The 44,867-nt window shown below is 40.2% G+C and carries 32 protein-coding genes and 4 pseudogenes; 15 read left to right on the top strand and 21 right to left on the bottom strand.

Annotation, left to right across the window (positions count from 1 at the left end; all coding sequences use genetic code 11):
• Positions 1-296 precede the first annotated feature (296 nt).
• The 3 genes from V7K89_RS27375 to V7K89_RS27385 form a co-directional block, all read right to left on the bottom strand.
• On the bottom strand, positions 297-884 hold the full coding sequence (locus V7K89_RS27375; RefSeq protein ID WP_335192847.1) for a Uma2 family endonuclease: 588 nt from the start codon (positions 882-884) through the stop codon (positions 297-299).
• 124 nt (positions 885-1,008) lie between these two features.
• Positions 1,009-1,329: a hypothetical protein gene (locus V7K89_RS27380; protein WP_335192849.1), complete on the bottom strand. Its 321-nt coding sequence runs from the start codon at positions 1,327-1,329 to the stop codon at positions 1,009-1,011.
• A gap of 56 nt (positions 1,330-1,385) precedes the next feature.
• Complete coding sequence (locus tag V7K89_RS27385; protein ID WP_335192851.1) at positions 1,386-2,741, bottom strand: AIPR family protein; 1,356 nt, start codon at positions 2,739-2,741, stop codon at positions 1,386-1,388.
• Between the two features lie 369 nt (positions 2,742-3,110).
• Here V7K89_RS27385 and V7K89_RS27390 point away from each other — a divergent pair, with 369 nt between their 5' ends.
• Positions 3,111-3,566: a nuclear transport factor 2 family protein gene (locus V7K89_RS27390; RefSeq protein ID WP_335192853.1), complete on the top strand. Its 456-nt coding sequence runs from the start codon at positions 3,111-3,113 to the stop codon at positions 3,564-3,566.
• Positions 3,567-3,983: 417 nt separating this feature from the next.
• Here the strand turns inward: V7K89_RS27390 and V7K89_RS27395 are convergent, their stop codons facing one another.
• Positions 3,984-4,115 (bottom strand): hypothetical protein, encoded by a 132-nt coding sequence (locus V7K89_RS27395; RefSeq protein ID WP_335192855.1) that lies wholly within the window; start codon positions 4,113-4,115, stop codon positions 3,984-3,986.
• Between the two features lie 841 nt (positions 4,116-4,956).
• On the opposite strand from V7K89_RS27395, the pseudogene V7K89_RS27400 reads away from it, so the two are divergent.
• Positions 4,957-5,195: pseudogene (locus V7K89_RS27400) on the top strand (hypothetical protein).
• 490 nt (positions 5,196-5,685) lie between these two features.
• Here V7K89_RS27400 and trpE read toward each other — a convergent pair.
• The 3 genes from trpE to V7K89_RS27415 all read right to left on the bottom strand — a co-directional run bounded on the left by trpE (position 5,686) and on the right by V7K89_RS27415 (position 10,089).
• On the bottom strand, positions 5,686-7,260 hold the full coding sequence (trpE, locus tag V7K89_RS27405) for an anthranilate synthase component I (RefSeq protein WP_335192857.1): 1,575 nt from the start codon (positions 7,258-7,260) through the stop codon (positions 5,686-5,688).
• Positions 7,261-7,430: 170 nt separating this feature from the next.
• Positions 7,431-7,853, bottom strand: a complete 423-nt coding sequence (locus V7K89_RS27410; RefSeq protein ID WP_335192859.1) for a photosystem I reaction center subunit II PsaD — start codon at positions 7,851-7,853, stop codon at positions 7,431-7,433.
• Positions 7,854-8,079: 226 nt separating this feature from the next.
• Positions 8,080-10,089: a DICT sensory domain-containing protein gene (locus V7K89_RS27415; RefSeq protein WP_335192861.1), complete on the bottom strand. Its 2,010-nt coding sequence runs from the start codon at positions 10,087-10,089 to the stop codon at positions 8,080-8,082.
• A gap of 1,345 nt (positions 10,090-11,434) precedes the next feature.
• Between V7K89_RS27415 and V7K89_RS27420 the strand changes: the two genes are divergently transcribed.
• On the top strand, positions 11,435-13,726 hold the full coding sequence (locus V7K89_RS27420; RefSeq protein ID WP_335192863.1) for an amylo-alpha-1,6-glucosidase: 2,292 nt from the start codon (positions 11,435-11,437) through the stop codon (positions 13,724-13,726).
• Between the two features lie 116 nt (positions 13,727-13,842).
• On the opposite strand, the gene V7K89_RS27425 is transcribed toward V7K89_RS27420, so the two are convergent.
• The 4 genes and pseudogenes from V7K89_RS27425 to V7K89_RS27440 all read right to left on the bottom strand — a co-directional run bounded on the left by V7K89_RS27425 (position 13,843) and on the right by V7K89_RS27440 (position 15,626).
• Positions 13,843-14,523 (bottom strand): hypothetical protein, encoded by a 681-nt coding sequence (locus tag V7K89_RS27425; protein WP_335192910.1) that lies wholly within the window; start codon positions 14,521-14,523, stop codon positions 13,843-13,845.
• On the bottom strand, positions 14,523-14,936 hold the full coding sequence (locus tag V7K89_RS27430) for a RusA family crossover junction endodeoxyribonuclease (protein ID WP_335192865.1): 414 nt from the start codon (positions 14,934-14,936) through the stop codon (positions 14,523-14,525). Before V7K89_RS27430 ends, V7K89_RS27425 begins: the two co-directional genes overlap by 1 nt.
• A gap of 107 nt (positions 14,937-15,043) precedes the next feature.
• Complete coding sequence (locus V7K89_RS27435) at positions 15,044-15,340, bottom strand: hypothetical protein (RefSeq protein WP_335192867.1); 297 nt, start codon at positions 15,338-15,340, stop codon at positions 15,044-15,046.
• A pseudogene (locus V7K89_RS27440) lies at positions 15,330-15,626 on the bottom strand (BrnT family toxin). The gene V7K89_RS27435 and the pseudogene V7K89_RS27440 overlap by 11 nt, the downstream one beginning before the upstream one ends.
• Positions 15,627-16,013: 387 nt before the next feature.
• Here V7K89_RS27440 and V7K89_RS27445 point away from each other — a divergent pair.
• Entirely contained in the window at positions 16,014-17,072 is a 1,059-nt protein-coding gene (locus V7K89_RS27445) for a chlorophyll a/b binding light-harvesting protein (protein ID WP_335192869.1), read from the top strand.
• A gap of 83 nt (positions 17,073-17,155) precedes the next feature.
• Entirely contained in the window at positions 17,156-18,679 is a 1,524-nt protein-coding gene (locus V7K89_RS27450; protein ID WP_335192871.1) for a chlorophyll a/b binding light-harvesting protein, read from the top strand.
• 163 nt (positions 18,680-18,842) lie between these two features.
• Here V7K89_RS27450 and V7K89_RS27455 read toward each other — a convergent pair whose 3' ends face one another.
• Complete coding sequence (locus tag V7K89_RS27455; RefSeq protein ID WP_335192873.1) at positions 18,843-19,016, bottom strand: hypothetical protein; 174 nt, start codon at positions 19,014-19,016, stop codon at positions 18,843-18,845.
• A gap of 209 nt (positions 19,017-19,225) precedes the next feature.
• Between V7K89_RS27455 and V7K89_RS27460 the strand changes: the two genes are divergently transcribed.
• Positions 19,226-19,501 carry a hypothetical protein gene (locus V7K89_RS27460; RefSeq protein WP_292872057.1) on the top strand — a complete coding sequence of 92 codons (276 nt, stop codon included), beginning with the start codon at positions 19,226-19,228 and terminating at the stop codon, positions 19,499-19,501.
• 46 nt (positions 19,502-19,547) lie between these two features.
• Positions 19,548-19,793 (top strand): annotated as a pseudogene (locus tag V7K89_RS27465) (DUF7219 family protein).
• 58 nt (positions 19,794-19,851) lie between these two features.
• On the opposite strand, the gene V7K89_RS27470 reads toward V7K89_RS27465, so the two are convergent.
• The 3 genes from V7K89_RS27470 to V7K89_RS27480 form a co-directional block, all read right to left on the bottom strand.
• A complete protein-coding gene (locus tag V7K89_RS27470; protein WP_335192875.1) occupies positions 19,852-19,983 on the bottom strand; it encodes a hypothetical protein in 132 nt (43 codons plus the stop codon).
• A 161-nt stretch (positions 19,984-20,144) separates the two neighbouring features.
• Entirely contained in the window at positions 20,145-20,471 is a 327-nt protein-coding gene (locus tag V7K89_RS27475) for a DUF2973 domain-containing protein (protein ID WP_335192877.1), read from the bottom strand.
• 309 nt (positions 20,472-20,780) lie between these two features.
• The gene (locus V7K89_RS27480; protein ID WP_335192880.1) at positions 20,781-21,098 is read right to left on the bottom strand and encodes a DUF2605 domain-containing protein; all 318 of its coding nucleotides are present in this window, start codon (positions 21,096-21,098) and stop codon (positions 20,781-20,783) included.
• A gap of 657 nt (positions 21,099-21,755) precedes the next feature.
• Here V7K89_RS27480 and thrS point away from each other — a divergent pair.
• The 6 genes from thrS to V7K89_RS27510 all read left to right on the top strand — a co-directional run bounded on the left by thrS (position 21,756) and on the right by V7K89_RS27510 (position 31,429).
• A complete protein-coding gene (thrS, locus tag V7K89_RS27485; RefSeq protein ID WP_335192912.1) occupies positions 21,756-23,591 on the top strand; it encodes a threonine--tRNA ligase in 1,836 nt (611 codons plus the stop codon).
• Positions 23,592-23,795: 204 nt separating this feature from the next.
• Complete coding sequence (locus tag V7K89_RS27490) at positions 23,796-23,975, top strand: hypothetical protein (RefSeq protein WP_335192882.1); 180 nt, start codon at positions 23,796-23,798, stop codon at positions 23,973-23,975.
• 496 nt (positions 23,976-24,471) lie between these two features.
• Entirely contained in the window at positions 24,472-26,445 is a 1,974-nt protein-coding gene (locus V7K89_RS27495) for a PAS domain-containing sensor histidine kinase (RefSeq protein ID WP_335192885.1), read from the top strand.
• A gap of 18 nt (positions 26,446-26,463) precedes the next feature.
• Positions 26,464-27,987, top strand: coding sequence for a hybrid sensor histidine kinase/response regulator (locus tag V7K89_RS27500; RefSeq protein ID WP_335192887.1), 1,524 nt, complete (start codon positions 26,464-26,466; stop codon positions 27,985-27,987).
• A 239-nt stretch (positions 27,988-28,226) separates the two neighbouring features.
• Complete coding sequence (gene argJ, locus V7K89_RS27505) at positions 28,227-29,390, top strand: bifunctional glutamate N-acetyltransferase/amino-acid acetyltransferase ArgJ (RefSeq protein WP_335192889.1); 1,164 nt, start codon at positions 28,227-28,229, stop codon at positions 29,388-29,390.
• An 842-nt stretch (positions 29,391-30,232) separates the two neighbouring features.
• Entirely contained in the window at positions 30,233-31,429 is a 1,197-nt protein-coding gene (locus tag V7K89_RS27510) for an FAD-dependent monooxygenase (protein ID WP_335192891.1), read from the top strand.
• 420 nt (positions 31,430-31,849) lie between these two features.
• Here V7K89_RS27510 and V7K89_RS27515 read toward each other — a convergent pair whose 3' ends face one another.
• The 6 genes from V7K89_RS27515 to leuC form a co-directional block, all read right to left on the bottom strand.
• A complete protein-coding gene (locus V7K89_RS27515; protein ID WP_335192893.1) occupies positions 31,850-32,359 on the bottom strand; it encodes a DUF6174 domain-containing protein in 510 nt (169 codons plus the stop codon).
• A 699-nt stretch (positions 32,360-33,058) separates the two neighbouring features.
• Complete coding sequence (locus V7K89_RS27520; protein ID WP_335192895.1) at positions 33,059-34,603, bottom strand: calcium-binding protein; 1,545 nt, start codon at positions 34,601-34,603, stop codon at positions 33,059-33,061.
• A gap of 548 nt (positions 34,604-35,151) precedes the next feature.
• Positions 35,152-35,586 carry a type II toxin-antitoxin system VapC family toxin gene (locus V7K89_RS27525; RefSeq protein WP_335192897.1) on the bottom strand — a complete coding sequence of 145 codons (435 nt, stop codon included), beginning with the start codon at positions 35,584-35,586 and terminating at the stop codon, positions 35,152-35,154.
• On the bottom strand, positions 35,583-37,505 hold the full coding sequence (locus V7K89_RS27530; RefSeq protein WP_335192899.1) for a DUF4209 domain-containing protein: 1,923 nt from the start codon (positions 37,503-37,505) through the stop codon (positions 35,583-35,585). The genes V7K89_RS27525 and V7K89_RS27530 overlap by 4 nt, the downstream gene beginning before the upstream one ends.
• A 104-nt stretch (positions 37,506-37,609) precedes the next feature.
• Positions 37,610-38,218, bottom strand: a complete 609-nt coding sequence (gene leuD, locus V7K89_RS27535; RefSeq protein WP_335192901.1) for a 3-isopropylmalate dehydratase small subunit — start codon at positions 38,216-38,218, stop codon at positions 37,610-37,612.
• A gap of 111 nt (positions 38,219-38,329) precedes the next feature.
• Positions 38,330-39,733, bottom strand: a complete 1,404-nt coding sequence (gene leuC / locus V7K89_RS27540; RefSeq protein ID WP_335192903.1) for a 3-isopropylmalate dehydratase large subunit — start codon at positions 39,731-39,733, stop codon at positions 38,330-38,332.
• 270 nt (positions 39,734-40,003) lie between these two features.
• Here leuC and V7K89_RS27545 point away from each other — a divergent pair, with 270 nt between their 5' ends.
• Positions 40,004-41,359 carry an ATP-binding protein gene (locus tag V7K89_RS27545; RefSeq protein ID WP_335192905.1) on the top strand — a complete coding sequence of 452 codons (1,356 nt, stop codon included), beginning with the start codon at positions 40,004-40,006 and terminating at the stop codon, positions 41,357-41,359.
• Positions 41,360-41,449: 90 nt separating this feature from the next.
• Positions 41,450-44,785, top strand: a pseudogene (locus tag V7K89_RS27550) (nSTAND1 domain-containing NTPase); the annotation flags it as partial.
• Between the last annotated feature and the right edge of the window lie 82 nt (positions 44,786-44,867).

A 44,867-nucleotide genomic window follows, 5' to 3' on the forward strand; every position in this document is an offset into this window, starting at 1 on the left:
GCAAATTAACCAAACCAATTATTGCATCTATTGCCCGAAGGCAATATATTTTAGAGGCACTATCTGTAGCCAGCTTTTAGAGAATTGGTATTAGATCAGTAAGTAACAAGAATAAATAATAGTGAATACGAGAATAGTTTTAAGGCAGATTTAATTACTCGGATATTTATTTGGATTATAGAAAATGGTAAAATATCTTTTTCAAAAATTCAGTTAAATGCTGCTAAACAGGCTTTAATACTACTTTGGGAACAAAGTCGTTTTGAAATGCGCTATATTTATCCTAATCAATAAAACTATATAATCTGCTGTAAATCCAACACAAATCCAGGTAGTACATTTTCTCCTGATAAACTAGCAGGATTGTCTAATACCTCTACATCTTTACCTGCACGATAAATTTCTACTCGCTTATTTTTCCAATCAATTAACCAGCCTAATTGAGTACCATTTTCGATATACTCCTGCATTTTCTCTTGCAATTCTTTCAAGGAATCAGTACGAGAACGCAACTCTACTACGAAATCAGGACAAATCGGGGCAAATTTTTCTTGTTGTTCTGGGGTTAAAGCATTCCAGCGCTCAATTTTCACCCAAGAAGCATCAGGAGAACGTTCTGCACCATTGGGTAGGGTGAAGCCAGTTGAAGAGTCAAAAACTTCGCCTAAACTACTCTGAGAGTTCCAAATATCTAATTGAGTGGTAATTTTAACATTACGTCTGCCAGTATCACTACCTGTAGGTGGCATAATTAATATTTCCCCTGATGCTGTGCGCTCAAATCTATAATTACTATTTTTCTGACACATTTGGAAAAATTGCTCATCAGTCAAGTCAATTTTCAATTTAAGTGTAAAAGGGAAAGTGGTTGTCGTGGTGTTCATGGCCTATTCTGAGCATCTTACTTTTTAGTGTAGTGCTGTGCGAGGTGCGATCGCCCAAAATCTCTGTTTATAAGTTTATATTTTTTTGCAGGTTTACGACTTATTTTTTTAAACTATTGAACGTTTAACCTTTGGGAGATATAAAACCTTTGAAAGATGTAAATGCAGGATTAGGGTTAGTAGCCTGACTTACATAAATAAACGTACTTACTTTGCTAGAAACACTTTCAAGTGAATCATTTTCCGACAATATCTCTGATAAATCTTTATCTATAATATTTGCTATATATGCTAATACAGTAGTTACAATTGGTAGCCATAATGCAATTAGGTCATTAATGGATTTATTGCTGATCCTAGATGCTTCAGGTGTGAAGGCAACTTGTAAGGAATCAACCTTTTCACCAATAATTGATTCTAGACACTTTCCTATAAGAGCTATCAAAAAACTTTTAAATGTTAAATTTCTAAATAAAGCTATCTGTTTTTCTTCAATAGAAACTAACTGATTATTAATCCTTTTTTACTTAGCTCTATTTTGTATGTATTTATTGCTTTGGAAAGAGTATGTACTAATAGAATATGCCTAGACTTTTGATCTTTAAATGCTTTTTCATAAGAACTACGACGTTCAAATAGAGAATTCTTACCTCTACTAGCACTTATATAATCACCAGCAAATGCAAGCATTGGTTGGATTACTTGCTCAATCCCTAGTTGTATAGAAGACGAACTGAAGCCTCTTTTCAATGAGTATTCATGACCAAAGTTTCTAAATTCCTCAGAGATACGCTTTTGTTCAGCACTATTACTATACTGATCCCAGGTTGTGATTTCATTTTGTGTATTATTATACTTAACTATCTGACTAATTGTAGCTGCGTTTGAGCATTGAATAACGCGGCACAAAACTTTTACTTCTTTTAGATCGTACTTAGTAATATCTACTGAACCAATGGAACCTGTTGTCTGAGCGCCATTAATAATTGAAATACCTTGAAGGGTTGTTGTACTACTACGTTTATTTTCTTCAAATCCTAGTGTAAGAATCGTAATTCCATTGTTATATACCCAGAAATTACTGGAATCATTTTCTGCTGATTGACGAATACCAGTGTTTATCTTTCGGCGCTTATTTATACCTAAAAACCCTCGATAATTGGCAGAAAACAGGTCATCTCCATACTTGTTGAAAATGTCTCTTAACCAAATTCCAGGAATAGATAATATTGCAGATTTCCAGGATGGACCTTCTTCTATAAACTGAACTTTAGTAGGACATTCAATACTATCTTTAACAGCGATAGACGACTCTTGTGCAGAGTATAATCGTTCAAGAGCCTCAATACCTAGCTCACGTGTTACAACATTAATACTAGTATCTTTTGATAAACTTCTTAAAAGATAAGTTACAGCAGTATTCAGTTCCTTAGATACATTTACTGATTCTGGAAGGTTGTGAACATAGAGCAAATCAATCTGCTCTATATCTCCATTATCTAACGCACTACGACAGTCATTAATAATGGCTTTTAACTTATTAGGAACTTCATTAACATCTCCTGATATTAGCCAAGCAGATGCTGTATTTAAATCAGATGCTTTATTTGCAGGTGCACTGTCAACTTTTCTTGAAGAATAATATCCTTGAGCAAAAACAATTCTCTTAGAGTCCCAGTCTAGACGTATGAAATCAATCTTTTTATCATTGCCATCATCTGTAAGACATTCAGTCGCTAATTGTTCAGCATCTGGGCAGTCTAAATAAAGAGCCATTGACCAAGCCAAATAAGCTTTATCTTCATCAAATTGTTGAATTAATTCCGTATTCGCTTGAAAAGTTTTGATATAATTCATGCTAATCATTACCCTAGTATTTCAAACTTTACATTTAAATAGTATAGTTTGAAACACTTAACTTAAGTAAAATTAGCGCTTATCTGCACCGTCTAAATGCTAGTATTTCCACCACGTAGAGCATTTGCAGGACAGAATAAGACAAAAACAGGATTTTTAGGCAAGAGTGATCGCAATGCAACCAACTTCTGGTTAAATTCTTACTAATGCTCTAAGTAAGTCGGTGCAATAAAAGCAAACTGTGTGAAGAAAAGTAAATAAGCCTCAAACTCTTTCTCCCCCTGCTCCCTGCCCCCTGCCGTTATCCCAACAATAATTATTTACGCCGACCTACTTATCGTTTGATATTTTAGAGGGTAAAAAATCTAGATGCTTTGGTTATCTCAATGGCTAGTGTTAGGAACTATATTTGTTAGCTTAACTTTTAGCACACCTTTATTTGCCAGTCAGTCTATGAATCAACGAGATATCCAGATATTAATAGAAAAAGCTAAAGATGCATGGGTTGCTCAAGATGTCGATACTCTTGTACAATTGTTTGCGGTTGATGGAGAACTAATTGTGCCTGGTCAATGCTGGCGTGGGCAAGAAAGAATTCGAGAAGAACTTACTCATTTTAAACAACAGTATTCAGATATTAAAATAGATATCCAACGGATCATCATTGGAGAAAATCAGGCAGCAGTAGAGTGGTATTACGAAGATACAGAAAAGGCAACAGGTCTTCGTAATAAAGCTGATGATGTAATTGTTGTAGATTTCAGGAATGGTCAAATTAGTCGTTGGCGTGAATATTTTGACACACAAACGCCAGTTAATAGATAGTTGCATTAGCCGTGACACACCAATATCCTTAGTTCAAAATGAATTAAGGAGATTGAAGTGCCAAAATTAAGTTGTAATGTAAAAAACACAAGACGTTTATCACCTCAGACCGCTCTGATAAAGAATTTAACCTTCCCTTGGTGATAATAAAGTGGAGGAAGCGACAAAAACTCCACACCGTCAACGGTTTTTATTTATTTACACTGTTCAAACACCTGCGGTCGCTCTCCTTTGATGTCTGATAATGGGCCACAGCGGCATAACACCCATACAGTATTGTTTGTTTACATAAATATATAATAGCTAACAGTTGGGTGGAAAACTCTCTCTCCCAAGTATAAACATTACCTAGCCAAGAGATATAGCTATATTGTTTATACAAATTTGTCTAAAGTAAGATTTTAATTCTTTATAACTTTAGCTACTCATTTTACGTCGTTGGGACTGTATTTGGTTAAACTGCTTTTGTTGTGGTGTTAATTGGTTGTAATCACTTGAAAATTGCATATCCCATTGTAATTCTGCTAGTAACAGTAAACTAACAGTCATAATTAGCCCTGTTGAGAGAAACTGTATAACACCGCAGTACGGTAAAACTAAGATTCCCAGCAAATGAATAAACCCCCATCAGAATAAATGTGCGTGAATGCATTCCTAACCCGGTGCAAAAGTAGCCGATGGCACTTAATCATAAACAAGTAAAGACTAGTTGAGATGCTCTTAGGGACTTCCAACTAAAAAAATATCCCATCGCTTTGGCGAGCAAGGGAAGCAGGGGAAGCAGGGTGAGAAAGAATTTCACAATCGTCTTCGCTCTCACAATTGAATAATTTAATTTCTGGAAGTCCCTTGAGCGAGAAAGATTCTAGAAGTCAATACTACTTATTATAAATTCGTATATTCCGAGACTTTATAACTCCGCACCAACCTTAAAACTATTTAACAATCTTTTACAAAATCGCCGATGGAATCGGTTGCTTTCAACAGCGATCGCAGTACGAAGATGCAAAAGAAGCTGTTGTCAGTTTCTTTTGCTTAAGCGTGGCGAGGTGGCGATATCTACAACGGGCTACGCCTACGTCCTTTACTCATCCACGCTCAAGCAACTACCAATCTAGTTCTCTATTTACGTACTAGGTTCAAGCCTCAAAAGGCATCTGCTTAATTTGTTCTAGTCAGACTTGTGCAAGGATCGTGTTGGCTGCCCCAGAAGCAGTAAGGGACTTGCAAAAAATAAATTACCCCAAATTATTTCTAGATTTTTAGGGGCGTAAGGTCTTGTGCCCCTACGATGGGATATTTTTTTAACTGGAAGTCCCTAACTAGACAGTTTGAAATCTATGAATTTTCCTCACTTGACGAATAAAGTAATTTAGAGGCAAACTTACTTATGGAAACTGATTTTGATTATCCTCAAAAGGATTTAATTGAACTCGTTGTTTTTGACCTAATTTCAACAACTTTGAGACAATCAATCTAAATTAAGCCTGGTCATTGTTTTTTACTGCCGGTCAAAATGACAAAGGATTGGGACAAGAAATTGAGTTCGACAGATTTTTCACTAACTTTTTAATTACCATTGGAGTAACTAGAATTCTTTGGGCGATTTACTTCAGCCAGTTAGGATGAGCAAGTTTGTTCGTTTCCTAATGTGTAGTAACTTCAGCAGAGGAATTGGATTTGGATACCAGGACTTCTTAGAAATTTTCAATAAGTTTAAAAAACTTTATTTAGTTTTGGAAAAAGTTTGATGTTGATTGGATTTATAAAGCTTCCCAATTTGTCACGGTATTGTGGATATGTCGGCTTAGAAGTAGCACAAATTGTTTCCAGGCATCTTGTTGTTCAAAGTAAAACCTATGTAATTCAAAATAGAAGGGTATTGGTACATCAACTTTTAAAATCTGGTCTGGATTCTCATACAGCAGATCGAACTGTTACTGTACTTATATCAAGCCCTATTTTACAATTAAGCAACATAAACCAGTGTGCAATTAATTCTATGCGAGAGAAACCATACAGGCAGTAAAAAAGATTGGAGTTAAGGGAGAGGTTACAGGTTACAGGGAATAATCTGTACCCTCTAACCTATATTCTATTCTCTTCTTCAGTTCCTACTTTAACGCAAACAACGAATCGCCTCTAATAGACCTCTAGCTTTATTCAGCGTCTCTTCATATTCTTTCTCTGGCTCAGAATCAGCTACCAAACCTGCACCAGCTTGTACGCTGACTGTATTATCATGCACTACCATTGTGCGAATTGCGATCGCAGTATTTAATTGTCCTTCAAAATCGTAATATCCATATACACCGGAATAAACACCCCGACGACTAGACTCTAACTCGTGGATAATTTCCATCGCCCTAATCTTGGGTGCGCCGCTTACCGTACCTGCTGGGAAGGAAGCTTTCAGTAAATCCCATGCTGTTTTACCAACTGCTAATTTCCCCACAACATTGCTAACAATGTGCATCACATGGGAGTAGCGTTCAACCACCATTAATTCATCGACTTTGACGCTACCACTTTGACAAACACGCCCCAAATCATTCCGCCCTAAATCTACAAGCATCACGTGTTCGGCAATTTCTTTGGGGTCTTGGAGTAAATCTTCAGCGAAGGCCGCATCTTCCTTGGTGGTTTTACCCCGTGGACGCGTCCCAGCAATTGGGCGTACCGTCGCTATTACTCCACTATCTGAATCGGTTTCGGCTTTCACCATCACTTCCGGACTAGAACCGATGATTTGCCAATCTTGGAAATTAAAGTAAGCCATGTAAGGCGAAGGATTTATCTGACGTAGCGACCGATAAAGAGCAAAAGGATCGCCTGTGTATGCTGTTGATAATCGCTGGGAAATTACTACTTGAAAAATATCACCTGCTTTAATGTAATCTTTCGCCTTCTCAACGCTGGCATAAAAATCAGGGCGGGTAAAATTACTCTGATACTCCTCTGCTTCTCTGCTCACGCCAGTCGCCTCAACGGGGGGAACCCCCGCATGGCGCTGGCTCCCCTGCTCCTCTGCTCCTCTGCTTCCTGGCGGTTTCCATTCCAATCGAGTTTTTTGTGGCGATAGAGGTAGAGATAGCTTTTCGAGCATTTGAGTGACGCGATCGCTAGCTTGTTGATATGCTGCTTTAAAATCTACTTTCGGGTCGCGTAAATCAGCATAAGCGACTGCCCAAATTTTCCGCTTCACCTGGTCAAAAATCAACAAGTGGTCTACCTGCATCCACAACCCATCAGGGATATTTCGCTCATCTGGTGGATAAATTGGCACACGCGGTTCAATCCATTGAATCAATTCATAGCCCCAAAACCCAAATAAACCGCCAATTCCTGGCGGTAGCTGTGGTAATTTCACTGGGTGATAAGGTGCTAAACATTCAGCTAAAGCTGTAAAAGGGTCGCCTCCAAAAACCACCTGCGAACCATCGCGGTTTTTCTGAGTCGTGCGATCGCCTCTTGCTTCCAAAACCCACACCGGATCGCAGCCCACTAAACTATAGCGTCCCAGCTTTTCACCACCTTCTATCGATTCCAACAAAAAGCTATAGGGCTGACCTGCACAGACTTTATACCAAGCAGATACGGGCGTATCTAAGTCTGCTACCCATTCTTGATATACCGGAATGAAGTTGCCTTGTAGAGCTAGCTGAGAAAATTCGGAGAAATCGGGGAATACCATAAATTGCTTAGGGATGGGGCATTGGGGAAGGTGGGGCCCCCTCTGGGGATAAGGGGATAAGGGGTAATGGGGATTGGGGATTGGAGATTAGGGATTGCGTGTCAGAAGGATTTCCCAATACCCAGTTCCCAGTTCCCAGTCCCTAGTCCCCAGTCCCCAATCCCTAGTCCCTATACATCGTGGGTAGCTTTACCACTAAACTTGAGTTGTGCTGGACTGGGGTTTTGCCCAATGCTGCGTGGGACATAACGCACTTTTTCACGACCTTCATTCACCTTTTCAGGGAAGACGCCATCGGCTGGATGAAGTAAGGTAGTTTCTCCGTTGGGTAAAACCCGGTAAACTTTGTAATCTGTGATTTTGAGTTTACGGAGTTGCTGACCGCCCAAAAAGATGCCATATTCTTTACGAGCTACATACAGCAGGTTTTCACCTTTCCGCATAGTAGCAGCACCACCTGTAGGCAATTCAAATACTTGCTCTTTCGGGCTAGTCCAAGTGATAGCGTACTTTTCTTCCACTTGTGCTTTACTGAGCAAGCCACCGGTGCTGCCAGCAAATAGCGGGGTTTGTCCAGAGAGTGTTTCTGCCATAAAGTATTCTCTCAACGTTTTTAGGGAATCCTAACACCGCAACCAGGATCATATTGCGATCGCGTCATAGACTGTAACAGTTTTTAGTCATTTGTCCTCTCTTACAAAGTTCTGAGCGGAGGAAACCTCCGCTCAGACTTTGCGCTTTGTTCTTTGTCATTTATTAAAAACTAATGCCCCATGCTCAACGTCCAATGACTAATGACTAATGACAAAGGACTAATATCTATTTACTCTTGACTTTTGTCCGCTTTTCCTCTTGGCTACTCCGAACAATCGGGATGGTGAAGTGAAACTGGCTACCTTGGTCTTTGCCAGTTGACTCTGCCCAAATTTCTCCACCCCAGCCATTAACAATTTGACGGCAAATTGCTAAACCAAGCCCAGTCCCGCCAGTGGTGCGGCGCAGCGATCCCTCTTCTTGATAGAAGCGGTCAAAAACTATTTCTAAACGATTTGGTTCAATGCCACGTCCAGTGTCAGCGACAGTCACCTCGACCATTTGACGGCTGTTGTCAATCGCTTTAATCGTGATTTCTCCTTGGGGTGGCGTAAATTTCAAAGCATTATCCATGAGTTTTGCCAGTACCTCGACTAGCCAATCACCGTCAGCTCTTACCAAAGGTAGGTTTTCGGCAATTTGAGTCTTGATTTGGGGCGGCTTTTCCGTTGAGGAACGCGTGCGATTTCGGCTGAGTGCTAAATCTACACATTCTTGTAAAGTAAGAGATTCTGGATGCCATTCCACCCGACCGCTTTCCAAGTTGGAAAGTGTAAGGAAATCTTGTACCAGTTTTCGCATCCGTTCCGAGTCGGAAAGAGCGGTGTTGAGCATGACCTGCTGCAACTCCAAGGGCATATCCGGTTCGCTAGCGAGACTTTCCAGGCACACTTGAATTGTGGATAGGGGGGTACGCAGTTCATGTCCGGTGATGGCTATGAGGTTGCTGCGAGTGCGGTCTAGGGCTTCTAGTTGCTGGTTAAGTTCTTCTAGATTAGCGTAAGCTTCCGCTTGGATAAGAGCTGCTCCTACTTGGGTAGCGATCGCTTCGATTAAATCCAATTCCCCAGGTTGGCATTCGTGTGGTGGCATCCGGCAGTAATGTAACTCCACAATCCCCAATAATCGCCCCTGATAGAACACTGGTTCCATCAACCAAGAACGAATGGCAAACTTTTTGGCGATGGTAGAAAGTCCTGACGATTTGGTAACGCGAGGGTCACTCAGCGTATCGCTGACACAAACACCTTCGCCTTGTTCCACAATGTCCCGAAATAGAGAATTTTTCTCTAACTCCCAGGTTTGCCCACAAACAGATAAAACACCGGGATTCAAAAACTCGTGTTCAATTATCGCTTGGCTATCTGTGGCTTGAGCGCGGTAAATTAAACACCGACAAGCTTTTAGGTGTTGCCCTAATTCTTGTGCCGCCACTTGGAGAACTTCGTGAGGATCGAGCGATCGCCGAATGGCAGTGCTAATTGAGTTGACTAATCGTTCTTTTCGTGCTTGAGCAGCAATAGAACGGTAGGCTTTGTGCAATTTGTACTGACTAGCTTGCAAATAAGTTACTAAACGCTGCACAAAGGGATCTGTATCAATGTCACAGGCATACTCGTTTATCTGTTCTGCTCCAGAGTGGTTTCGTGGCTCTCCGATGCCAAACCTCTGTCGTGCCTGTTGAATTTTACTTGCCAGTTCTGGTCTGTAAACCAAAATCCTATTTAACAGCAATTCAGCTGCTTTGAGGCTAACTCCCCTTTCCGATGTCCAAATTCCCTCAAATCTTCGGGCTGTGTCTATATCCAGATTAGGGCTTAGTTCCGGTAGTTGCTTGTTTTTAGCAAGAGAACCAAGGTTTTCTCGGCAAACCAGACAAGTAGCATAATTGTCAGCAATCACTACCAAATGCCACTCCTGACTTAAGCCATCCGTTGGCTCAAAAGCCACTTTTTCGTAGTGTTCCGAACTGTTGGCGAAATCTGTCTCTGGGGCAGATAATACGTATATTTGATTACTTCGCAAAGCAAGTCGTTGGTAGCGATGAGCTTCTTGGCGGTAGAATCGCTCTCGTTGGAAACTAGCAATTACAAGGGGTTGAGCTAAAGTCGCAGCCAAAACTTGATCTTCCATCGCGTGGGAGAGCGCCGTTAGTGAAGCCTTAAAATATAGCTGGGGCCGCAAGTAGGGTAGGGACTTTAGCAGATCACTCAGCACAAAAGTCGAAATGCTCATGAATTATTGTTAAACGCTCAACCTCGATCAGATCCACGTCACAGCTGCATTGTACAAATTCCAAGGGACTCTCAAGTTAAATAGACAGTTGCAATATGTAAAGAACGCTAAAAAGCGCTTTTCGCTAAAGCAGTCGTAACACTTTGTTACCAACTAAGGGGCGTGCGTACCATCTTGATTTGTTGATTGATAACCTATTACGCCCAATATACATTCTCGACACCTGATGCTTTTGTTTGTACAGGTAAAATCTTTCAGAAATAAGTACTAAAACATTAATTATTGTATGGTTTTAACTACTCTGTTCGCTAATAACTACAGACGATCGGATTTATAGTCCAAACGTCGGCAAAATAGCCCGTCGTAAACATCACCTACTTTGTCGACGTTGATTTATGCTAACTAAATAAATCTTCTTACCGAAAAATCATGACTGCAACATTCACATAACTTAATCAATAATTCGTGATTAAACTTAATCAATTAATTAATTCTTATAAATTAGTCTAATCAAATACCAAAGATATTTAAGACAAAATTGTATTCTAGTCAAGAATAAATTTTCTCTATGTCCAACAAAAACCGTAAGCTTCACATTTTCACTGAGTATATTATAGGATTACCATTTGATTTTTGAACAAAACTCAGTACGTATTTATCCTTTTTTCTGTACCCTGTACCCTGTTCTCTGTTCCCTCTCCACGCAAGTAAATTCAGGAATCAAACCGGATTCCTATATATACCTTGTGTCTTTGAAAGTTCAACGGCTTAATAAATTATCTCAAAACCCTCAGTTTTCAGTCTTGATCTCACACTTATAAAATATAAATTTATCGACAAAGGCAGTTCTTGCTGAGAGCAGTCTATCTCCTGCCTTTTTCAATAAGATTTGCTTATATTTGTATAGATATGAACGCTGCTATTTTGTCAGCAATATGTCAGGATTATTTTGGCTCGAATAGCTCAAACGAGTTTTAAAGAGCGTATTTTTACAGAAGTTGTGAGGATAGAGCAAAGAGAAAACCGCATATTTACAGAGGTTTTTAGGTATTTAGACCAAAACTAAGACAAGGAGTAGGGAGTGGTGTAGTTCAATTACTTGAAAAGCGCTGTAAAAGCAGGGCAAGATTGCTGATCTGACTTTGCGCTTTCTGTTTCTCTACGATACGCTGTCCTTTGTTTAAACTACGTGTCTCGACACAAATCTTTCTTTTTGCGACCTAAATAAATTTAGTTGCTCTGTCTCAAAGCAAAAGGGTATTTATTCTTTCCCTCTACCTCTTGGGTAAGAGACTTCTACTCAAAAGACCACAAAAATATAGACCTGTACACGGAACTTTGTCTAATGACACCGGATACGTTAATCACCCCAGAAAAAATTTTTCTAGATGGAAAAACTTTTATTCCTGCCGAACAATTACCGATCCCGGAGTGGCCTTGTGTTGTGGCTGAAAGATCGCAACCGACACTAACGGTTAAAGATGATGATTTATTTTTTGTGACAGATACTATCGGGAATATTTCTGGCTGTTCTATCAACGATGGCAATCCCAGTATGGGACTGTTTTGTTGTGATACGAGATTTCTGAATCGCTTGGAGTTGCAAATTGAAGGGCGATCGCCTGTACTCCTCAGTAGTACTGCCGAAAAAGGGTTTTCACTCTCAGTTTTGTGTACCAACCCCAGAATTGACGAACGCCTAAAAGCCGAAACTGTAGGAATTCGCCGAGAAATCGTGCTAAATGGAGCATTATTTGAAGAAATAGAAGTATCTAACTACAGCACAACTACTGTCAATTTTGAACTAACCATCAGCTTTGATGCGGATTTTATTGATTTATTTGAAGTCCGGGGCTTTGACAGAGAAAAACGAGGTCGGCTTTTACGCCTAGTAGAACCGATGACTGAGGAAGGAACATCTTCTCACATCGATGGTGTTGCACCAGTACCTAAAGAGCCATCTGCCTATAGAGAAGAATCTTTCACACTTGCCTATCAAGGTTTGGATGGCTCAGTGATGGAATCCCGGATTCTATTCCAGCATCGGCAACCAGACTATTTCAAAGGTTACACTGCGGTTTGGCAGCTAGAGTTGGTTTCTCACGAAACTCAAAAGCTGGGCTATCGAGTGAATATGTTGAGAAACAACCAATCTAGTTCAACCGTGAGCGCCGCTACCACATTAGGACAGGCAAAAGCTGCTGAGTGGATGGAGGAGCAACACTGGGTACAACAAATTACCCGCATTAGCTCAGATAAAAGTACCTTCAATCGAGTGATTGAGCGGGCTGAACAAGATATGTATTTATTGCGCCAGTCTTTTGGTAAACATAAGACTGTTTCTGCTGGAGTACCTTGGTTTTCAACATTATTTGGGCGAGATTCGCTGATTACAGCTTCCCAAAGCCTGATGTTAAACTCGCAAATCGCTAAAGAAACCCTGGTATTACTTGCGACATACCAAGGTAAAATTGACGACGAATGGCGCGAAGAAGAACCGGGTAAGATTTTGCACGAGTTACGTTTGGGAGAAATGGCTCGTTGTCAAGAAATTCCCCATACACCCTACTACGGTACAGTTGATGCCACTCCCTTGTGGCTGATGCTCTATGCCGAACATTATGCTTGGACTAACGATCGAGAACTCCTAGAGCAACTTTGGCCCAATGCTCTAGCTGCAATGGAGTGGATTGATCGCAATACCAAAGAAACCAGTTACCTCAGCTACTTCCGTAAATCCAAACGCGGTCTTGTTAACCAAGGTTGGAAAGATTCCGGCGACTGTATTGTAGACCGTAAGGGAGAATTAGCCAACGGCCCAATTGCTCTGTGTGAGGTACAAGCTTACGTCTATGCTGCAAAAATACGTCTAGCAGAAATAGCTAGGATGAAGAAGCGGCTTGATTTGGCAGATCGTTGGCAAGAAGAGGCCAGAAATCTTAAGGTTCGTTTTAATCGAGATTTTTGGGTAGAAGATCAAGATTTCTGCGCCCTGGCTTTGGATGGAGATGGCAAGCCAGTAGATAGTATTACCTCAAATCCTGGTCATTGTCTGCATTTGGGACTGTTCACAGACGAAAAAGCTCATAGTGTAGCAGAACGGTTGCGGGCACCAGATATGTTTAATGGTTGGGGTATTCGGACTTTAAGTAGTTTGTCACCCGCTTATAATCCGATGGGTTATCATATTGGTTCAGTTTGGCCCCATGATAACGCTTTGATTGCAATGGGATTGCGATCGCTCGGTCTTATCGACCAAGCCTTAGAAATATTCCAAGGTTTATTTGATATGACTCAGCAGCAACCCTATCAACGTCCTCCAGAACTTTTCTGCGGCTACGAACGGAACGGTGATAATGCCCCTGTGCAGTATCCAGTTGCTTGCACTCCCCAAGCTTGGGCTACAGGTAGTATTTTTCAACTACTGCAAATGATGGTCAACTTAGTGCCTGACGCTCAAAATAACTGCTTGCGAATAATCGACCCTGCTTTGCCAGAATCGATTAATCGTCTGTCATTTTATAATTTACGAGTCGGCCCCACCATTCTCGATTTGGAATTCGAGCGTTCTGGAACTACGACTGCTTGTCGCGTTGCGAAAAAACGGGGCAATCTGCGGGTAGTTATTGAAGCATAGGAAGGGAGTAGGGAGTAGGGAATTCACTACTCCCTATTTTAGGCTGATATGCTTGGTGCGTAGGCATAGCCCGTCGTAGACATTGCCCAGTATCATCCACTTCAACCAACGCAGTGTTAGCCTGCTTCATCATCAGTGTGTAGAGTTCTCAAGAGCTGCTCTGTAAGCTCGATCAATTCATATACAGAATTTGGCGTAATTTGTGTAGTTTTGAAGCCATGAGCAATAGAATTACGTAATGGAAGTGCATTCATTAGTAACTGATACTCAGATTTTGAAATTACACCTTCAGTTGCTAATTGCTTTATTAAATAGCGTGGATCAAATCTTTGTAAACTTAGCTCTTCCTTTTGGGCAATAAGTCTCAAAGTTGCTTCTACTAAAGACCAGGAATATAGGAGAGCTAATTCTGGATGTTGCGTTGTAAGTTGCCTTGTTACTTGCAGATGTGATTCTATTTCATGCTCTTGAAGAGAACCCTCTGCTTTCAGAGAATACGTTGTATCCTCTGGATTGGTCATTACTAATTCAAATCTCCAACCAGGATGTCTTTCTACCGCTTGAGCTAAATTACCTAAGTATTGATTGGAAGAAGAGTCAAATGAGGAGCGGGACTTGACTTCAATAACGACATTTTCTTCTCCCCGACGTACTATCATGTCGGGGCGATAGGTTTTAAGAAAGTCAGGCAAGTCTTCTATATTTGGATGAAAAAAAATTTCGTAACCTTTTTCACGATACTCCTCTGCTAGTTTCAGTAATCGCTCTCTTTCTAAGTTTGCAGTTGGAATTGCCATCAAGTAAGTACCTCCTGGTTAGGAGCATCAATTACGACAATATACAAGAACTCTTTGCGACGGTCAAAGCCTTGCGCCAATGTCGAGGTCATGTCTTCTACTTTAAAGTTACCTGATAAATTCCTCTTTCTAACTAAAAGGTCGCTTACTTGCTCATCATCGACGTAGGCTAATCCAATAATTGCATCTTGAATAGGCTTCACTATATTATCTACATCTATTTGAACAGAATCATAGAAATAGGTTATCTGGAGCATAACCAACCCAGTAGCTGTTTTTTGTTCCGAAGTCCAGTATTTTTCAGCCTCTTCTCGCACTGTTTTTTTCCACTTTTCAAGCCGATTGCCCTTGCCGCGATTACGAGCTTGTTGTGATACTGGTGGTCCATCTACTATGAACTCAAATCTGGTCAATGGACTTTTAAATAATAGATCAAAGGTTATTTTATACCAGTAACCTAGAACACAAGCAGATAATTCTCACTACTCAGCTGGATTTAGCTTTTCTCTTACTGCCATTACTAACTGTTGCTGTGTTGCCCAGTAGCTTCGCTGAGTGCTTCACGAATTATCTCATCACTCACACCATGCCGTTTCAAGCTGGCAATCAATGTAGAAACAGTATCACCCTCAAGTCGTTCAAGATCAGAGCGAAGTCCTTGTCCGATGTAAGCGCGAACTAATGGCTGATAACCAGAAAACCCTAATAATGGTGCTACTCGCTTCAAATCCTCAATCACATCTTCGGGAATGCGAATTGTGATTGTCGTCATTGGACGGCTTTTATCAAGTCGCTTTTTCAAGAATTCAGCTTTCATAGTATTCACGTTCCTTACGCGTTGCTTTCCGAGCCGAGATGATCCGAATCATGTCGTTTTCACGCTCAATGTAGACAACGTACAGAAGATTCCATCATCTATCCAAGCCAATCACAGCATCCCGCTCCTCATCATTGCGGTTTGCATCAACCACCACTAGAAACGGATCGAAGAAAGCTTCTACGGCTTGCTGAAATGTAATGCCGTCATGATTACTGGGATTAATGCGAGCTTTCTCCTCGTTCCAAAGGAAGGTGACACCATTAAGCATGAAAAATACATCCATACCTTATAGTCTAAGCAAGATGTATTTACGTTGTCAATACGTTTTCTTGTAAAAGTTTACAATTACAATTCAAGACTGAATCTTGATGTGTGCCAGAACCTTGCAATGCTTACCTGTTTGTTGTCTTCCTTAACCCAATAAATAATACAATAGGCAGTTTAAGCACTATTACTTATTGACAAATTACTCATGATATAAATCGTGAATGATAGGGCTAGGGGAATCTTCCAGAGTCAAATATCATCAACACCAAACTTATTGAGATGTAATTAATTTTTCATTTACATTCAAACTTCTTAATGAGACTTTCTTTGATTAATTGAAATTTTAGTGTAGACTCTGTTTAAACCTATTGAATAAGATTCTCAATAGAAGGATAGATGTAAAATGACAATTTCTACAAGTCCGCTGTCGGTGGAGCAAGACCTTACCGACTCGCCTTGGTGGGCGGGTAATGCCAGACTCACCAGCTTATCAGGGAAATTACTAGGCGCTCACGTCGCTCATTCTGGTCTAATCGTTTTTTGGGCCGGAGCGATGACTTTATTTGAGCTAGGCCATTTTAATCCAGCAGAACCAATGTACTTGCAAGGCTTAATTTTGCTACCTCATCTAGCTACTCAAGGTTGGGGTGTCGGTGCAAATGGTGCAGTTGTGGATACTTATCCCTACTTTGTAATTGGAGCTTTGCATCTAATTTCCTCAGCTTTTTTGGGTTTTGGAGGAATCTTTCATTCCCTGCGTGGCCCGGAAAAATTGGAGGGTAAAGTTCCTTTCTTTGGCTACGACTGGTCAGATACGGGTAAAATGACCACAATTCTTGGTATACATCTGGTTTTACTGGGTTGTGGTGCATTCTTGTTAGTTGCCAAAGCAATGTACTTTGGGGGTTTGTACGACCCAAATGTTGAAAATGTGCGGGTAATTACAAATCCGACATTAAACCCTGCCATCATTTTTGGTTATCTGTTTGGCGCAATTAGAAAATTCTGGATTGCTGGCGTTGATAACCTTGAAGATGTGGTTGGTGGACATATTTGGATTGGTGCAATATTGATTGTTGGTGGACTTTTCCATATAGCTACTAAGCCCTTTAGTTGGACACATCCATTATTTGTTTGGACTGGAGAAGCTTATCTCTCATACAGTCTGGGCGCTTTGGCACTGATGGGTTTTATTGCAACTTTGTTTGTATCGGTAAACACCACTGTTTATCCTGAAGTTTTTTATGGGCCGGCGCTTGTAGTTAGACAGAATATCGTGCCGTACTTTTCATCACCTGACCCTGACCTTGTAACTGCCCGGACTTGGTTAGCTAATGCCCATTTTTGGTTAGCTTTCTTCTTTCTCCAAGGTCATATATGGCACGCCTTGCGGGCACGTGGGTTCGATTTTCGCAAAGGTAGGGTGAGTCAGGAAGCGGTAATTCCGCAACCAATTAGCTAAATTCAATTTAATGCAATATATTTGCAATTGTCTGGAAGTAGAAGCTCAACAAAATTGCTAAAAATTCTCAAGGAGTTCTAGAAATGACAGCAGTAATTGAAGATAGCCCATATAAGCAGCAGATACCTGATGTTGGTTGGTGGGCTGGCAACTTTCGTCTCACTAATTTATCGGGAAAATTACTAGGCGCTCATATTGCCCATTCTGCATTGATTTTGTTATGGGCTGGAGGGATGACGCTGTTTGAATTATCGCGCTTCAACCCAAATGAGCCAATGTATGAGCAAGGGTTAATCATACTGCCTCATCTAGCGACTCTTGGTTTGGGTGTCGGTGCTGGTGGGCAAGTTATTAGCACGTATTCCTACTTCGTAATCGCTGTCTTGCATCTGATACCTTCAGTAATTCTGGCTGCTGGTGGTATTTATCACTCTCTATTGGGTCCAGAAGTGTTAGAAGATAATCCCACTTGGGCTGGATTTTTTGGCTATGACTGGGAAGATAAGGACAAGATGACAACCATCTTGGGTATTCACCTAACGCTTTTAGGTTTGGGTGCTTTGGCTTTAGTTGCTAAAGCGATGTTTTGGGGTGGACTGTTTGACCCTTGGGCTGCTGGCGGTGGAGATGTCAGGATAATCAATCATCCGACGCTCAACCCATTCCGCATCTTTGGCTACCTATTTGGGGTTTGGGGACCAGAGGGATTGGCTGCTGTTGATAACTTAGAAGATGTTGTTGGCGGTCACATCTGGATTGGTTTAATGTTAATTGGCGGTGGTATTTTCCATATCTTGACTAAGCCATTTGCTTGGGCACGCCGAATTTTGATTTACTCAGGTGAAGCGTATTTATCTTACAGCATTGGTGCTGTAGCATACATGGGCTTTTTAGCAGCATACTTTGCTTCAGTCAATAACACCGTCTATCCGGAAGTTTTTTATGGCCCAGTTAAAGCTATAGAAACTTCTGCTGGTATAGTTTCTGCTCGTGGTTGGTTGGTAACTTTCCATTTTGTCCTAGCGCTAATATTTCTGTTAGGTCACATTTGGCACGCTCTCCGCGCTCGTGCGATCGCAGGCGGATTTGATTTTAAAAATGGTGATATGGTTCAGCCTCCACGGGTAGAGCGCCAAACAAGTAATCAGGTAAGCGCAGTCAATTCTTCTGATCTGACACTGAAGTTTCTCAAATACTTGCCAATTTACCGCCCCGGTATATCTCCTTTGTGGCGGGGATTAGAAATTGGCATGGCTCATGGTTACTGGCTAGTTGGCCCCTTTGCGACATTAGGTTCATTGGGTTTATTACGCAATTCTAATGTGGGCAACTTGGTTGGTTTATTAGCCACAGGCAGTTTGATTATCATCCTGACAATTGGTTTTTCGCTTTATGGCACTACTAGCTACGAAAGACAACAGGAAATCTATTCACGATCAGTTTCGGTTGCAACTGTTGCCAAAGTGCCACAGAGCATCAATACTGTCGCTGAATGGAGTCAATTTACTGAGGGCTTTTTGATTGGTGGAATTGGTGGAGCAATCTTCGCTTATCTGCTATTGACTAGTGTTGCTTTATTCGGTGCGATCGCAATCAACTCGATTTAATCATCTAGTGATTTAGTACCCGTGATGTAAAGACGTAGCATTCTACGTCTTTACAAGAAATTAGAGCAAGACTTAAATTGCTCGTCGCCTCACTCTTTGTTTAAACGGCTACACCTGCCGAGCTATCCTGTACTTTTAATGGTTTGTGGTAGCACTGACGATATCATTGTAGAACGCGAGGTTCTGCAAGGATGACGACCTTATTTAATGGAAGGCGATCGCTATTGGGAATGTCAACAAGGACAGCATTTTTTTCGCTTCTTTCAACCAACTTTTGTCGCAAAATAGATTCTTGATTTCTGGCAATCTCCACATCACTTAGATTCAGTTTATTCAAGTCTAAAAGTTTAAGCTATCCCAAGCATTCTTAGCGCTCATTGCGTCAAGTTAATAATTAGATTCCTTAGGCAATGACATATTGATTTATGTCTACCTACTGACTCAATTAATTTAGTTTCACTCAACATCAGCTAAATAATATTTCATGCCTGCGGTTAAAAGCAGTTGACTACGGGCACTTTTTTTTAATCTTTAGGAGGATGACTTATGCTGGCTACAATTTTTTGCGCTTCATTTGCTTGGGCTACTTTGATTTTCTTTATTTTGAGTATCTGGTTTACCTTAAAACAAGGGATAAATCATTTAAAAAAGCTACATCAAATTCCTTGTCATGCTTGTGAATATTTCACTAACGACCATCGTCTTAAGTGTACTGTACATCCCATGAAAGCTTGTTCTGAGGAAGCGTTCGGCTGTCTTGACTTTGAACCTCAAACTTCTTTCTGCAATGCTTGTCAAAAGGGTCGGCGAAAGCTTTGTTAAAATTTTCCAATTAAATAATTTCTAATCTGTAATACTCTAAATACTTATGAACAGACAATCTGATTTGCTATCTGAACTATGTGATTTTCTATATCCTCGTAGTCCATATTATGGGCAATTTAAACCAGAGTATTTAGTATTTAACGCTAATCTTCAAGATTTTTCTCAACGGGTAAACTACATTTGTAGCCTTCAAACTAGTGGGAAACTTTCCCCATAAGAGGCTTACAAACAAATTCACATTCTCTGGAGACAATTGAAAAATGCAAAAAAAGAATTGAAAATTCGTTAAATAGAAACAGTATTACCTTTAAGTTGCTCAGGATTATCTTTGAGTCTTTGATTTCGATCTAAGCATTGACTAATGGCTGATAACCAGAAAATACTAACAACAGTGCTACTCGTTTCAAATCCTCAATCACATCTTCAAGAATGAAAATTGTATCTGCTTGCGATCGCAGTCCTTGCAACGATGAGTTCAATCGTTCACCAATTAAGTATTTTTAACAAAATGCAAAAAAGGTACATTTACTGGATTGATATGGGAATAAATTTCTGTTAATTAAAGTGTTAAGGATGTAAAAACAACAATAATTTACACCCAAACTACTAACAGACGCGATTAATCGCGTCTATAACTTTGTTATGCTTCTTCGGAATTTTCTCTTTTCTGTCCTGGGGATGCTTCGTAAAGTGCATCAAGATGTTGACGCGCATCTTCAACATTAATCGAACGCATTACCAAAAGTGGTTCTTTAATTAAGTTTCCAGCGTTATCTAATAACTCTGGATGGGGCACAAACTGTTTTTTTGAATAATAACCATAGTTGCCTTGGTTATTTATTGGCGAGGAATTTGTCGGGTAAGTTCGCTCCCGATCAAAACTGAACATAATCAGGTTACGAATTAAGTTGCCAACAGCTATAAATGCAAGGATTGTAAAAGCAAGAATGTAAAGTAGATGTAACATTATATTTTCCTCCAGAACAGCAATTTTAAAACTTTATTTTGTAACACTTTGTTTCGGCGATACTGTGACTCACAGTTAATACGAGCATTCTACGCACTTATCATGTCCTTACATTTATATGGAGCTATTTGTCAACCGTTATTCCACTTACACGGTAGCATAGGATACATTCTTTTGTTAATCCAGATAATGTTAAGAAATTGTTAAGAATTTTCTACTCTGTTTTTAACAACTGATTTACCATTTCTGTGTAGACGCTTCCTTAGCTAGTCAAAAGATATTGCTAAATAGTCCGTCGAAATTGAGCGTTTAGACTTCACGTCCTTGACGAAAGCACATTGCGACATTCCAGCATTCTGTTACTAATTCATGCCAAGGCATTAACGTTGCCATATCAATGCCGACTTGTTTATCAGTTGCATTAAATAGCATTTTCGCCGTATTTAGTTCATCCTGCGCTTGCTTAACCCGTAAGAGCAAGTCAGATTGCTCTTGGTGACTCATAAATGATAGTTCCTCAGTTTCGAGTAAATGGCGCGATCGCGTAAACCAGTGCTGAAAATCTTCCAGCAGCGGATCTAAAACCGTTTTCAGCAACTCTGTCCCTGGTAAATTTGAGTCTGGCATAAATAAGAGGAATATTTCAAACTTGCTTACTAATATTAACGTTATTTACGTTTCTTAACACTTTTTTGATTTCTCTCAGAAATTTCAGATGTAAAAATTTGTAACAAGGATTACAAAATTTATTATATAGTCTTGATATCCGGTTTGTACAGTGCCTTTGGAGAGACGACTATAGGTATATATAACACCGAGTTGCAATTCATCAGATAATTTAGCGATCGCTAGCAATTCTGAATTTGCTACTCAGGTAACAAATCAAAAATTTATCTTTAGATTGAAGAAGAATTCAGAACTCAGAATCAAAATAGTGGGGAATTCAAACCCGCCACCTAGAAACACTATTAAAGAAAATAGGGACTTCCAGAAATTAAATTATTCAATTTTGTAAGCGAAGACGTGCTTCAAGAGCGCAAGAACAGCTTCCACTGCTCACCAAAGCGATGGGTATTTTTTTGTTGGAAGTCCCATATATTTAGCAGAGTCTTAAACCCCTTTATTTATTACGCCAGTCGAATTCAAATTCATTCTGACTTTTGACTTTTGAATTCTTTCTTGATAAAGCTTAACTGGCAAAAACCAAAGTCGTTATAGTTGAATAAGCCTACAGATTTAGATAAATCACCTTTTGTAATCACTTCGCCAACGGTTCAGCAGCCAATGTCGCTAAAATCATCGAATCAGTCCGAACACTTAGAACAAGTTGAAAAAATTTATTTACCGCGTACCAGCGAATCGGAGAACTTAAAAAAGATTCGCCACACTGCTTCCCATGTTATGGCAATGGCAGTACAAAAGCTGTTTCCCAAGGCACAAGTTACAATCGGCCCTTGGATTGAAAACGGTTTTTACTATGACTTCGACAATCCAGAACCATTTAGCGAAAACGATCTTAAAGCCATCAAGAAAGAGATGGCGAAGATTATCAATCGCAAGTTACCAGTAATTCGGGAAGAAGTCAGCCGCGAAGAAGCCGAACGCCGGATTCAAGGAATTAATGAACCTTACAAGCTAGAAATCCTGGGAGATATCAAAGAGGAACCAATCACGATTTACCATCTGGGGAATGAATGGTGGGATTTGTGTGCGGGGCCTCATCTAGAAAATACTAGTGAATTAAACCCGAAAGCAGTTGAACTAGAAAGCGTTGCTGGTGCTTATTGGCGTGGGGATGAAACTAAAGCCCAATTACAACGCATCTATGCCACCGCTTGGGAAAGTCCAGAACAACTTGCTGAATATAAGCGACGTAAAGAAGAAGCGCTGCGGCGAGATCACCGGAAACTGGGTAAGGAACTGGGATTATTTGTATTTTCCGATCTAGTAGGGCCGGGTTTGCCTTTGTGGACACCCAAAGGCACTTTGTTACGGAGTACCTTAGAAGACTTCCTCAAGCAAGAACAGTTAAAACGGGGTTATTTATCTGTAGTAACGCCTCACATTGCCAGAGTGGATTTATTTAAAACCTCTGGACATTGGCAGAAATATAAAGAAGATATGTTTCCTTTAATGGCAGATAATCAAGAAGCTGCCGCACTGGAACAGGGCTTTGTGATGAAGCCGATGAACTGCCCCTTCCACATCCAAATATATAAGAGTGAGTTACGCTCTTATCGAGAACTACCGATGCGCTTGGCGGAATTTGGCACTGTTTACCGCTACGAACAATCAGGGGAATTGGGCGGTTTAACGCGGGTGCGCGGTTTTACTGTGGATGATTCTCATCTGTTCGTCACCCCAGAACAGCTAGATAGCGAATTTCTCAGTGTAGTGGATTTGATTTTGTCGGTGTTCAATAAGCTGCAACTGAAGAACTTTAAAGCTAGACTCAGTTTCCGCGATCCAGCTAGTGATAAGTACATCGGTTCAGATGAAGTTTGGGACAAAGCCGAAGGTGCAATTCGCCGTGCAGTTGAAACTTTGGGGATGGAACACTTTGAAGGGATTGGAGAAGCGGCTTTTTATGGACCAAAACTTGACTTTATCTTTAGTGATGCCCTAGATCGAGAGTGGCAATTAGGAACTGTACAGGTTGATTACAATTTGCCAGAACGCTTTGAGTTGGAATACGTCGCCGAAGATGGTGTTCGCAAACGTCCAGTAATGATTCACCGTGCGCCTTTTGGTTCACTGGAACGGCTAATTGGGATCTTAATTGAAGAATATGCGGGCGATTTCCCTTTGTGGTTAGCGCCAGTGCAAGCTAGATTACTGCCGGTGGGTGATACACAGCTAGACTTTGCTAAAGATGTGGTGACGAAGATGAAAGCGTTAGGCATCCGTGCAGAAGTTGATACCAGTGGCGATCGCTTGGGTAAACAGATTCGCAATGCAGAGAAAGAAAAAATACCCGTGATGGCGGTGGTGGGAGCTAAGGAAGTGGAAACCAACACGTTGAGTATCCGTACACGCGCCTCTGGGGAATTGGGAGTTATTCCTGTCGATGAGATGGTAGATAAAATGAAGGATGCGATCGCTAAGTTTGAGAATTTCTAAAATCTAACCGCAGACGCACATTAATCACAATTGGTGTGCGTTTTGTCTAGTAGATCAGATCATTGACTAGTTGGTAAGTAGGTGGGCGTAAATATTTGTCGTTGGGATAAGGCAGGAGGCAGGAGGGAAGAGGGTTTTAGCCTTGTTCGTTTTTGTTAACATAGTTTGGTTTTATTCTGCCGACCTACTTAGGTTTTGACAAAGGTGCGATCAACAGATCGTCTAGCAAAAAAATTAATGATGGTTGGGCGACTGCGTTTAACAACGTCTGCCAAGTATTCCTATGTCCAAGCTTTAGTTTTAAATGCTTGTTCAGCTTTTTTTAACCCTGTTCTCGATGCCTTAAGCGATCGCGCCATAGCTGTGAGTGCAACTTTGACATAACTATTACACAACTCTAACAGCCTACTTTGTCCAAAGCTTTTTATGACAGATTAATAGTGCTGACCTACCCAAACTGAGGTGAGGTACCCGAAAATACACGTATACAGCTAGATTAAAATTAGATTATTATATAATCGAAATATTACTGTGATTGTTGAAGGTTTTTATATATGTAAATGGTTGATTTCAGAGGATATACGGTAACAATAACCAAAGCGATCGCGGTACTTTAATTTTAATAAATCTTATATTAGTCAGATTAAAAAACTCAGGGAAGATGACGAAAACAGAATATAAAAGCTCGAACTACTACTCGATTCTAGCCTAAAACTAGTACGGTAAAACTCTGACGAATGCCAAACGTAGTTCTCCTTTAGAATGTGAGAGCTACTCTCTAGGCGTATGCTATGCACGTCTACAGAGGTCTGAGGCTAAAAACCTCTTCTTTCGCACTTCAGGCTTTGGTGAAGACTTGTGCAATGTGTAGGTTTTTATAATGGAATTTTTAAATAATTTTTTCTCTACTAGCCAGTTTATTCCCCACGGACATTGCTATCTCTGGAAACCAGGATTAGTGTGGTTGCATCTGATTTCAGATGTGTTAACTGGACTTGCTTATTATTCAATTCCAGTGATGTTGGTTTCTTTTGTCCGTAAACGGCGAGATATGCCTTTCGGCTCGATATTTTTAATGTTTAGCACATTCATCGTTGCTTGTGGCACAACCCATTTAATGGATGTATGGACGCTTTGGTATCCTACCTATTGGCTATCAGGGTTACTCAAAGCTCTCACCGCTTTTATCTCCGTATTAACGACTATAGAGCTTATGTCATTAATGCCGCAGGTGCTGGCTCTACCGAGTCCGGCTCAACTAGAGGCTGCAAACTACCAACTAGCAAAGGAAATTGCTGAACGCATACGGACTGAGAAGGTGTTGAGGGAAAGCGAACAACGCTGGCAATTAGCTTTGCGCGGCAATAATGATGGAATTTGGGACTGGAATGTTAAAACTAATGAAGTTTTCTTCTCGGCTCGCTGGAAAGAAATGCTCGGTTACGAAGACCACGAAATTTCTAATCATTTAGATGAATGCGTGACACGCGTACATCCGAACGATCTTGACTGGGTGAAACAAGCGGTTCAAGATCACTTTGCTCAGAAAACACCGTTTTACATTACCGAGTATCAAGCTTTATGTAAAGATGGCACCTATAAATGGATTTTAGATCGAGGGCAAGCACTGTGGGATGAAGATGGTAATGTAGTACGAATGGCAGGCTCGCATACTGACATTACCGATCGCAAGCAAGCAGAGGAGACATTAAATAGCCTACTTAACCAACTAGAAAGCATGGTTGAAGAAAGGACAGCAGAGTTAACAAAAATCAACGAATCATTACACACAGAAATTACTGAACGCCAGCGAATAGAAGAAGCATTGCGAGAGAGCGAACAGCGATTTCGTGCTGCATTCCATCAAGCTGCTGTTGGCATTGCCCATGTCGCAATCGATGGAAGCTGGTTATTAGTTAATCAGAAGCTCTGCGATCTTCTCGGTTACACACTCGAAGAACTACAGTTGTTAACTTTCCAAGATATTACTCACCCAGACGATCTTAATACTAACCTGAAATATGTTGAGCAGATTTTAGCAGATAATATTCAAACTTACTCAATGGAAAAGCGCTATTTCCGCAAAGATAATTCCATAGTATGGGTTAATCTTACTGTGTCTTTAATGCGCGAATCTAATAGGGAGCCAAAATATTTTATTTCTGTGGTTGAAGACATTAGCGAACGGAAAGCCGCGCAGCGCGAACGTAAGCAGTGGGAAGAGCAAATTAAAGTATCACTATTAGAAAAAGAGGTGTTATTAAAAGAAATTTACCATCGAGTCAAAAATAATTTACAGGTTATTTCTAGTCTGCTAAATCTGCAATCTGCATATATCAAAGACAAAGAAGATTTGGTAATATTTCAACAAAGCCAGCAGCGGATTGCATCAATGGCTCTCGTTCATGAAAAATTGTATCAATCTCAAGACTTAACAAAGATCAATTTGGGTGAATATATTCGAGATTTAGTAGCCAGTTTATTTGCTGCTTATGAAGTCAATGAAGATGCGATCGCTTTGACAATAAATACCGAAGATTGTATTTTTATCGGTTTAGATACAGCAATTCCTTGTAGCTTAATTATCCATGAACTTGTATCTAATTCTTTAAAATATGCATTTATAAAAGGTAGTAATGGTGCAATCAAGATTGAAATTAAGAAAATAGTTAATAATAATTTAATGCTGATAGTTAGTGATAACGGTATTGGCTTACCACCAAACTTTGATTTTAAAAAACTTGCATCATTAGGATGGGAGTTGGTGGATGCTTTAACTAATCAGTTAGCAGGAAATATCAATATTATAGGCTCTACTGGAGTAGAGTTTCAGATGACATTTCCTTTACCATAAATACACAATTAATAAAAGATGACAAAGGCAAAAATTTTAGTTGTGGAAGATGAAGCTATTGTTGCTAAAGACTTACAATATCGGCTTAATAAATTTGGTTATACAGTTCCTGCTATTGCTTCTTCAGGAGAAGAAGCGATTAATATAGCAAGAGAAATATTTCCAGATTTAGTCCTGATGGATATCAAACTTAAAGGATCAATGGACGGGATACAAGCTGCTGAAGAAATTTATAAGCGTTTGGATATTCCAGTAATTTATTTGACTGCTTATGCAGATGAAAACACTTTGGAACGAGCTAAGATAACTGAGCCATTTGCCTACCTACTGAAACCTTTTAAAGAAAGAGAATTACAAACAAATATTGAAATAACTTTGACTAAACATAGTTTAGAAAAGCAATTAAAAGTTAATAAGAAATGGCTGGATGCACTTTTAAAAAGTATCAGCGATGGTGTAATTGCTAGCGATTTAGAAGATTTAATTACTTTTATGAATCCGGTTGCAGAAAAGTTGACTGGATGGAAACAGGAAGAAGCTTGTGGCAAAAATTCCTCAGAAGTATTTAATATTGCTAATGGCGAAACTCATAACCCTATTGAAAGTCCGATTATAAAAGTTCTTCAAGATGGTACGATAGTTAATCTTCCTGAAGAAACAATTTTGATTACTAAAGATGGTACAGAAATACCAATTGATGACAGCGCTGCACCGATTAAAGATGACAAAGATAATATTACAGGCGCTGTATTAGTGTTTCGAGATATTACTGAGCGCAAACGAGCGATTGAGGCGCGTCAAAAGCAAATTGAACAAGAACAACTTGTGGTGCAATGGGAAGAGATAAATCAACTTAAAAATGACTTTTTGAATTTAGTTTCTCACGAACTGCGCTCACCTCTAAATAATATCAAAATGATGATTCAAATGATACAACTATCCAATAATACTGAGTCAGATCAACGCTATCTAAAATTAATGGAAAGCGAGTGCGATCGCGAACTAGAATTAATTAACGATCTACTAGACTTACAACGGCTAGAAAGCTCATCCTATCCAGTTATTATACCTAATGCGTTGCTCTTACAACAGTGGTTACTTTGGATTATCGAGCCGTTTCAAATCCGTGTTCAAGAACATCAGCAAACTCTACAGTTGAATCTCCCTGCAAATCTCCCGCCGCTATTTTCAGATGCTATTAGCTTGGAACGCATCGTAGTAGAATTGCTCAATAATGCCTGTAAATATACACCTGCAGGTGGTGAAATTGTTTTAAGTGTAAGTCACAATTCCTCGGAAGCACCTGCAAAAACTATTATTACTGTCAGTAATTCAGCAGAAATTCCGGTGACAGAGTTATCACGAATATTTGATAAATTTTATCGTCTTCCTAGTGCAGATATCTGGAATCAAGGTGGTTCAGGATTAGGTTTATCTATAATAGAGAAGTTAGTCGAACAATTGCAAGGAAACATTCAAGTAGAAAGTGGCAATGGATGGACTATGTTCACTCTTACATTAACTGATATCATGTCTGGTTAAACACTTATAATATCTGTAGGTTGGGGAGCCACTGCGTTGGACGGGTTTCCCGGCTTGAAGCAAGTGGCGTTTGAAAAACGTAGACCCAAAAAGACTGACCGCAGGGTAAACCAACATTTGATCCTTGTTTATGTTGGGTTTCACTGATGTTCAACTTAATCTACATTGATAGATTTTATTACAAGTAATAACCTAAACTTAATATAAGATAATTAAAGCAAATTATTAAATATCAAAAAATGCCATTAACTATATCTTCCACACCTCAAGGTTTTAGTACATTCATCACTAATTTGGGAATACGAGATACAACTGATGATTTTGTATTTATTAAATCATCAGTTCCTTGTGTTGCAGATGGAGTCTTTACTCAAAGTCTTTTTGCTGGACCAAGTGTTACTATTAGCCGTGATAACTTAAAAGATTCACAAGCACAAGGAATTGTCGTTATATCTAAAAATGCAAATGTAGCTAATGGTTCTGTAGGCATCGCTAACGCTCAAGAGGTTCTGCAATTAGTTGCAACTGAAACTGGAATTGCTGCACATAATATTGTGATAGCTTCTACAGGTGTAATTGGCAGACGTTACCCTATTGAAAAAATCCGGGCTGGTTTATTAGGATTGGGTAAAAAATTGACTGATGCTGATTTTCATGCCGCAGCCCGTGGTATTATGACCACCGATACAGTAGCGAAACTAGCTACACGGCAAATAGGAAATGCCAAGCTAGTAGGAATTGCCAAAGGTGTTGGCATGATTGAGCCTAATATGGCTACCCTCCTAACTTTCTTTTTTACTGACGCTGCAATTTCTACAAATAGCCTTCGTTCTATTTTTCGCTCTACTATAGATAAAACTTTTAATTGCCTGAGTGTAGACACTGACACTTCTACTAGTGACTCTGCTGTGATTCTTGCTAATGGTTTAGCAGGTGAAGTTTCAGAACCAGATTTTAAGAGTGCATTGCAAGAAGTTGCACAGGAATTAGTCCTGAAAATTGCAAGAGATGCAGAAGGTGCTACTAAGATAATTCAGGTGACTGTAGATTCAGCAATTAACTATGCACAAGCTAAAACAGTAGCGAAAGCAATTGTAAATTCACCATTAGTAAAAACTGCTGTTTACGGAGCAGATCCGAATTGGGGAAGAGTTGCTATGGCTATAGGCAAATGTGAAAATGAACAGCAGATAAATCCAGAAATAGTTATTATTCGTTTTAATAATGTGAAAGTTTATCCTAGTAGCTTAACTGAGGCAAATCTAGAACAGTTACGTAAAATTATGTCTAAAGATAAAGTAGATATTCATGTTAGTCTTAATATTGGTGAATCCTCTGCAACTGTATGGGGTTGCGATCTTTCAGAGGGTTATATAGAAATTAATGGTAAATACTCAACTTGATTAAACTTCTTGCACAAATACAAAATTTGCCCGCAACTCCTTCTCCCAAAATTGTCAGAGGGGAGTGTATCGTAGATAAGGGTCAATTAGTGCAGGACGATTTTTCATTAAACCTCTTGCAAAAGTCCCTAATATCATGTCCGGTTAAAGACTTATCATTAAGATCGCAGGGGGGCAGAGGAGCTTCAGGTGCAGAGGGGAGGGGTTTTTGAGCTTTCTGCATAGATTTGGAAGTTATAACTATAAGACTTACGCAAAAAAACTCTCAAACTCTTATTTCTCGGTGTTCTCTGTGGTTCGATTTTCCGTTGTTTATGCGTAAGTCCTGAACTAATTAGTCGGACATGATATAATACTCCACCCGCAGCCCTCCCCGATGCCTTGGGGAGGGGAGCGTTTGCTTTACTCAAATGTGGGGTGGGGTTTTTATTTTTGATTTATGCAAGAGGTCTAATTCGCAACAAAAACGATCGCCATTCTGGCAAAACCTTATCGATCGTGAATTATTTCATCTATAGGGGTCTAGATTTATGCCCTTGAGCTTTTTGAAATTTATAACGACAAACACGATATTAATAAGAAACATTGGAATGTTTCTCACAAACATTGCAACATTCCTCACAACTATTGGAATGTGTCTCACAAACATTGCAATATTAATACGAAACATTGCAACATTCCTCACAAACATCACGATATTAATAAGAAACATTGCAATGTTTATAAGAAACATCATGAGTTTCTTTTGCTGGTGTCTCGCCTGGTAAGAGATAAAAAGTCTGCGGTTCTTCTAGCTAGACTTTCTGAGATTTATAATCAAGAGTGAATTCTGACTTAATAATATGAACACAAATCTCACTCAGAAATTATCCCAACCCCTAGTAAAGAAAGTTGCGATTGTCGGTGCTGGCCCAGGCGGTTTGGCTGCTGCGATCGCACTGAGAAGCCAAGGGATAGAGGTTCAAGTATACGAAAAAGCCCAAGAATTTCGTCCGGCGGGAACTGGACTAGGACTAGCTCCGAATGGCTTGAATTCTCTAGATGCGATCGCACCGGGAATTGTCGAAACTCTCAAAAGTTCAGGATGCCAGGTTCACCACACGGTTTTAAAGAATATTCAGTCTGAGACAATGCGAACTAATGCAACTAAATATATAGAACAATACGGACAACCTTTGTTAACTATTTGGTGGTATCGTCTACAGCAAGTTTTAGCATCGAGATTGCCGCCTGACATCATTCACCTCAATCATCGCTGCATCGGTTTTGAGCAAGATGCAAACGGTGTAAAAATTCATTTTGATGGTAAAAAATCAGTAGATGCAGATTTGCTGATTGGGGCTGATGGCGTTAACTCTGTCATTAGAGAAACTTTATTTGGCGAGGGTAAGCCTAATTATATCGGTAGTATGTGTTGGCGTGCCGTCATCAAATATCGCCACGAGCTATTTAATGACTATGAACTAGTTTTTGTTAAAGGCAATCAACAGTTTATGTACCTTCTCAATGTGGGCGGTGGCTATACCAGTTGGATTAGTCGGAAGTTTTCGCCTGAGTACTCCCTTTCCCATAGCGCTGATGAAGTGAAATCTCGTATTCTCCATGAATTAGCCGACTGGGATAAATCCTTGCGAGCGGTGGTAGAAGCGACACCAGCCGAGGAAATTTGGGAAGGGCCAATTTGCGATCGCCCACCGTTAACTCAATGGAGTCAAGGCAGAGTGACTCTCTTGGGCGATGCTGCTCATCCAATGGCACCAGCAATGGCACAAGGAGCCAATACCACTTTTGAAGATGCATACCAACTGCGAGAGTGTTTTTTTAATTCAGCTAATCTGCAAGAAGCTCTGACTAGCTACGAACAGTGTCGCATCGAGCGGACAAAACTCATTCAAGCTCGTAGTGCCTTGGGTGAAATGCGGTACTATGACATTAACACCGTGGCATCTACTGGACAGACGCAAGAGCGCCAAATGAGTCTTAATAATGATGATTTTCACAAATGGGTGTACAACTTTAAGCCATCTGTAAAAAGTTAAATTTTAGTGTGGTATTAGTAAAGTTACTTTTATCACAATTAGCGCATAAATTTACAGCAAGCGCTAATCTTATTGAGTAATTTGAGATTATCAGAAGTGACTGTTTTTAGTCAAGCCCTCAAACACAACAAATTCGTGTAATAATTGAGAATTACTCGCACAAAATCAACATAACTTCATCTAATTGCTAATTTTTATGAAAAGCTAATAGCGATCTAATACAGCTCGGATAAGCTCAAAACCCAGATGTAGAAACGCAATTTATCGCGTCTTGAAATACCAATTATCTAGATGAATAACCATTAATCCCAGTGTATTTAATTGCTATTAGCTTTTTGGGGTAAATTGAAGTATTAAATCTCGCTTTGGAGTTGCTAATTTACCCTTATTTTTGGTCAAAATTGAGCGCAAGTAATCAGTTTAGCGTCTAGTTTGAAGTTCCTGAAAATTCTCAATTGTCAAAAAGATTTCTTCATCAGCTATTTGACTATTGTAATCGATATTAATTTTAGTTGGATAGCCAAGTTTAGCATTGTATTCTACATCTAGGTTGGATGCCTTACGGTTGATAGCATCTTGAATTACATTAAAAAGTTCGGGAATTGTGTCGTATTTTTGAAAGAATTGCGGATTAACTGGTTTACCGGTAGCTACAGAAGTGATTGAAGTTGTTTGACCATTACGTACTCGAATAATTACTGGACCTCTTGCATCTGGTATGCAGAAGCAACTGTTGCTAACTGTAATGCGATAGTTATAAATATTTGCCTGCTCCCACAAACGTTTATTAAATCTCAACCGTCTTGAATTCAAGCTATTATTCGTTGGGCTTTGATATTGGGCTTTCTCTGCGGTAGTTTCGGATATAGCTGTTAGGTTCAGACCTAGAGATAGCAATAGTGTTGCACTGATAATGATAGGTAAACGCATATTAATCGATTTCTTCGTTATACAAACTCTAACTATTATTATACTACAGAAAGTTTCAATTTTTGTACGAGAGGCAGTTGAAATAAACTTTATCTTTTAATTATTTTTTTCGTAGATAAATCAACCTGCATTTTGAAGAATATCCATCCATCATCCAACTTTCAAGACATAAATTAATAACTTTACCGAAATATTTTTGAACGCCCAAAATTGCCCCATTTTCCAAAGCGATGCCTACGGCTGGACCTACACAGTAATTCTTAAGTTTTTCGTATCTATCTGGATTGAACTAATGAAAAAACAAAGAAACAAGAGACTTTCAAGCCTATACAGTATAAATTACAGTAGTTTGCAAGTAACTTAAATACAAAACGTAGAACTCACGCATCAAATGTAAAGCAATACAGTTCAGAATGAGTAATAAAACCTAGATGTAGAGACGCGATTTTTCGCATGTTGAAAGATCAATTATCTACACTAATAATCCTTAACCCAAGCGTATTGAAATATAAAGAGTGTCTGCCTTCTGCCTCTGCAACTTCATACTTCATGCAAAAGAAAATTGCTGTATAATCCTCCCCGTACTTGAAATATGAGGAGGATTCAACGATCCCAAATTAGCAATATTGATGATTGCTAATTAGGATTTAGTTGTAAGCTTGCAGATATGCCTTAGCTTCTATGGATTTTGAGATGTGTTTACGCAACGATCTCAAAGTTTGTAGCTGATAATACTGGTGGGGCTGTGAGTTGATTGTTATCGTTATCAATGGTGGCAAACAGACTACCTGTCCCCAAGCCTGGTGATGTCAAGTTTTGGTTGAAGAACAAGTTGCCAGTTCCAAGACTATAAGTAATGAGTCCATAGCTAGTTGCAGCTGCTGCATCATTAGCTACTATTGTAATTTGGTATGGATTATTGAGTCCGGTAAAAGTTGTCTTATCGAGGACAATTTTATCGCTATAGTTGCTGAAGTCAGTAATTTTATTTACACCGAGGTCGGCACTATTGTACCCAGCACCTGAGTTAAATACAAAGCGATCGCCACCAGCACCACCAGTCAGGATGTCATTACCTTTACCACCTCGTAATATATCGTTACCAGCATCTCCATAGAGATTATCATTGCCAGCACCACCATAGAGAATGTCATTACCCTCACCACCGAAGGCTCTCAACGGTGTCGCTGTGCCACTACCATCAAGGAAGTCATTGCCAGCCCCACCTGTAAACCATACCGCATTTACAGAAGTTGCTGACAAGTTATTGACATCGAGGATGTCATCACCTCCACCACCATTGATTTCAAACCTCTCTGCACTGTCTACAGTCAAAGTGAAGGGAACCAAGTTCAGCCGATCAAAGATTGCTCTACCTTGAGCATCTTGTTGCAGGCGGAAGTTGTCTCCTACAGGCGCGCCGTTGACCTCAACCACGTCATAGCCAGCATTACCACTGATTCTGTCGCTACCATCACCATTGTTCCAGATCAGGCGATCGTTGCCGTTTCCACCAGTGAAGGTGTCGTTGCCACGATTTCCAAGTATGGTATCGTTTCCATCCCCACCAGATAGATAGTCGATACCATCGCCACCTCGTAACAGATCGTTACCAGTATCACCATAGAGGTTGTCATTGCCAGTACCACCTGTCAAGCTATCATTACCCTCACCACCAAAGGCTCTTAACGGTGTCGCTGTGCCACTACCATCCAGCACATCATTTCCAGCCCCGCCTGTGAACCATACCGCATTTACAGAAGTTGCTGACAGATTGTTGACATCGAGGATGTCATCACCACCTCCACCATTGATTTCAAACCTCTCTGCACTGTCTACAGTCAAAGTGAAGGGAACCAAGTTCAGCCGATCAAAGATTGCTCTGCCTTGAGCATCTTGTTGCAGGCGAAAGTTGTCTCCTACAGGCGCACCGTTGACCTCAACCACGTCATAGCCAGCATTACCACTGATTCTGTCGCTACCATCACCATTGTTCCAGATCAGGCGATCGTTGCCGTTTCCACCAGTGAAGGTGTCGTTGCCACGATTTCCAAGTATGGTATCGTTTCCATCCCCACCAGATAGATAGTCGATACCATCGCCACCTTGTAACACATCGTTACCAGCATTTCCATAAAGGCTGTCATTTCCACCCAAACCATTGAAGTTATCAGAAGCGCTATTACTAATACCTACATCTGCTCCATTAGTCGGTCCTGGGCCAGGAATCCAAGTTACTGCCATGATTAATACTCCTAATTCTTAATTTATCTAAGTGAACAATGAGTTCCTAATACTTCATTTTTAAGAAAAGTATAGAAGTACTAGTTTCTGCCTACTAACTACAAAACTTCTAGTTTTTAGCTCCTAAGTATTAATCAGAGATATGTTCTTCTTTTATGCAGAAGATTGGTTTTTGTAAAATTTCTTCACGATGAATTTTAAAGACAGACCTGACCTTTTCACGTCATTTTAAAAAGAGAGAATAGCTTGTGAATGCCTTTTACAAGCTAGCTTTCGACTATTGAACGATTTTCGTTAAAGTTTAAAATAGTGCTTCTAATCTGCGAGGATTAAATACATATTTGTTAAAATTACAACTTAATAACTAAGTATATACATAGCTTCAGATGTATTGATTAAACAGTCGCAAATCACTTTTATAAAAAGAACCAAATTTCATTAAAAGCAATGCCAAAAAAGAATTTCAAGCGTTCTGACAGAACGTACAATCAATATATTACTAATGTAATAGACATTACATTCAAGACAGGATTTAGTGTCATGTGTTTTTAAGAATACCCATCCATAGTCCAATCTTCTAGATATAAATTAGGAACTTTGCTAAAATCTTTTTGATTACGCGTAACCAAAATTGCCCCCTTAGCCAAAGCGATCGCAGCAATTCTTAAGTCTTGTGTACCTATCTGGATTTTTTGCCAGCGCAAACTTTGGTAGCAATTGTATGCTGCCTCATCAAACTCCAGCAAATTCATACTACAAAAGTAAATCTGGGTTCTTCGCAAATTTCTATGAGCAACTGCTAAAAATTGTGGTTGATTAGCACATCTACTGATAGAAGCTAATCTGCCTTTTAATTGTTCTTCGAGTGTAACTGTCGTAACAAATATGTTGGAACTGCCAACAACTTGAGCGCGTTGTAGAATTTTAGAATTACCATGTTGAGAAAGAGTAACATGATCGGTATCGAGGATATATAGACTCAAGCTGAGTGATTCTCCTCTAAAGAAGCTTCATAAGCAGCGACTTCTGCATCTAATTCACATCGATTTGCATCCATATCTTCTACAAAATCATCAAAAAGTGGGTCATCTTTGAAAATACCATCAAACTTAACCCAAGGATTGGACTCTTCAACCTGCTGTTCATGTTTCAACATTGGCAAACAACAAAGCCGTAATGTGACCCACCATAAGTAAGACATGATAGGGCTGTTGAACTCATTATCATTAATTAAACCATGAGCCATACGGTTTCTTAAATTTGAACCTGAACGCTCAATTAGCAAGCCTTGAAGATCAAAAAGTGCGTCTTCATTAAAAATTGAGTTTATTTGTGGATAGTTCTGAGGGAAAAGAGTAGTATTCAAATCACGCTCATCTTCAATTCCCTTATTGATGTCAATTTTTGAGGGTAACGCACCCTGCCTTCGGAGTAAATAACGGATAGAATTTTCAATTTGAGGAATGAGAATATGAGTGGATGTGAAGAAGTCTCCGATTAGTCCAGCGTAAAGCCCTTTTGCAAACTGATATTCTCTCCCAGGAGGTACAAAGAGGTTGTTTGAAACAAATGGAAATAAGTCTTTTACTTCTACACTATGTTCCAGATTTATTTGATCCCTAGCTGGCTCAATGTAAGCTTGGGCGTAAAGTTTGTGATAGAGAACTGCATTCCTGTACATCTCAAAACGAATTGCTTTCTCTGCTTCATCTGAATTACTAGATTGACGGGCTACAACCTTACCCATCTCATTCATAATTGTTATTGGCATGAACTGAAACAACAAAGGTGTCTTCTCCACGCTCTGCTGAAGGTATGAAACTTTAGGTGGAATTCCCAAAAGAGCTAAGGCAAATATTGCATCTTGAAATTTTTTGCCTTTAACATAGGTTCTAGCTAGTTCTACCTCAGCGCTGATATTAAACTGAGAAGATACTGTTATTAACTCATTCAAGGATTGTTTTTGATACTCTGGTAGAAGCTTACGAACTTCCTCATATCTAGCTTTTGCTGCTGCTTTTTCTTCCTCTGTACCTTGGCTTTTTAATATTTCAAATGCTTCCAACGCCTTTTGTAAATCATCTGATGCCTTTGAATAAGGCTGAGGGTGTTTTGTCAATGAATCTTTAGCTTCCTTTACATAAGTTTCGGCAGCAAGCATTCGTGCTGCGTGTGTCTGTTCAGCATTTTTGTCAATGCGATGCCATTCTGCTTTAATTTCCCAGTAGTTTCTTGCCTTATCCCAGTCTTGGGAAGATTCTGCTATAATTGCTGCTTTCTCAGCCAGAGCAGCGTATTTAGTTGGATTACCGAGTTTGTATTCTTGCAAAAGCTTCATAAGCTTTACTGACAACCACAGTGGATCTTCTCCGTTGTAGCGATTAAGAACTGCCTCTATATGTGCAACAACTAATTCAGGTTGATAATTAATTTTGCGTGCTAGCCGAAGCGCTCTTTCAATCCTCTCGAAACACCGACTCCATTTTTCAGGATCTTCTAATTCTGCGGCAGATTGTAAGTAGGCTGTAACAGCTAACCGTGACATTTGATAATTGCCCTTTTTGACCCAGAGAATGTCTGCAATTCGTGCTTGAAGTTCTGGATCTGATACTTCAGGAGCAATTTCAGTAAGAAAATTTAAATGTTCCTCAGTAAGATTTTGGAAAACTTCAGCAAAAAATTCCTCTGTTGATTCTGGCTTGATTGCAATACCAGTCACGAACGCCAAAATCTCAAAGACATACTGTTCTCTAACATTTCCTGCCTCTTTTGCTTCCTGTGTCTTATTCCAGAAAACTCTGTTGTAAGCAAGACATTCTTTTATTTCGCTGCTATTAACCACTTCTAGCCAGCGAGAGTTAATGAAATCTTCTTTAGTGAGAGGAGGGTTTATTAATGGCATAGTCTAGAATTACTTGGCTATATATCTACTATGCCAAATCTGAAATAATGTAGGTAAAATCTATAAATTAATATTCCCCAGCAGAGCCAGGGAACGAGAGAATATTAACTCGCGGTTAAATTGCTCCAACTGACGTAGGGTAATTTTGTAGCTGTTGCCCGAACTTGGTCAGCGTTAGCTACTAACTGACCGCAAGCGTCCCAAGTTCCAGAAATGAATGTGCTTCTTGTGCCTTCACCGATCGCAACTGAAACAATACGATCATCAATTTGCACTTGCAAGGTTTCCAAATTCACTGTTACGGCAGTTTGAGGATTAGCAGCAACTAAATCTTGCAGTTGTTTAATAGTAACAGCATCAGCTGTCACACAAGGTATGCCCATTGCCACACAGTTACCAAAAAAGATTTCGGCAAAGCTTTCACCGATTAAAGCTTGGATTCCCCATTTTGCGATCGCTTGGGGTGCATGTTCCCGTGATGAACCACAGCCAAAATTTCTATTGACTATTAAAATATTCGCGCCTTGGTACTGGGGTTGATCAAAGGGATGTTCGCCTTTAAGTGCTGTCCGGTCGTCGATAAACGCGCCTTCGCCTAACCCATCAAAGGTAACAGCTTTCAAATATCGCGCGGGAATGATGCGATCGGTATCTATATCATTGCCCACTAAGGGTATACCGCGCCCCGAAATTGTTTTAACTTCACTTACCATAGATTTTATCTATTATTTCAATGACAGTCTGTTGAAAAAAGGATGAGGGAGATCAGGGGACAAGGGGAATAACCAATGCCCCATGCCCAATCCCCCATGCCCTTTTGAAAATTACAACAACTCGCGCACATCAGAGACTTCGCCTTTAATCGCAGCAGTGGCGACCATCGCCGGACTCATTAACAATGTCCGACCGGAAGAGGAACCCTGTCTTCCTTTAAAGTTGCGGTTGGAGGAAGAAGCGCTGATTTGTCTTCCTTGTAGCTTATCGGGGTTCATGGCCAAGCACATGGAACATCCTGGTTCGCGCCACTCAAATCCGGCTTCCTGAAAAATTTTATCCAATCCTTCAGCTTCTGCTTCTTCCTTCACCCTTTCCGAACCAGGGACAACAAAGGCTTTGATTCCCTCTGCAACGTGGCGACCTTTGGCGATTTTCGCCGCTTCTCGCAAATCACTAATTCTGCCGTTGGTGCAACTACCAATAAAACAGACATCGATTTTTGTACCCTTGATTGCTTGACCAGGATATAAATCCATGTAGCGGTAAGCTTCTTCAGCAATAAATCGGTCTTCTTCCAGCAGTTCTTCCGGTTGAGGTACTGACTGGTTGACACCGATACCTTGACCGGGAGTAATCCCCCAGGTGACGGTAGGAGGAATTTCCGCAGCGTCGAATACCACTACATCATCGTATTGGGCATCAGTATCACTCTTGATGGATTTCCACCAAGCCACTGCTTGATCCCAATCTGCATCTTTGGGAGCAAAATCTCTGCCTTTGAGGTAATCGTAGGTGACTTGATCAGGATTGACGTAGCCGCATCTAGCACCACCTTCGATCGCCATATTGCAGACAGTCATTCTCTCTTCCATATTCATTTGCTCAAAGGTCGTACCTGCAAATTCATAAGCGTAACCCACACCACCTTTAACACCAAGGGTGCGGATGATATGCAAGATGACATCTTTGGCGTAAACTCCTGGGTTGAGAGTGCCGTTAACTTCAATTTTGCGGACTTTCAGTTTCGAGAGGGCGAGGGTTTGGGAAGCAAGAACATCCCGGACTTGGCTAGTACCAATACCAAATGCGATCGCACCAAATGCCCCATGACTGGAAGTGTGACTATCTCCACAAGCGATCGTCATTCCAGGCTGAGTGAGTCCAAGTTCGGGAGCGATGACGTGAACTATACCCTGACTGCCAGAACCAATATTATAAAAATTGATGCCATTTTCTTGACAGTTATTTTCCAGCGCCTGAATCATTTCCTCTGCTAAGTCATCGGCAAAGGGACGCGCCTGATTTTCTGTGGGCACAATATGATCGACTGTGGCAACAGTCCGCTGTGGAAACAGTACTTTTAGACTTCTCTCGCGTAACATAGCAAAGGCTTGGGGACTGGTGACTTCATGAATTAGATGAAGCCCGATAAATAGTTGCGTCAGCCCTGAGGGAAGTGTACCAACGGTGTGTAAGTCCCAAACTTTGTCAAACAGGGTACCTTTGCTCATACGTCAATCAGTATTTAAAGAGTCCGGACTTAAATAGTATCAAAAAAAAGTCTCGGTTTTTACAGATTGCTTCATATTACTTACAGCTTTGCAGTTGAGGGGTGAAATTTAAGCGCAAAGTACACAGAGAATTTACGAATGAAATTTACTCGCCTTTTAGGCAGCAAAAGCGCAAATTATCCGAAATATTGAGATGCAAAGATGTAAATAACTTTATCCTTTTACACAAGGATATGTTAATACAATACCAGATTATTGCACTACCAGGTTATGTCCATAGATTTACGGGAATTTTATCAGGCTAGCGATCCCAGCAGAACTCTGTTTGTCAGCAATAGCTCTGATGGCAAGTATTATATAGATTTTTCCTCGGTACGAGGTGGTGATATTCTTGGCAAGCTGAAGCAGAAAATTACTTTTTTTAAGCCGAATGAACCCACTTGCACTTTATTTACTGGACATATTGGTTGTGGGAAATCGACAGAACTATTACGGTTACAGGCAGAACTGGAAAAGTTAGGTTTTCATGTGGTTTATTTTGAGTCCAGTGACGACTTGGAAATGACCGATGTCGATATTGCTGATGTGCTGCTAGCGATCGCTCGTCGTGTAAGTCAAAGTCTGGATAAAATAACCCTGGAGGCACCGAACAAATTTAATGAGTTGCTGCAAGGTGCTTGGAAGGTCTTAAACTCCGAGGTTACGGGGGTAAAAGTTAAGGTTCCAAATGTTGGCGATTTTGGTGTCACCTCCGAAAAAGAAAAACTTTCTCTATCTGTGGGTATTGGTGAAATCACCGCCAAGATGAAAAATGACCCCACGCTGCGCGAAAAACTCAATCAGTATTTAGCACCACAAAAAACTAAGCTGCTAGAAGCGATTAATCAAGAATTATTGGAACCTGCGATCGCTAAACTCAAACAGCAGGGTAAAAATGGTCTGGTGGTAATTGTCGATAATCTTGACCGCATAGATAATCGTGCCAAACCTTGGGGTCGTCCGCAGCAGGAATATTTATTTGTCGATCAAGGTGAGTTTTTGACAAGGCTTAATTGTCATCTACTTTACACCATGCCCTTGGCTTTGAAGTTTTCCAATGATTACGGAATGCTGACTCAGCGTTTCCCAGAAGATCCCAAGGTGTTACCAATGGTACCTGTACAAAAAACTGATGGCAGTGTTCATACACAGGGAATGGCACTCATGCAGCAGATGGTACTAGCTAGAGCTTTTCCTGACATGACGCCAGAGGAGCGTTTAAATAAAGTTACCGAGATTTTTGATAGTGCTGCAAGCCTAGAACGGTTATGTAAAATCAGCGGTGGTCATGTGCGGGACGTGCTGAGACTGCTGAATACCTGGATTATGGAAGAGATGAGTCTTCCCCTAACCCGTGAAACCTTAGAGCAAGTGATTCGTTCTCGGCGGAATGAAATCATGTTACCGATTTCTGAGGATGAGTGGCAATTGTTACGTCATGTCAAGGAAAGGAAAAAGGTGAGTGATGACCAGGGATATCAAAAACTGATTCGCAGTCGGTTTGTATTTGAATATCGGGATGGTGGCGAGACTTGGTTTGATGTTAATCCGGTTTTGGCAGAAGCAAGAGAGTTGAACGTTTCTTAACGGTAGGGTGTGTTACAGCGAAGCGTAACGCACCCTACATCTGCTATTCGCTTGGCTCTTTTAATCCAAAATTCCAAATTCCAAATTGGTATGACAGATTTACAGCAACCTGAAAATGAAAAGGGACTGCAACAATTAGCTTGGGCAATCGAGTCCTCTGTGGGACAGTTTAAGCTGATTTTGGCCCGGTGTAATTATGCTAGCTTGCGCGATCGCCTCATCCAGAAATTACGAGAAATTTGTCAAGTCGAAATTCGTGTCTTGACAGTGCAGCAATCGAACAGAACTCTTTATACTGCGATTCAGGAAGAATTCGGCGAAGAAATACCAGCCTGTGTGATGGTTGTGGGTTTGGAATCAGTACAGAATTTATCTGTGATGTTAACTTCAGCAAATCAGGTGCGGGAAGAGTTTCGCAAGAATTTTGCTTTTCCCTTAGTGTTGTGGATTGACGATGAAATCTACAAGCAACTAATACAGTTTGCGCCAGATTTGGAAAGTTGGGCAACTACAAGAGATTTTGCCATATCAACACAGGAATTAGTAGATTTTATTATCAAAACGGCTAATCAATGGTTTAGTAATAACTTAAAATTTAGCGTAGATGTATATATTAAACTGGAAACTGAGCTAGAAACGGCGCAAAGAGATTTACTCAACAAGCCAGATGTTTATAATTTAGAAATTCAAGCTAATTTAGAATCTTTATTAGGTTTTATCAAACAGATCAATAATCAAACAGATTCAGCTTTAAAGCATTATCACAAAGCTTACAAGCTTTGGCAGCATAGTAATAATTTAGAATTACAAGGAAAAATTCTCGGTGAGATTGGCTTTTGCTGTTATCTCAAAGCTTTTAAAAATCAAGATATTACTCCTCCAAATTGGCATAGAACTTGGCATTATATTCAAGAGTATATTAATTTTATTAACTACTTTTATAGCCCAAATTTAATTGCTAATTCAGTAGCTAAATTTGGTGATATCTTGCGAGACTTGCAAAAGTGGGAAACATTGCACAGCCTTTCTGAACAAGCTTTAGTAGTACATCAAACTAACAACCAGCTAAGGGAATTAGCCAAAGATTACGGTTTTTTAGCTGAGGTGGCTTTGGCTCAAAAAAACTGGGTTAAAGCAAATCAGCTTGTTCAGCAAGCCTTGGAAGTTTTTGCTGCGATTGCCAATCTACAACCAGCGAATATATCAGGGTTTTTATCTAATATTCCTGAAAGGGCTTTAGAGTCAAAAGATTTGAGTTTATATCAGTTTATTTTAGGTCGTTCTCAATATCATTTAGGTCAAATTCAACAGGCGACTCTTAGCTTAGAAACTGCTAGGGATGTGGGTAATCCCTTAGAAGATGTCAGGCTTTACTTGGATATTCTCAAGTTTTTGCAACAGCTTTACTTTGAGCAGAAAGAATATCTCCAAGCATACAAAATCAAACAGCAACGGCGTTCCATTGAACAGCAATTTGGCTTACGGGCTTTTATTGGTGCGGGGAGGTTAGAAGCTACAAAGCAGGCATTTGTAGAAAAATTGCGCTCAAATCCTCAAGGAAATATTGCCCCAGAAATTGCTGCGTCTGGTCGCCTGTTGGATGTAGAACGTTTGATTGAACGTATGGGTCGCCCTGATTATAAGCTGATAGTAATTCATGGGCAATCGGGTGTAGGCAAAAGTTCCCTGGTGAATGCGGGACTGATACCAGCTTTAAAGAATAAAGCGATCGGTACTCAAGATTATTTGCCGGTGGTAATGCGCGTTTATACCAACTGGGTAGAAGAGTTAGGGAAGCTTTTGGGAAATGGGGGAGATGAGGGAGACAACGGGACAAGGGGACAAGGGGACAAGGGGGAGTTAGAATCTCGTTCATCCACCTTTGAACTGGATGAATCCACCTTTGATACTCGTTCATCCACCTTTGAACTAGATGAATCCACCTTTAATACTCGTTCATCCACCTCAGAACTCCGTTCATCCACCTCAGAAACTCGTTCATCCACCTCAGAACTCCGTTCATCCACCTCAGAACTCCGTTCATCCACCTCAGATACTCGTTCATCCACCTTTGAACTGGATGAATCCACCTCAGAACTCCGTTCATCCACCTCGGAACTGGATGAATCCACATCAGAACTCCGTTCATCCACCTCAGATACTCAAAATCCCCAATCCCCAGTCCCCAATCCCCAGTCCCTAATCACTCAACTGCGCGAAAACGAACAGCGTAACCTCCGCACGGTGCTAATCTTTGATCAATTTGAGGAATTTTTCTTTGTTTACACCGAACCTGTACAAAGAAAGCAATTCTTTGAGTTTCTGGGAGAGTGTCTGAATGTTCTATCGGTGAAAGTTATCTTATCGCTGCGGGTGGATTACATTCATTACTTGCTGGAGTGCAATGATTTGTCCAGTCTGAAGATTATTGGCAATGACATTCTCAGTAATAATGTGCTTTACAAGTTGGGGAACTTCTCACCTGCTGATGCGAAGTCAATTATTCAGCGTTTAACTGAAAATACTAGTTTTCACTTAGAGGATGTTCTAGTTGAACAACTGGTGCAAGATTTAGCCGGGGAATTGGGTGAAGTTCGTCCTATTGAGTTGCAGGTTGTGGGGGCGCAACTACAAACGGAGAATATTACAACTCTGGCAGAATATCAACAGCTTGGCACTAAGGACGAATTAGTTAAGCGTTATTTGGATGAAGTTGTTAATGATTGCAGTGAAGAAAATCAGCAAGCAGCAGACATATTACTCTATTTGCTCACCGATGAAAAAGGAACTCGCCCACTCAAGACTCGGGCTGAGTTGGAACGCGATTTGCTCCCGTATTTCTTGGAGATCCCCCAAACCCCCCTTAAAAAACAAGACTTTATTTTTTCCATCCCCTTTTTAAGAGAGTCGCCGCAGGCAAAGGAATCGGAAACTAAGGAGAAACAAGCTTCTGAAATCAGTAAATTAGATTTGATTTTAGAGATTTTTGTCCAATCTGGCTTAGTGGTTTTGCTACCAGAAAACCCGGCTGACCATTATCAACTGGTACATGACTACATCGCCACCTTTATCCGCCAGCAACAGGAACCGAAGTTAAAGCAGGTAATGGCGGAACTGGAAAAGGAACGAAAAGAAAGAAAACTGAGTGAGGCGAAACTGAATAGCTTTCTTAAACGCGCCCTTTTTGGTTCCGTCGCCGCAGGATTAGGATTTGCTGGATTGGCAGTGGTAACATTCCAGTGGACAGTAGAGGCAAATGTTAATCTAATTAACGCCATCAATAATTCTTCTGAAGCCTTTTTTGCCTCTGAACAATACCCAGATGCTTTAATAACAGCCTTAAAGGCAAGTAATAAACTCAAGCATACAATTTGGGCACAGCACAGAAGCGATATCCGAATGCAAACTGTGGCTACTTTATACCAATTCTCTAAAATTGGACTACAGATGAGAGAATAAGAATAAACCAGATGAAGGATGAACAATGTCAGGGATATATCAGCTAGAA

It is taken from the genome of Nostoc sp. (genome assembly GCF_036917515.1).
Taxonomy (GTDB): Bacteria; Cyanobacteriota; Cyanobacteriia; order Cyanobacteriales; family Nostocaceae; genus Nostoc.

Coding starts and splice junctions, on each gene's coding strand:
- V7K89_RS27375 (WP_335192847.1), bottom strand. CDS start 884: ATGAACACCACGACAACCACTTTCCCTTTTACACTTAAATTGAAAATT.
- V7K89_RS27385 (WP_335192851.1), bottom strand. CDS start 2,741: ATGAATTATATCAAAACTTTTCAAGCGAATACGGAATTAATTCAACAA.
- V7K89_RS27390 (WP_335192853.1), top strand. CDS start 3,111: ATGCTTTGGTTATCTCAATGGCTAGTGTTAGGAACTATATTTGTTAGC.
- V7K89_RS27395 (WP_335192855.1), bottom strand. CDS start 4,115: ATGACTGTTAGTTTACTGTTACTAGCAGAATTACAATGGGATATGCAA.
- trpE (WP_335192857.1), bottom strand. CDS start 7,260: ATGGTATTCCCCGATTTCTCCGAATTTTCTCAGCTAGCTCTACAAGGC.
- V7K89_RS27410 (WP_335192859.1), bottom strand. CDS start 7,853: ATGGCAGAAACACTCTCTGGACAAACCCCGCTATTTGCTGGCAGCACC.
- V7K89_RS27415 (WP_335192861.1), bottom strand. CDS start 10,089: ATGAGCATTTCGACTTTTGTGCTGAGTGATCTGCTAAAGTCCCTACCC.
- V7K89_RS27420 (WP_335192863.1), top strand. CDS start 11,435: ATGACACCGGATACGTTAATCACCCCAGAAAAAATTTTTCTAGATGGA.
- V7K89_RS27425 (WP_335192910.1), bottom strand. CDS start 14,523: ATGGCAATTCCAACTGCAAACTTAGAAAGAGAGCGATTACTGAAACTA.
- V7K89_RS27435 (WP_335192867.1), bottom strand. CDS start 15,340: ATGAAAGCTGAATTCTTGAAAAAGCGACTTGATAAAAGCCGTCCAATG.
- V7K89_RS27445 (WP_335192869.1), top strand. CDS start 16,014: ATGACAATTTCTACAAGTCCGCTGTCGGTGGAGCAAGACCTTACCGAC.
- V7K89_RS27450 (WP_335192871.1), top strand. CDS start 17,156: ATGACAGCAGTAATTGAAGATAGCCCATATAAGCAGCAGATACCTGAT.
- V7K89_RS27460 (WP_292872057.1), top strand. CDS start 19,226: ATGCTGGCTACAATTTTTTGCGCTTCATTTGCTTGGGCTACTTTGATT.
- V7K89_RS27475 (WP_335192877.1), bottom strand. CDS start 20,471: ATGTTACATCTACTTTACATTCTTGCTTTTACAATCCTTGCATTTATA.
- V7K89_RS27480 (WP_335192880.1), bottom strand. CDS start 21,098: ATGCCAGACTCAAATTTACCAGGGACAGAGTTGCTGAAAACGGTTTTA.
- thrS (WP_335192912.1), top strand. CDS start 21,756: ATGTCGCTAAAATCATCGAATCAGTCCGAACACTTAGAACAAGTTGAA.
- V7K89_RS27495 (WP_335192885.1), top strand. CDS start 24,472: ATGGAATTTTTAAATAATTTTTTCTCTACTAGCCAGTTTATTCCCCAC.
- V7K89_RS27500 (WP_335192887.1), top strand. CDS start 26,464: ATGACAAAGGCAAAAATTTTAGTTGTGGAAGATGAAGCTATTGTTGCT.
- argJ (WP_335192889.1), top strand. CDS start 28,227: ATGCCATTAACTATATCTTCCACACCTCAAGGTTTTAGTACATTCATC.
- V7K89_RS27510 (WP_335192891.1), top strand. CDS start 30,233: ATGAACACAAATCTCACTCAGAAATTATCCCAACCCCTAGTAAAGAAA.
- V7K89_RS27515 (WP_335192893.1), bottom strand. CDS start 32,359: ATGCGTTTACCTATCATTATCAGTGCAACACTATTGCTATCTCTAGGT.
- V7K89_RS27520 (WP_335192895.1), bottom strand. CDS start 34,603: ATGGCAGTAACTTGGATTCCTGGCCCAGGACCGACTAATGGAGCAGAT.
- V7K89_RS27530 (WP_335192899.1), bottom strand. CDS start 37,505: ATGCCATTAATAAACCCTCCTCTCACTAAAGAAGATTTCATTAACTCT.
- leuD (WP_335192901.1), bottom strand. CDS start 38,218: ATGGTAAGTGAAGTTAAAACAATTTCGGGGCGCGGTATACCCTTAGTG.
- leuC (WP_335192903.1), bottom strand. CDS start 39,733: ATGAGCAAAGGTACCCTGTTTGACAAAGTTTGGGACTTACACACCGTT.
- V7K89_RS27545 (WP_335192905.1), top strand. CDS start 40,004: ATGTCCATAGATTTACGGGAATTTTATCAGGCTAGCGATCCCAGCAGA.